The organism is Cytobacillus sp. Hm23 (assembly GCF_051842895.1).
In the GTDB taxonomy this organism is placed as follows: Bacteria; Bacillota; Bacilli; order Bacillales; family SM2101; genus Nanhaiella.
In genome coordinates this window covers 57,672-115,342 of sequence record NZ_JBPXRQ010000003.1, presented here as the reverse complement: position 1 = coordinate 115,342, position 57,671 = coordinate 57,672, and the positions used below count along the sequence as shown (strand labels likewise).

At 34.3% G+C, this 57,671-nt stretch carries 53 protein-coding genes and 1 other annotated feature (1 of these 54 only partly in view); of the genes, 33 read left to right on the top strand and 20 right to left on the bottom strand.

Going from position 1 to position 57,671, the window contains the following annotated elements:
• A protein-coding gene (locus ACSVDA_RS03095) for an alpha/beta hydrolase (protein ID WP_485880748.1) crosses the window boundary here: on the bottom strand, positions 1 to 326 show its 5' end (the start). It extends 565 nt beyond the left edge of the window; the window shows 326 of its 891 coding nt (coding positions 1–326); it begins with the start codon at positions 324 to 326; its stop codon lies beyond the left edge, outside the window.
• 541 nt (positions 327 to 867) lie between these two features.
• Here ACSVDA_RS03095 and ACSVDA_RS03090 point away from each other — a divergent pair.
• Together ACSVDA_RS03090 and ACSVDA_RS03085 are read left to right on the top strand one after the other, a co-directional pair.
• Positions 868 to 1,266, top strand: a complete 399-nt coding sequence (locus tag ACSVDA_RS03090; protein ID WP_485880746.1) for an ArsI/CadI family heavy metal resistance metalloenzyme — start codon at positions 868 to 870, stop codon at positions 1,264 to 1,266.
• A 25-nt stretch (positions 1,267 to 1,291) separates the two neighbouring features.
• Complete coding sequence (locus ACSVDA_RS03085; protein ID WP_485880745.1) at positions 1,292 to 1,480, top strand: hypothetical protein; 189 nt, start codon at positions 1,292 to 1,294, stop codon at positions 1,478 to 1,480.
• A 63-nt stretch (positions 1,481 to 1,543) separates the two neighbouring features.
• Here the strand turns inward: ACSVDA_RS03085 and ACSVDA_RS03080 are convergent, their stop codons facing one another.
• On the bottom strand, positions 1,544 to 2,389 hold the full coding sequence (locus tag ACSVDA_RS03080) for an enoyl-CoA hydratase/isomerase family protein (RefSeq protein WP_485880743.1): 846 nt from the start codon (positions 2,387 to 2,389) through the stop codon (positions 1,544 to 1,546).
• A 668-nt stretch (positions 2,390 to 3,057) separates the two neighbouring features.
• On the opposite strand from ACSVDA_RS03080, the gene ACSVDA_RS03075 reads away from it, so the two are divergent.
• The 9 genes from ACSVDA_RS03075 to ACSVDA_RS03035 all read left to right on the top strand — a co-directional run bounded on the left by ACSVDA_RS03075 (position 3,058) and on the right by ACSVDA_RS03035 (position 12,222).
• Positions 3,058 to 4,041: a ring-cleaving dioxygenase gene (locus tag ACSVDA_RS03075; protein WP_485880741.1), complete on the top strand. Its 984-nt coding sequence runs from the start codon at positions 3,058 to 3,060 to the stop codon at positions 4,039 to 4,041.
• An 18-nt stretch (positions 4,042 to 4,059) separates the two neighbouring features.
• Entirely contained in the window at positions 4,060 to 4,668 is a 609-nt protein-coding gene (locus tag ACSVDA_RS03070; protein ID WP_485880739.1) for an alpha/beta hydrolase, read from the top strand.
• A gap of 223 nt (positions 4,669 to 4,891) precedes the next feature.
• Positions 4,892 to 5,518, top strand: coding sequence for a hypothetical protein (locus tag ACSVDA_RS03065; protein WP_485880737.1), 627 nt, complete (start codon positions 4,892 to 4,894; stop codon positions 5,516 to 5,518).
• Between the two features lie 544 nt (positions 5,519 to 6,062).
• Entirely contained in the window at positions 6,063 to 6,566 is a 504-nt protein-coding gene (locus tag ACSVDA_RS03060) for an RrF2 family transcriptional regulator (protein WP_485880736.1), read from the top strand.
• A 356-nt stretch (positions 6,567 to 6,922) separates the two neighbouring features.
• Complete coding sequence (locus ACSVDA_RS03055; protein ID WP_485880734.1) at positions 6,923 to 7,372, top strand: carboxymuconolactone decarboxylase family protein; 450 nt, start codon at positions 6,923 to 6,925, stop codon at positions 7,370 to 7,372.
• A 256-nt stretch (positions 7,373 to 7,628) separates the two neighbouring features.
• Entirely contained in the window at positions 7,629 to 8,090 is a 462-nt protein-coding gene (locus tag ACSVDA_RS03050) for a GNAT family N-acetyltransferase (RefSeq protein WP_485880732.1), read from the top strand.
• Between the two features lie 435 nt (positions 8,091 to 8,525).
• Complete coding sequence (locus ACSVDA_RS03045; RefSeq protein WP_485880894.1) at positions 8,526 to 9,590, top strand: DNA alkylation repair protein; 1,065 nt, start codon at positions 8,526 to 8,528, stop codon at positions 9,588 to 9,590.
• Between the two features lie 488 nt (positions 9,591 to 10,078).
• Positions 10,079 to 11,302, top strand: a complete 1,224-nt coding sequence (locus tag ACSVDA_RS03040) for an outer membrane protein assembly factor BamB family protein (protein ID WP_485880730.1) — start codon at positions 10,079 to 10,081, stop codon at positions 11,300 to 11,302.
• Positions 11,303 to 11,358: 56 nt separating this feature from the next.
• Positions 11,359 to 12,222, top strand: a complete 864-nt coding sequence (locus ACSVDA_RS03035) for a helix-turn-helix domain-containing protein (RefSeq protein WP_485880728.1) — start codon at positions 11,359 to 11,361, stop codon at positions 12,220 to 12,222.
• 593 nt (positions 12,223 to 12,815) lie between these two features.
• Here ACSVDA_RS03035 and ACSVDA_RS03030 read toward each other — a convergent pair.
• Both ACSVDA_RS03030 and ACSVDA_RS03025 read right to left on the bottom strand, forming a co-directional pair.
• The gene (locus ACSVDA_RS03030; RefSeq protein WP_485880727.1) at positions 12,816 to 13,409 is read right to left on the bottom strand and encodes a kinase; all 594 of its coding nucleotides are present in this window, start codon (positions 13,407 to 13,409) and stop codon (positions 12,816 to 12,818) included.
• 469 nt (positions 13,410 to 13,878) lie between these two features.
• On the bottom strand, positions 13,879 to 14,637 hold the full coding sequence (locus ACSVDA_RS03025) for an SDR family NAD(P)-dependent oxidoreductase (RefSeq protein WP_485880726.1): 759 nt from the start codon (positions 14,635 to 14,637) through the stop codon (positions 13,879 to 13,881).
• A gap of 396 nt (positions 14,638 to 15,033) precedes the next feature.
• Here ACSVDA_RS03025 and ACSVDA_RS03020 point away from each other — a divergent pair, with 396 nt between their 5' ends.
• Together ACSVDA_RS03020 and ACSVDA_RS03015 are read left to right on the top strand one after the other, a co-directional pair.
• Positions 15,034 to 15,363 (top strand): PadR family transcriptional regulator, encoded by a 330-nt coding sequence (locus tag ACSVDA_RS03020; RefSeq protein WP_485880724.1) that lies wholly within the window; start codon positions 15,034 to 15,036, stop codon positions 15,361 to 15,363.
• Positions 15,353 to 16,528, top strand: a complete 1,176-nt coding sequence (locus tag ACSVDA_RS03015; protein ID WP_485880722.1) for a DUF2812 domain-containing protein — start codon at positions 15,353 to 15,355, stop codon at positions 16,526 to 16,528. The genes ACSVDA_RS03020 and ACSVDA_RS03015 overlap by 11 nt, the downstream gene beginning before the upstream one ends.
• A 74-nt stretch (positions 16,529 to 16,602) precedes the next feature.
• Here the strand turns inward: ACSVDA_RS03015 and ACSVDA_RS03010 are convergent, their stop codons facing one another.
• From ACSVDA_RS03010 to ACSVDA_RS03000, 3 genes are all read right to left on the bottom strand, one after another.
• Positions 16,603 to 17,082, bottom strand: coding sequence for a VOC family protein (locus ACSVDA_RS03010; protein WP_485880721.1), 480 nt, complete (start codon positions 17,080 to 17,082; stop codon positions 16,603 to 16,605).
• Positions 17,083 to 17,189: 107 nt separating this feature from the next.
• The gene (locus tag ACSVDA_RS03005; RefSeq protein WP_485880719.1) at positions 17,190 to 17,762 is read right to left on the bottom strand and encodes a hypothetical protein; all 573 of its coding nucleotides are present in this window, start codon (positions 17,760 to 17,762) and stop codon (positions 17,190 to 17,192) included.
• Positions 17,755 to 18,279, bottom strand: a complete 525-nt coding sequence (locus ACSVDA_RS03000; protein WP_485880718.1) for an RNA polymerase sigma factor — start codon at positions 18,277 to 18,279, stop codon at positions 17,755 to 17,757. The genes ACSVDA_RS03005 and ACSVDA_RS03000 overlap by 8 nt, the downstream gene beginning before the upstream one ends.
• A gap of 944 nt (positions 18,280 to 19,223) precedes the next feature.
• Here ACSVDA_RS03000 and ACSVDA_RS02995 point away from each other — a divergent pair.
• The gene (locus tag ACSVDA_RS02995) at positions 19,224 to 19,625 is read left to right on the top strand and encodes a MerR family transcriptional regulator (protein WP_485880716.1); all 402 of its coding nucleotides are present in this window, start codon (positions 19,224 to 19,226) and stop codon (positions 19,623 to 19,625) included.
• A gap of 338 nt (positions 19,626 to 19,963) precedes the next feature.
• On the opposite strand, the gene ACSVDA_RS02990 is transcribed toward ACSVDA_RS02995, so the two are convergent.
• Positions 19,964 to 20,659, bottom strand: a complete 696-nt coding sequence (locus ACSVDA_RS02990; RefSeq protein WP_485880714.1) for an SDR family NAD(P)-dependent oxidoreductase — start codon at positions 20,657 to 20,659, stop codon at positions 19,964 to 19,966.
• Between the two features lie 232 nt (positions 20,660 to 20,891).
• Between ACSVDA_RS02990 and ACSVDA_RS02985 the strand changes: the two genes are divergently transcribed.
• Together ACSVDA_RS02985 and ACSVDA_RS02980 are read left to right on the top strand one after the other, a co-directional pair.
• Positions 20,892 to 21,575 (top strand): TetR/AcrR family transcriptional regulator, encoded by a 684-nt coding sequence (locus ACSVDA_RS02985; protein WP_485880712.1) that lies wholly within the window; start codon positions 20,892 to 20,894, stop codon positions 21,573 to 21,575.
• A complete protein-coding gene (locus ACSVDA_RS02980; protein WP_485880710.1) occupies positions 21,568 to 24,132 on the top strand; it encodes a PEP/pyruvate-binding domain-containing protein in 2,565 nt (854 codons plus the stop codon). Before ACSVDA_RS02985 ends, ACSVDA_RS02980 begins: the two co-directional genes overlap by 8 nt.
• Before the next feature lie 346 nt (positions 24,133 to 24,478).
• Here ACSVDA_RS02980 and ACSVDA_RS02975 read toward each other — a convergent pair whose 3' ends face one another.
• Positions 24,479 to 25,861 (bottom strand): alkaline phosphatase, encoded by a 1,383-nt coding sequence (locus ACSVDA_RS02975; protein WP_485880708.1) that lies wholly within the window; start codon positions 25,859 to 25,861, stop codon positions 24,479 to 24,481.
• A 371-nt stretch (positions 25,862 to 26,232) separates the two neighbouring features.
• Between ACSVDA_RS02975 and ACSVDA_RS02970 the strand changes: the two genes are divergently transcribed.
• From ACSVDA_RS02970 to ACSVDA_RS02955, 4 genes are all read left to right on the top strand, one after another.
• Positions 26,233 to 26,922 carry a sigma-70 family RNA polymerase sigma factor gene (locus ACSVDA_RS02970; RefSeq protein ID WP_485880707.1) on the top strand — a complete coding sequence of 230 codons (690 nt, stop codon included), beginning with the start codon at positions 26,233 to 26,235 and terminating at the stop codon, positions 26,920 to 26,922.
• Between the two features lie 25 nt (positions 26,923 to 26,947).
• The gene (clpP, locus tag ACSVDA_RS02965; protein WP_485880706.1) at positions 26,948 to 27,523 is read left to right on the top strand and encodes an ATP-dependent Clp endopeptidase proteolytic subunit ClpP; all 576 of its coding nucleotides are present in this window, start codon (positions 26,948 to 26,950) and stop codon (positions 27,521 to 27,523) included.
• Between the two features lie 71 nt (positions 27,524 to 27,594).
• Positions 27,595 to 27,831 (top strand) — a binding site (T-box leader).
• A gap of 311 nt (positions 27,832 to 28,142) precedes the next feature.
• On the top strand, positions 28,143 to 31,217 hold the full coding sequence (ileS, locus tag ACSVDA_RS02960; RefSeq protein ID WP_485880892.1) for an isoleucine--tRNA ligase: 3,075 nt from the start codon (positions 28,143 to 28,145) through the stop codon (positions 31,215 to 31,217).
• A gap of 650 nt (positions 31,218 to 31,867) precedes the next feature.
• A complete protein-coding gene (locus ACSVDA_RS02955; protein ID WP_485880705.1) occupies positions 31,868 to 32,623 on the top strand; it encodes a TerC family protein in 756 nt (251 codons plus the stop codon).
• Positions 32,624 to 32,798: 175 nt separating this feature from the next.
• Here ACSVDA_RS02955 and ACSVDA_RS02950 read toward each other — a convergent pair whose 3' ends face one another.
• From ACSVDA_RS02950 to ACSVDA_RS02940, 3 genes are all read right to left on the bottom strand, one after another.
• On the bottom strand, positions 32,799 to 33,017 hold the full coding sequence (locus tag ACSVDA_RS02950; RefSeq protein ID WP_485880703.1) for a hypothetical protein: 219 nt from the start codon (positions 33,015 to 33,017) through the stop codon (positions 32,799 to 32,801).
• A 172-nt stretch (positions 33,018 to 33,189) separates the two neighbouring features.
• Entirely contained in the window at positions 33,190 to 34,398 is a 1,209-nt protein-coding gene (locus tag ACSVDA_RS02945; protein ID WP_485880702.1) for an anti-sigma factor family protein, read from the bottom strand.
• Positions 34,385 to 34,900: a sigma-70 family RNA polymerase sigma factor gene (locus ACSVDA_RS02940; protein ID WP_485880701.1), complete on the bottom strand. Its 516-nt coding sequence runs from the start codon at positions 34,898 to 34,900 to the stop codon at positions 34,385 to 34,387. Before ACSVDA_RS02940 ends, ACSVDA_RS02945 begins: the two co-directional genes overlap by 14 nt.
• A gap of 559 nt (positions 34,901 to 35,459) precedes the next feature.
• Here ACSVDA_RS02940 and ACSVDA_RS02935 point away from each other — a divergent pair.
• Positions 35,460 to 36,458 (top strand): hypothetical protein, encoded by a 999-nt coding sequence (locus ACSVDA_RS02935; RefSeq protein WP_485880699.1) that lies wholly within the window; start codon positions 35,460 to 35,462, stop codon positions 36,456 to 36,458.
• 391 nt (positions 36,459 to 36,849) lie between these two features.
• Positions 36,850 to 37,599 (top strand): MBL fold metallo-hydrolase, encoded by a 750-nt coding sequence (locus ACSVDA_RS02930; protein WP_485880697.1) that lies wholly within the window; start codon positions 36,850 to 36,852, stop codon positions 37,597 to 37,599.
• A 238-nt stretch (positions 37,600 to 37,837) separates the two neighbouring features.
• Here ACSVDA_RS02930 and ACSVDA_RS02925 read toward each other — a convergent pair whose 3' ends face one another.
• Complete coding sequence (locus ACSVDA_RS02925) at positions 37,838 to 38,938, bottom strand: ABC transporter permease (RefSeq protein ID WP_485880695.1); 1,101 nt, start codon at positions 38,936 to 38,938, stop codon at positions 37,838 to 37,840.
• Positions 38,935 to 39,858 (bottom strand): ABC transporter ATP-binding protein, encoded by a 924-nt coding sequence (locus tag ACSVDA_RS02920; RefSeq protein ID WP_485880694.1) that lies wholly within the window; start codon positions 39,856 to 39,858, stop codon positions 38,935 to 38,937. The genes ACSVDA_RS02925 and ACSVDA_RS02920 overlap by 4 nt, the downstream gene beginning before the upstream one ends.
• 190 nt (positions 39,859 to 40,048) lie before the next feature.
• On the opposite strand from ACSVDA_RS02920, the gene ACSVDA_RS02915 reads away from it, so the two are divergent.
• Positions 40,049 to 41,527 (top strand): TIGR00341 family protein, encoded by a 1,479-nt coding sequence (locus ACSVDA_RS02915; protein WP_485880693.1) that lies wholly within the window; start codon positions 40,049 to 40,051, stop codon positions 41,525 to 41,527.
• A gap of 221 nt (positions 41,528 to 41,748) precedes the next feature.
• Here ACSVDA_RS02915 and ACSVDA_RS02910 read toward each other — a convergent pair whose 3' ends face one another.
• From ACSVDA_RS02910 to ACSVDA_RS02900, 3 genes are all read right to left on the bottom strand, one after another.
• Complete coding sequence (locus ACSVDA_RS02910; RefSeq protein WP_485880691.1) at positions 41,749 to 42,720, bottom strand: HD domain-containing protein; 972 nt, start codon at positions 42,718 to 42,720, stop codon at positions 41,749 to 41,751.
• A gap of 80 nt (positions 42,721 to 42,800) precedes the next feature.
• Positions 42,801 to 43,427, bottom strand: coding sequence for a nitroreductase family protein (locus ACSVDA_RS02905; protein ID WP_485880690.1), 627 nt, complete (start codon positions 43,425 to 43,427; stop codon positions 42,801 to 42,803).
• Positions 43,428 to 43,463: 36 nt separating this feature from the next.
• Positions 43,464 to 44,360, bottom strand: a complete 897-nt coding sequence (locus ACSVDA_RS02900; RefSeq protein WP_485880689.1) for a 5'-nucleotidase, lipoprotein e(P4) family — start codon at positions 44,358 to 44,360, stop codon at positions 43,464 to 43,466.
• A gap of 160 nt (positions 44,361 to 44,520) precedes the next feature.
• On the opposite strand from ACSVDA_RS02900, the gene ACSVDA_RS02895 reads away from it, so the two are divergent.
• Positions 44,521 to 45,705 carry an amino acid deaminase/aldolase gene (locus ACSVDA_RS02895; RefSeq protein WP_485880687.1) on the top strand — a complete coding sequence of 395 codons (1,185 nt, stop codon included), beginning with the start codon at positions 44,521 to 44,523 and terminating at the stop codon, positions 45,703 to 45,705.
• 197 nt (positions 45,706 to 45,902) lie between these two features.
• On the opposite strand, the gene ACSVDA_RS02890 is transcribed toward ACSVDA_RS02895, so the two are convergent.
• Positions 45,903 to 47,165 carry an MFS transporter gene (locus ACSVDA_RS02890; RefSeq protein WP_485880685.1) on the bottom strand — a complete coding sequence of 421 codons (1,263 nt, stop codon included), beginning with the start codon at positions 47,163 to 47,165 and terminating at the stop codon, positions 45,903 to 45,905.
• 323 nt (positions 47,166 to 47,488) lie between these two features.
• Between ACSVDA_RS02890 and ACSVDA_RS02885 the strand changes: the two genes are divergently transcribed.
• From ACSVDA_RS02885 to ACSVDA_RS02875, 3 genes are read left to right on the top strand one after another with little or no spacing between them, the layout of a single operon-like run.
• Positions 47,489 to 47,869, top strand: a complete 381-nt coding sequence (locus ACSVDA_RS02885) for a GntR family transcriptional regulator (protein WP_485880683.1) — start codon at positions 47,489 to 47,491, stop codon at positions 47,867 to 47,869.
• Positions 47,869 to 48,735, top strand: a complete 867-nt coding sequence (gene pmtA, locus ACSVDA_RS02880) for a phenol-soluble modulin export ABC transporter ATP-binding protein PmtA (RefSeq protein ID WP_485880681.1) — start codon at positions 47,869 to 47,871, stop codon at positions 48,733 to 48,735. Before ACSVDA_RS02885 ends, pmtA begins: the two co-directional genes overlap by 1 nt.
• Positions 48,728 to 49,348, top strand: coding sequence for an ABC-2 transporter permease (locus ACSVDA_RS02875; RefSeq protein WP_485880679.1), 621 nt, complete (start codon positions 48,728 to 48,730; stop codon positions 49,346 to 49,348). Before pmtA ends, ACSVDA_RS02875 begins: the two co-directional genes overlap by 8 nt.
• A gap of 79 nt (positions 49,349 to 49,427) precedes the next feature.
• Here the strand turns inward: ACSVDA_RS02875 and ACSVDA_RS02870 are convergent, their stop codons facing one another.
• Positions 49,428 to 49,592 (bottom strand): hypothetical protein, encoded by a 165-nt coding sequence (locus ACSVDA_RS02870; protein WP_485880677.1) that lies wholly within the window; start codon positions 49,590 to 49,592, stop codon positions 49,428 to 49,430.
• Between the two features lie 146 nt (positions 49,593 to 49,738).
• On the opposite strand from ACSVDA_RS02870, the gene ACSVDA_RS02865 reads away from it, so the two are divergent.
• The 3 genes from ACSVDA_RS02865 (at position 49,739) to ACSVDA_RS02855 (ending at position 53,443) form a co-directional block, all read left to right on the top strand.
• Positions 49,739 to 52,138, top strand: coding sequence for a penicillin acylase family protein (locus ACSVDA_RS02865; RefSeq protein ID WP_485880675.1), 2,400 nt, complete (start codon positions 49,739 to 49,741; stop codon positions 52,136 to 52,138).
• 168 nt (positions 52,139 to 52,306) lie between these two features.
• Positions 52,307 to 52,996 carry a hypothetical protein gene (locus tag ACSVDA_RS02860; RefSeq protein WP_485880673.1) on the top strand — a complete coding sequence of 230 codons (690 nt, stop codon included), beginning with the start codon at positions 52,307 to 52,309 and terminating at the stop codon, positions 52,994 to 52,996.
• A gap of 90 nt (positions 52,997 to 53,086) precedes the next feature.
• A complete protein-coding gene (locus ACSVDA_RS02855) occupies positions 53,087 to 53,443 on the top strand; it encodes a cupin domain-containing protein (protein WP_410627472.1) in 357 nt (118 codons plus the stop codon).
• 139 nt (positions 53,444 to 53,582) lie between these two features.
• Here ACSVDA_RS02855 and ACSVDA_RS02850 read toward each other — a convergent pair whose 3' ends face one another.
• Entirely contained in the window at positions 53,583 to 54,365 is a 783-nt protein-coding gene (locus ACSVDA_RS02850) for an aldo/keto reductase (RefSeq protein WP_485880890.1), read from the bottom strand.
• A 222-nt stretch (positions 54,366 to 54,587) separates the two neighbouring features.
• Here ACSVDA_RS02850 and ACSVDA_RS02845 point away from each other — a divergent pair, with 222 nt between their 5' ends.
• From ACSVDA_RS02845 to ACSVDA_RS02835, 3 genes are all read left to right on the top strand, one after another.
• Complete coding sequence (locus tag ACSVDA_RS02845) at positions 54,588 to 55,709, top strand: LytTR family transcriptional regulator DNA-binding domain-containing protein (RefSeq protein WP_485880671.1); 1,122 nt, start codon at positions 54,588 to 54,590, stop codon at positions 55,707 to 55,709.
• 180 nt (positions 55,710 to 55,889) lie between these two features.
• Complete coding sequence (locus ACSVDA_RS02840) at positions 55,890 to 56,738, top strand: ABC transporter ATP-binding protein (protein WP_485880670.1); 849 nt, start codon at positions 55,890 to 55,892, stop codon at positions 56,736 to 56,738.
• Complete coding sequence (locus tag ACSVDA_RS02835) at positions 56,735 to 57,442, top strand: ABC transporter permease (protein WP_485880668.1); 708 nt, start codon at positions 56,735 to 56,737, stop codon at positions 57,440 to 57,442. The genes ACSVDA_RS02840 and ACSVDA_RS02835 overlap by 4 nt, the downstream gene beginning before the upstream one ends.
• The last annotated feature ends 229 nt before the right edge of the window (positions 57,443 to 57,671 follow it).

Sequence of the window (57,671 nt, the reverse complement as noted above, 5' to 3'; positions counted from 1 at the left end):
GATGAAGCAAAGCTTAATGCAATTTCTGCACCTAATGAGCTACCTACAATATGACAGCTCTTTATCTCTAATTCCTTTAATAACAAATACATATCAGCTGCCATATCATCAATATGATAACCTTCTTTTGGAATATCTGATTTCCCATGACCTCTTATGTCTGGAACAATTAAATTAAAATGATTTGTAAAATATGGGATAAGGCTATCCCACATATGGGAATTTCCAGAACTAAAATGTAAAAAAAGAATAGTTTCTTCTCCAGGAATTGAATATCTGACATTGATGGTGACCCTATTCTTTAGCGCAAATAATTGTTCAATCAATTTTACTTCCCTCCTAAGCTGTTTCAATATTCCTTTAATCAGAGTAAATACTTTAGACTTTCTAATTCAAAATTGATTATAACAAAGCAACTCTGACATATACTTGTCAGAGTTGTTAATGTTTTTTTACTTAGGCACTTTTCGTAAACTTTGTTGTTAGTTATTAAATTATTAAAGTAAAAAAGAAGTCTTTATAGGATGAAAAATACATAATTAGTTCAATATTGAAAATACATCAAATTTTTTTGATATTTACCTTGCAAAATGTTCTCGTGTGGGATATAGTATTAATTAATCAAATAAATTTGATTTATAAATGTAGAAATATTAAGCAAGATACGAATGCATTTACATTTTATGAACAATTTAAACACTTGAGGTTTGTGTAACAATTTTATTTAATGCTGACATACCGAAACAAGGATAGAAATTGATTATCTCTAAATTTAAGTTGTCAGATTCGTTTTACTTGTTGTTCATTTTTTTTGAGGAATACATCAAAAAAAATTGATATATATTATTCATTAGGGGGTAATAAAGTATGAAAGTTCATGTTGGTTTAAATGTAACAAATTTAGAGGCATCGATTGATTTTTATTCGAAGTTATTCGGAACAAACCCAGCAAAGGTCAAACCTAATTATGCGAAATTTTTGTTAGAAGAGCCAGGATTAAATTTCACATTACGGCCTGTAGATAGTGTAGAAGGAAACCACATTAATCATTTCGGCTTCCAAGTGTCTAGACCAGAAGAGTTAAAAAAGCATAAACAAAGATTGGAAACTCAAGGGTTCTTCTCTAGGGATGAGAAAGATACAACATGTTGTTACGCTAGGCAAGATAAATTTTGGATCACTGACCCAGATGGCCATGAATGGGAATTCTTTTTCACCAAAGAAGACACTGAGGAAGACACTATCAATAATAATTGCTGTGCTTAATATGAAGAGGAAGGGAGAATGACTAATGAATGATTATGAGTATGAACATATGATGAAAGAACAAATGCGCAAATTGGATTTAATTAACAGAGAGGCATGGAAATATGAGCCCTATTATCGATCAAAGATGCCTCTCTCAATCAAATCCCTCTATTCTGAATTAACAAGAAAATTATTTCGAAAACAACAGCCTGTACCTTGCTGCATTAACTAACTATATTGAAACCACCAAAGATCAGTTGTAAAGCCTGATCTTTGGTGGTTTTGTTTCATTATTTTATTGCCTCCCCTGATTCATTTGGGCTAAATCCTGCATAACGTCAGCGGCAACATCAGCCAATAGCTCTGAAATGTGAATTTCTCGAGATGTTTGTGCACCATGTTTTAATACTTTGCCTATCAAATATTGTGTTTTATCTTCACCAGCACGTTCGATAAACATTTTGCGTTCAAGGTCTATGGCTGCTTGTTCATCTTTAAGTGCTAAATCAACAATATCCTTTATCATGTCTATATTGCGATGATCAAGGAAAGTTAATGGTGGTACAACTTGCTGTAGCATTTCTTCAATAGAATCTGATGGAATATGACGTGTAATCAGACCAAAGCGCTCGGCAGTAGGAGCATCCATATCTGCACTCGTCAAGAGGAATTCTAAAGCTCTAGTACGCCCTAATCGTCGTGCAGCTTGTACGCTTCCTTGTCCACCTGGAGGTATGTTTGTACTTAACTCGGGTTGAGCGAACACTGCATTTTCAGTGCCATATACTATATCGCAAGCCATAACAAGTTCATTTCCACCACCTCGTGCTGCACCGTCAACTATCGCAATCGTAATTGCGCGCATGTTTTTTACGTCCTCAATTAATTGCATAAAGTTTTCCGTTCCTGTTATACCTTCTTCTTTCCGATTTATAACAAGCACATCTAAGTGAGCACTGAAGAAATGTTTATTGTTTGAACGGAAGATGACCACTTTATTATGCTCATCCTTATTTAACTCACTTATTACTTGTTGCAATTCAACAATTAGATCATTTGAAAGTAAATTTACTTCACCATGATCTATTAGCAAAGTTGTAAAGCCCTCACCTTTCTGCACGGTTACACTTGTTGTATTCAAAATGCTACCTCCCTTTTTTAATTTACTATAGTTAGTCTCTCTTTCATCAAAGGAAATATTATTATTTTATTTGATTTATGCAATATATGAAGTTCTTTAATAGTGCTGTTAAATGACAATAGTATAGCTTTTTTCCATATTTCTAAAGGCTCTTAAATTATGTATGAACATTTAATAGTAAGGTGGGAGGTTTAGATGGGTACTGCTTAGACGGAAAACTTCATTTAATGCGAAAACAGCTTAGCTAATAGAATTTGTAATGTACGATGAATCATTCAAAATTGATAAGAAACATAATAGAAGGGAAGGATATTATATTATTTAGAAGAGACAATAGCTTATAGCAATAAATATCTTGAAAAAGTTTATATGTGGACTTTTAGAGGCAATAGTCTAAAAAAACATACCATTAAAAGTGCGTTTGTACATAAAGTGTTAGTATTGCTATAGATTGTGTAATGATAAACTTACCTTATGGTGTAAATCACAAAAGTATTATCCTGATGTACGAAAACAAACTATAGTGCGTCACCATCTGTTCATGCACTTAAATGTTGGGAAGGGCATATAAAAAAACACTAAATATATCTTTAGTTAAAATATCTTGAATTAAAGATAAAGTTAAGTTAAACTATTTATGAAAGAAAAATTATAAGGAGTGAAGCATCATGAGTTTAAGACCATTAAAAGGCAACCATCATGTTTCTGCCATAACAGCTAATATAAAAGAAAACTATAATTTTTATACAAAAACACTCGGTTTACGTTTAGTTAAAAAAACGATAAACCAAGATGATACTTCTATTTATCATTTATTTTATGCAGATGAAAGAGGAACTCCGGGGACGGATTTAACTTTTTTTGAAATCCCTAATGCAGGAAGAACTTACAAAGGAACCAATAGTATTACCTTAACAGCGTTACGTGTTAAGAATGATGATTCATTAACCTACTGGAAAGAGAGGTTTGAACAGTTAGGTGTAGATCATGATGAAATATCTCATCATTCTGGAAGAGCGACATTAAGCTTTCGTGATGTTGAAGGTCAACGATTGGTTCTTGTATCAGATGAAAATAATGAGGGTGTTCAAGGTGGTAAGCCATGGGATAAGAGTCCAGTACCTGTCGAGCATGGCATTGTTGGGTTAGGACCTATTACTTTAACTGTAGCAAATGCTGAATCTACCGCAAGATTTTTAACAGATATTCTAGGCTTTCGTGAAACTCGAAGCTTTCCTTCCTATACAAAGGAGCAGGATACAAATATTCGTGTTTTCGAATCAGGTGAAGGAGGTACTGGTGGAGAGGTTCATCTAGAAGAACGAAGCGATCTTCCAATTGAGAGACCAGGAAGAGGAAGTGTTCATCACTTGGCTTTCCGTGTTGAAGATCGAGAAGAATTAAACAAATGGGTGAAGCGGTTGACAGAGAGTAGAGTGGCGAACTCTGGATTCGTTGAGCGCTACTATTTCGGCTCCTTATACTTCCGTGAACCAAATGGGATTTTGTTCGAGCTTGCAACTGATGGACCAGGGTTTGAATCAGATGAGAGCTTTGAGACTTTAGGTGAAAAGCTAGCTTTACCACCATTTTTTGAAGGGCAAAGGGAATCAATTGAGAAGAAATTAAAGCCACTTGATACTAAGGAATAAACAGAGGAGAGTGATAACTTGAAGCATATATATAAACAGGGAAGCCGACCAGATTTACCAATATTACTTCTCCTGCATGGGACTGGTGGAGATGAAAATGATTTATTACCTCTTGCAGAAATCATTGAACCAAGAGCATCTATATTAAGTGTAAGAGGAAATGTAGATGAAAACGGAATGGCACGTTTTTTTGCGAGAATCCGAGAAGGGGTATTTGATGAGAAGGATCTCGTATTTCGCACAAGTGAGCTTAATAAATTTATTGATGACAGTGCTAATGAATATGATTTTAAACGAAATAATGTAATCGCGGTTGGTTATTCAAATGGTGCAAATATTGCTGCGAGCCTTATGTACCATCATAAAAATGCGTTAAGAGGCGGTATATTATTTCATGCGATGGTTCCACGGCGGGGGATAACACTTCCTCATTTAAATAATCTACCAGTGTTCATCAGTGGTGGTAAATATGATCAATTAATTTCTTCTAAGGAAACAAAAGAGCTTGTTAGAAATCTTGAAGAATCACATGGACAAGTTACAGAGTATTGGACAGAAGGAGGGCATGAACTTCGGAAGGAAGAGCTTAACGCCGCAAAAGTTTGGTTTGAGGAAAATTTTATTTAAACGAAAAAATAGGCTGTTGAGGAAACTTAACAGCTTTATTTTTTATGATTTCACAAAGCGGATATATTATTTTGATAAGGTTGCTATCACATTAATTGTTGGCTAATCTTAATAGGTTGTTTTCTAAATATTATTTACATTCCCATACTTATCACATAATTCTACTATATTCTTATAATGTAATATTTTATATTACTTACATATGATGAGGAGGATTTTTTACATGTTAAAAAAGTTAGGTTTGTTTGCATGTGCTGGAGTTATGACAGTTGGCATACTGGGATCAACTAGTGCCCTAGCTAGCGAAAATGAAATGGGGAAGTTTGATAAAGAAACTTTTATGGAAACTTGGAGTAGTCTTACTCAGGAAGAAAGGGAACAAAAGATTTTTGATAGAGCTTCGGATATCGGTATAGATACAACAGACATCTCTCTTGAAGAAGTTCGCAATTTGCTACAAGCAAATCGAGAGCAAACTTTTTTAGATAAGGCTGTGGAAGGTGGAATTGATATATCTGACAAAGATATAGAAGAAGTAAAAGATATATTGCTAGAACATTGTAGACAGGAGCTACTACAAAGAGCTGAAGACTTAGGGATAGTAACTGATGGCAAAACGATAGATGACTTAAAAGGAGAAGTGCGTGAGGAACTCCAAGAAGTAACAAGTAACAGTGAGAGAAAACAATTGTTAGAAGAATGGTCTAGTATAAGTGACATTGAAAAAGAGTTAAGACTAAGGGATAAGGCTGAAGAATTAGGTATCATTACTGATGGTAAGGAAATTGAGGAGATAAAGGAACTTATTAAGGAAGAGCGAGAGAAGCGCCAACAGGAAAATCAAAACTAATATAAGAGCGAATAATTTATAGCTTACGAATAACAAAACGACTGGTTCTGATTATCTAATGTACCAGCGTTTTTTTTATAAACATTTTGAAAGAAACAGTATTTTATAAAAAATGGTAATCGTATTAAGAATTAGATATATACACAACTAGAGTTTGTGGTATTAAACAGTATGACAAAAGAGAAGGTGTTAGCTTTTTCTACAATCTTTTACTTTGCATTTGGGCAAGTGATTCTTCAGGTCAACTTCTCGTATTACTTAGCTATATGAACGTTAGTAAGGCATTTGTGGAATGATGATAATTAACGTATTTATTGACTTCATGTAAAAAGAATTTATACAATATAGATAATTGTTATCTACGGCTCTTTTCACAAGTTTTGTTGATATTTCTAGCAACAACTTAACAGCTAAACGAAATTTGATGCGAATATTATGGTTTAGAAGAACAGATGCCACGAAACCCTAATTGGATCACGTTTTGTTCTTATTACGAAAAACAATAATTACTGAATACAGTATTATGTATAAAGGAGAAATGGTAATGCAATACAGCGTAGGAGTTGAGTACGCACTTCATAGCTTAGTTTATTTATGCTCCACCTCAAAGGTTGGGCCTATCGGAATTAAAGATTTAGCAAAAATACAAGGGCTATCAGAAACATATTTATCTAAAATCTTCACAAAATTAGTAAAGGCAGATATTATTACTTCAAGTACAGGCGTGAAAGGTGGATATGCATTAACGCAACGACCTGAAAATATTACTTTTTGGGATGTAGTTAGGGCAATTGAGGGAGAGAAACCATTATTTCAATGCAGGAGAATAGTTGACAAAAACATTTTTAACGAGCCATGTAACGAAGGCGAATGTTCTTCAGACATACCTTGTCGGATTAATCTAACGATGTTAGAAGCTGAAAATAAAATGCGGGATTATTTAAAAAGTAAAACTCTTTTATGGTTAAAAGATACATTGGATCAAGAATTACCAACTGAAACGATTGAAAAAACAGCAGAATGGTTTGATGAACATATTAAACCTTAATTAAAATCTGAGAAATCGCTTAGCGTATTATTTTATGTCACCTAGTTCATTAATTTAACTAACTAGGTTTTTTTGTGTTTTTACACAGTGATTGAATCCATGATTAAATTATTAATTGGGAGTTGACAAAAACAAGAAGTAATATGTATAATCCAGATAAGGGTTATCTATAAAATAAAAAGCTAATACCATCTATTTGCAATAAGAGGTTAATAAATGCTTATTCGTGGTGATTAGACCAATTAAAAATTAAAATCGATATTAGTGTATAGTAATTGGGGCTTCACCTAAATTTTTTTGGTTTCTATTACAGATAACTCTTATCTTAATTATATCTAAAGAAGGAGTGTTCATTAATGAAGACAAGATTTATTATGGGAGACGTTGATCCAGAAGCATATAAAGTTATGTTCGGCTTAGAAGGGTATGTATCTCATTCCTCAATTGACAAAACAATGTTAGAGCTTATTAAAATCCGTGCATCACAAATTAACGGATGTGCTTTTTGTATTGATATGCATACGAGAGATGCTAGGAAAAATGGAGAATCGGAAGAAAGAATATATGCCTTAAACGCATGGCGAGAAACGGATTTTTATACTGACAAGGAAAGAGCAGTGTTAGCATTAACCGAATCAATTACATTAGTATCAGAAAATCACGTACCTGATGATGTTTATAATGGGGTCAAGAACCTCTATTCTGACAAGGAAATTTCAGAACTAATTATGTCCATTATTACAATAAATGCATGGAATCGAATCGCTATTGCTACACGTATGATGCCGATGAAAAATGAACAGTAAATAAAGTCAAGGAATTTGAACCAGGTCAGGTGGAATGAACTCCACCTGACAGATCAATGGAAAGAAAAGAAGAACCCTTTGGGTTAAAATGAAGTGGGAGACCTATTGCACTTTCAATGATTATGAAATTCTAGTTTTCTCATAAACTGTGTTTAATCCATAAAAATTTCTGACTTTTTGACATATTAACTGTTTTCTAAAATTTAATTATTAGTATAATAATAAATATTTAATATGTTTAAAAGGAGGTCATTATATGGATTTGTGGCGAAATAAAGAGTTTTCTATATGTACGAATAACGAGTACTTGAATTTAGATATTATTCATCGATATTTGAGTGAAGAAGCTTACTGGTCAAAAGGAATACCGATGGAGAACATCATAAAATCTATAGCAAATAGTTCTTTATGCTTTGGAGTATATAAAGGGGAAGTAGGAACAGATGGGTGTGCACAAATTGGCTTTGCAAGAATAATTTCAGACTTCTCCTCTTTTGCTTACCTATGCGATGTATTCATATTACCGGACTTTCAAAAATTAGGTTTAGCAAAATGGTTATTGGACATTATTAACAATCATCCCGAACTAACAAATGTTCGTAGATTTATGCTTGCGACGAAAGATGCGCATTCGTTATATACGAAATACGGTTTTGAGCATATTAATAATCCAGAATTCTTCATGCAAAAAGTTCGTAAACCTTCGTATCAACAATAACTTGCAATAAAACGATGTTATATGTCGGACTAGGCTTTGATATGTGCAATTAATGGATTGCAAGATGTATATACCAACAAAGAGAATAATTAATTATCTATTTTACAAAGAATACTTCTTATTTAGGTATTCTTTTTTTTGTTCTGATGTTTGTATATCATCATTGTTTCGTCATTTCATCTGAAGTCAAAAAAAGTCACCGAATGAAACTTCTCCAACATTCACAAGTTTCTTATAAATTTACGACGGAATTTGTCGTAGTTGTATGTTAACTTTCATTTAATAGCACAACACATTATTTTGTATAAGACAGTTTTCGTAGTGTTGTTTATCGTACAAATAAGGGAAGTAATTTGTATAAATAACAACAAAACTTACGATAAAGACTATTAATTAAGAAGGAGTGCAATTTCAGTGGCAGAACCATTAAAGAATATGTACACAAAATCATTTTTTATTCAATTTGCGAATATTGTTGAGGAAGCGTATCCTCAGTTTGACTCAAATCATTTTATGAAGCTGATTTACTGTGATGACTGGGATACAAAAGAATTAAAGCAGCGAATGAGACATATTACAATATGTTTACGTGAAACATTACCTCCTTCTTATGAGGAGGCATTAGCTATTCTAAACAGCATTGCACCACAGTGTCGAGGGATTGAATATTTGTTCTTCCCTGATTTTGTTGAAGTATACGGACTAGAACAGTGGGATCATTCTATAGCAGCATTAGAACACTTTACAAAGTTCTCGACCTCCGAGGGGGCAGTAAGGCCATTTATTATTGCATCTCCAAAATTAATGATGGAACAAATGCTTCAGTGGGCTCAGCATGATGATCATCATGTTAGACGACTTGCAAGTGAAGGGTGTCGCCCAAGATTGCCATGGAATATAGCATTAAAAGACTTGAAAATTGATCCATCACCTATATTGCCAATACTTGAATATCTCAAAAGAGATTCATCAGAATACGTAAGAAGAAGTGTGGCGAACAATTTAAATGATATTTCAAAAGATCATCCCCAGATAGTGAAAAAAATTGCCAAAGAGTGGTATGGTCATGATTCTCACACTAATTGGATAATCAAACATGGCTGTCGTACTCTCTTAAAGCAAGGTGATCCTGATGCTTTAATATTATTTGGTTTTGATACTACTGAAGGAATTACAGTCGATCAGTTCTCTTTATCTTGCGAAAAGCTTACTGTAGGTGATGATCTAACATTTTCTTTCTCAATTACAAATACATCAAAAAAACCAAAAAAACTCCGGGTAGACTATGAAATTCACTTTGTTAAAGCAAATAACAAAACTTCAGCAAAGAAGTTTAAAATAACAGAGAATACATTTGTAGATACAAAAACCTATACAAGAACCCACTCATTTAAGGATCTATCAACTAGAAAGCATTATGAAGGAGTGCATATGTTAAAAATCCTTATAAACAGTGAGGAAAAAAAGCAAGATAGCTTTTATTTGTACAAATCTGTTTAAAGCTAGAGTACAATAAAATGGATTGTCCAATAAGTATAAAACCTTACTGGACAATCATTTGTTAATATCTTCCTTTTGTGTATAGAAACACTGTATCTCTACTCGATTTCAGGATTATACAATAATTTTTCAATAGCTCAAAATAGCGCCTCCACTTCTTTTAAAAAAATACGTAAAATGCTTCTAAGCCTTTTGTCTTGTAATAAAGAGTAGGTTATACACAACAATCATCATTGCAGAGGAAAAAAGGTGCTTAGTAAACAAACAGCTATCAACAGTTTATCCACAATCAACATGTGCTACTGTAGAGTAGATCTACAGTTCTGTGTTATTAGATTTCCTTCGTTGTAAGAAAAAAGAATGATTGGAACTGATCATAAGTTGGTCGAGATAACACAAAATGATTCGGTCATTCACATATCCATACATATAGAAAACAGCTAAAATAATTCCTATTAAGCTTATGTTTTCAAAAGTGGAGGTGTGTCATGGAAAATAAGGTTGATAATCAGTCGGTTCATTTTCGTAATGATATTCAGCTATCAGGAGTCTTTCAGGAAAATGAAATAAAGTCATTGAAGGGAGTTAAGTGGAAGTTTCAAACAGATGGAAAAATATATTCTTCTCCAATAGTTTTTAATGACACTGTATATATTGGAAGTGAAGATAAGCATTTCTATGCAATTGATAAGAATAATGGAGAAGTAAAGTGGTGTTTTTCAAGTGGTGGAGCGATACGTTCCGCAGCTAGTATTGCCAAGGGGCTTGCATACTTTACTTGCACTGACGGCTTTCTTTATGCTGTCCAGATTGATTCAGGTGAGCTATTATGGCGTTTTGAAACAAACGGTGAAGCTATGGTTGACCCATGGGATTACTTTCTATCATCACCTATTGTAAGTGAAGGAATCGTCTTCTTTGGTAGCGGTGATCATCATATATATGCTGTTCATGCTCTAACAGGAGATGAAATTTGGAGGTATAAAACTGGTGGTGTAGTACATGCAACACCTGCAATATACAATCAAACATTGTTTATAGGTAGCTATGATGGTTATTTTTACGCGCTACATATTCAAACTGGTAAAGAAAAATGGGTGTTTAGGACAGTAGGAGATAAATGGTTTCCGAATGGCGACATTCAAGGTTCGGCTTCTGTTTCTAATGGAACAGTCTATTTTGGTAGTCGGGATTTCAACCTGTACGCGATAGACGCTGAAACAGGCAGGGGTGAATGGAATTATAAAGTACCAGGAACCTGGGTTATTACAACACCAACTGTGAAAGATGGGCTTGTCTTTTTTGCTTCATCAGACCATTCTAAAATGTTTGCTATGGATGCTAAAAACGGGCGAGAAAAGTGGAATTTATCCCTCCATATTAATACGTTCGGATCAAGTGTAATAGCACATAATACTTTATATTTTGGAAATATGAATGGGAAGCTTTATGCTCTTAACTTACACACAGGAGAGCAACAATGGGTATACCAAACCGAATCAAGTAAGGAAGGCTTCGCAAAATGGTTAGATGATGAAGGTAAGTTAGGTGAAGAACTTAATGAACGACTACGAAATGCAAAGGATATTGACGAATATAGTAAAGTATATGATACGATTATGTCATTAGGGTCAATCATTTCAACACCCTTCATTGAAAATGGAACTATCTATTTTGGTAGTACTGATGGTTGCATTTATGCGCTTGAATAATTGGGGTGGACATTTATTATGAGCTTTTCACAACCTACAAACTTCAGGAGTGGAGCATGAATATCATAAAGTTTCCAATACCCCCATTTCCTTTATTTGTGAATGGGGGCCAATATGTATTTAACAAAGGAGATCGTCATTTTAAAAGGACATTTCCTATATTTGATTTACTATATGTAAAATATGGAAAAATATTTATTACTACGAATGGTGTCCAATATGAATTAAATGAGGGGCAATATCTTATTATCCTTCCAGGTGAGGAGCATTATGGGCATAAAGACTGTATAGAAGGTAGTCAGTTTATATGGCTACATTTTCAGTATGAAATAAAGTATGACCTAGAAGAAAATGAATCAATTGATTGGTCCAACATCGTTCAGAACATCCCGTCATATATAGAACCAGCAAACCTACTCTTGAAAATTCCTCAATATGCTAAGATACGAAAAAAAGAATATATGGAAAGGTTGATGGAGAGAATTATTGCTCCTAATGCCCTGCAAAACCCTGAATTATATTTATATCAACAAATATATTTTCAAGAATTTTTTGTTCAGTTACAAAAAGAAGCAATGACTGTTCCGAATACGTCTGAGAAGTTAACAGAACAAGTGATTGCTTATTTAAAAAAACATTTTCAAGAACATGTTACTTTAGATAATATAGCGAGAGATTTACTCTATCATCCAGATTATATAACCCGGTGTATGAAAAGAACAATAGGGGTGACACCGATTCAATTTCTTACTCAATACCGACTCTCTCAAGCGAAACATATGTTAACTAATTCAGATGAAACAATTAATTCAATTAGTAAAGGTGTAGGCATCAAAGATTATGCTCATTTTTCAAAGTTATTTAAGCTCCATGTAGGTGTTAGTCCTGCAATCTACAGAAAAGAGACTCAGCGAAAATAGTAGGATTTAGTCGAAAGACCTATAAAAACTATGATTTTGACCCGGAAATTTTGTAATAGATCGATAAAACAGATAGAACGCGGGAAAAATATTGATCATACATATGCACGAAAGTTAAATAGAATATATATTTACAATTAATAGAAGGAGAGATGAGCAGGAAGCTCTTCAATCCAAGCAGCTAGGTAATCTTTCTAACCCATTTATTAACGAACATATGCCACTAGAGTTAGACATACTTCTTCAACAAAACATTTCTTAATTAGAAATATAAACAGGTGTACTATGTCCTAATTGATTCTTTCTTCCTTCCTTTCTTTAGAACGAGATTGGGGTAGATGGAGATGTTCACAATGCAGCTTGATCTCAAAAGATGCCCATGTACAAACTTTAGAAGACTACGCTCTCTTAATAAACTCGGGCGATAACAAACTCATCTGCTAGAGAGTTTTTGCAAGTTTCATCTAGTACAATTGTGAAAAATATATTGCCCTCGATGAAGCTACCCCATAACGATCTCAAAAAGGGTAGGAATTATTACTTGAGCTAGCTAATCAATCCTGAATTTATTTCTAGTGTGAAGTGTCGACATATTAGTTCTTTAATATGAGATCTGCCTTTTTCTCTGGAAGCTCATTTTGTAAGTAAAATGCTTCTGCTTTCCAATACCTATTTTTAAACTTCGTGATGTTTCTCTGTGTATTTGTACTTTCACGAAGAAATCTATGATCCCTCGGACAATCTAAATAAACAACATAATCATAAAATTCCCGCCATTCGAACCGTTGAAGGAAAACCCCTTCAATGATGATGACACAATTTTTAGGAAGTGAGATGCTTCTCACAGTGCATGAGTCTGAGTCACTTTCATAATAAGGAAGATTGAGCTCGGTTGCATTTTTAAGTTGTTGAAAAAAATGATCCTTTAGCAAAGCTTTGTTCCATTGTAGATGATAATACTCGTACCACTCTTCTTGCCCAGTATCGTAACGGTTTTTCCGCTCAACGATGTGGTCATCAATGTGGAAGATATGGTATGGGATATTTAATTTTTGCAAATGATGACTAAGCTTACTTACAAGCGTAGTTTTGCCAGAGCGACTTAAGCCATCAATGCCTAAAATAAATCGATTGTTGTGTTCGGTAGTAGTAAGTAGTTGTATTAATGAATTCACATTATGATCCAAATTTAAAAACCCCTATAAGCTATTTTCTAAATTATTGAGGATGTTCAATACGTGTTGAAATAACTAAAACCAGCCTTTATCTAAAGGTTTGATTATTAACAATCTGTACACCCATCACATTCAGTATTGATACAATTAAGACATGATTTATGCTCACTCTTCATACGTCACACTTTGTTTGAATTTTTAATTTACACGTATTAAGTTGCATTTTAGAGATTATGTAAAACTAATATCATAATAACAAAGTTTGCAAAAATATTCCTTCTTCACTTAAACTAAACAAAGGATGTTTTCCACTAAGATATAAGCACATATACATGTAGCGATGATGACATCTTTTCTACTTCTTATAATCTCTTTGGGATCAGACCCCATCTTATTGTCCATTATTAATAACGAAAAGAGCTTAAATAAAAAGTCAGTAAGGGCTAACATGAAATAAATATAGCCCTTACTGACTTTTAAGTTATCTCGTTCTTGTCACTCGATTAAAAATAGGATCTTTAAGCTCAAATTCATAAGTGAGACCGTTGACGATTCCTACAACGTGATGACTATCATAAAGTTCTAACATAAATGCTGCCATTTCTTTGGCAGTATGATATTTAGGAATAACGCCTTCATATTGAAAATCTTCAGCATCAATAGATCGTTTTCCAAATTCGGTTTCAGTTGCAGCTGGAGCCAAAACCTTTGCTTGCATTTTTGCATTCTGATCTTTTAATTCTTGAGCAAGCCCTTCAGTAAATGCACTTACGTAAAATTTAGTAGCACAGTAGGTTACAGCATCTGCAACAATTGTATAGCCGCCACCTGAAGATATGTTGATAAGCTGTGTACCTTCTATATTTGAGTAGTCACGTACGTACAGTGAGGATAGTATCGTTAATGCTTCAATATTTAAATGAAGCATTTTTTCTATTTTATTTAAATTTTGTTCACCAATTCCTGCAAAATTTCCAAACCCCGCGTTGTTAATCCATGTTTCTATGTCTAAATCTTGGAGGTCTTCATATAGTTTATGCGCGTTTTCAATTACCGATAAGTCAGCTATTCGTATGATAACGTCTAAGTCCGGAGCTACCTGTGCGATTTTGGACTTCAATTCTTCCAACTTATCTTCTCTTCTAGCTACAATAACTAAGTTTTTTCCTCGGGCGGCGAATGCCAAAGCTGTTTCATATCCAATTCCAGAACTTGCACCTGTAATGACGGTATATTTCATTTATCAAAATCCTCCTTGACTCATTTAATTTGACTCTTTTCACATAGATTATTGTTTTTTTACTAAACAATAAAATCGTATACAACTAGAATTCGTGAGATGTTTTCTTCTATAAAACGATATCTTTGCCTTCTAGTTTAGGAATTATAGCAACAAAGTTTACGAAAAGAGACTTTATTTTTTTAACTGCAATGTAATTATATTCCTTAGAGCTTGCTCTAAGTCAAATGATTTTTATTATTCGAGATTTTGGAAAAATACCCACTTAACTATATTGAGCTTCTCAATTGTGGATGGTGCAGACGAGCAATAATTGAATTGATATTGTAACTAATAACGACAATTATTATGCTATGCGATATATCGTATAACATAATATAATGATAGGTGATAATTTTGAATGAAAACGAGCGAGCACCAATGACTGAGGCGATGTATTATGTTCTCCTGGCTATACATAAACCACTTCATGGTTATGCTGTCATGAATGCGATTAGAGAAGCTTCTGGTGGAAGAGTGAATATGGGACCAGGAACACTCTACGGTATTTTGAAGCGTATGGAAAAAGACAAACTCATTGTTTTAGAAGACTCCGATGGAAGACGCAAAAGCTATCAAATTACTTCAAGTGGTCGTAGAGCATTTAAACAAGAATATATGCGTCTTACTAAAATGGTAGAGGATGGGGATGTAATATTTAGAAGGGAAGGTTCAAATGAAAAATAAGCTAAAAAAGAAATTCCTATGGCTTGAGAGTTGGTATATTGAGGAGCAGGAAGCATGGTTTTCTAATATGGCATTGGAAGGATGGAAGTTGATAAATATTGGTCATTTTTTTGCGACATTTGAAAAAAGTGAACCAGCAAAAGTGGATTACAGGTGTGATATATTCAAAGTTAACGATCAATACTATAACAGAATTGACTTTTATAAACAGGCGGGTTGGGAACATATCGGCTCACGTGGATTCGTCCAAATATTTAGAGGAAGAGACGATGTTACATCTGAAATTCATACAGACGCTAGTGAACTAGCAGAAACTGTATCTATACTTAAAAGGGATATTACTAAAAGGTTTTGGATGATTCTATTTCTTTCAATAATTATTATTATATTACAAATGAGTACATTATTTGTCGATCCTGTTGACAATTATGTAGAAGATAACTTCATAGATGCAGCAGTGATGATACTTATTTACGTTAGTGTTTGCTTTAATATGATTACTGGCATGTTCCATTTGTCAAAACTAATGAAAAAAATTAAAGCAGGGCATTTATTCGACCGTAAATTGGATTACAAGAAGAAAATGAAACGGAGTAAACTGATAGGAAGTGGTACGATTGCTCTTGCGACGATTTGGCTGGTTTATATAGTGGGTAATACTATTATGTACATTACTCAAGAAAGATTCCCGGAAATCCCCAATAAAGAACTACCTATCGTTCACATGTCAAATGTATTTGATAATTTTGAGTACGTTACAAGGAATGGTGAGATTGATAGACGGGCAAATTATTATACAGAACAATCTAGTATTTTAGTACCTAATTATTATGAACTTGAAGAACAAGTTATAGTCCCGAATACGATGTGGGATGACAAAACTGGCGTTTATCGCCCATCACTCAAATCCTATGGGTATGAAATAAGGAGTGAATGGTTGGCTAAAGCATTTACACAGTCTTTAAAAGATAAATATACTAATGACTATGATGGGTTTTACGATCAACAATTTCATAGTGAATTTGATGAGCTATGGCTTAGAAAAACCGATACAAAATCTGATTTTATTGCGAGAAAGGGTCGTTTTGTTTATCGGGTTGTATATCGTGGAATGGAGTTGACTGAAGACATAATAAACCTAACATTTGCCAAAGTGCCAAATTGATACGAGAGATTCCCTTGACAGCTTCAGTTTAGAAGCTATCAAGGGAATTTTTTAACAACATATGAAGCAGATGATTAATTGTTTATATGTTCCTTTGTTTGTTCTTCCTTTTTCAATTCGTCCCATTCACTTAAATAAAGCATCTCATTTAAATCTAGCGGGTCACCCTCTAATACCGATACAAACTCTAAACTGTTTCCATCTGGATCATAAAAATAAACTGAAGCAGCAGGCATCCAAGTAAATACGATTGGTTCAATCGGTTCTCTACCAAAAAAATCTTCAGCAAGCTTAATATCTCTGTTATCTAACCATTCTATTGATGTTTTTAGTTTTGATAATTGTACGCCAAATGCAAAATGTCGTTTTGTAATATCTTGCCCGGTTGGTACTTCCCATAGACCAAGCATTTGTTCCTTATTTCCGATAAAAAAGAACGCGCATTTTCTTTCACGAATTCGATGCGCTAATTGAAGTCCGAGCTTTTCAAAAAATGCAATGCTTTGATCTAAATCTTTCACTTGTAAATGGGTTTCGTATATACTCTGTATCATCTAAATCACTCCAATTGTTTTTGGTAATTTTGATTTTACAGTTATGTATGCTTATCTCATACGGTAGGAAGAAGTAAAGTAATCTACAACTTCTGACCGATTTGTATTTAAAAATTTCTAACCCTTAGTACATACTTTCCACCAATATTGCCATAAGGGGAATATACTTTTACCGTATAAACACCTGATCCATATTTACTTAAATCCACTGCATATAACCTCTCTTGTGATTTAGCTGTTTCTGATTTACCAATGAGAGTACCGTCAGGAGCATATACTTTGTATTTATAGTTATAGCTATTATGCAGGTTATTTAACCAAAAGTTACACTCCGAACCTTTTTCAACATCTAAATTTACTGTATAACTTTTGTTATTCTCAGTAAGCACATCTTCTACTTGAAGTTCTGCTTCAGCAAATTGCTCACCCGATGTATTCCCCAACTCCACACTTTCTTCTAATAATGTTGATGAAGAAAACAAAATGATAATAATACATATTGCTGCAATCAAACCTGTTATTGGGAGTAAGTTGTACTTTAATCTGCGCTCTCTCTTTTTATTATTTATTTCACTTTCTATTCTTTTCCTAAGTTCGAATTGTCTTTTAGGATCCCAAGAAATACTTTCATCTAAATTTTTTACATCTTTAAAGAGGTTATGATCATGTTGATTACTCATAAACCCATTCTCCCTTCGACAATTCTTGTTGAAGTGCTTTTAGAGCTCTAAGTAAAGTTGATTTAACTTTACTCTCACTCCAACCTAATATTTCACATGTTTCTTTCGTAGACATCCCCTCAATTTTTCTAAGTATGACCACTTCACGATAACTTGGCTTTAACTTACCAAGGGCTTCATACAATTCTTGAAAGCTTTCATTAATCGTAATAGCGCTTTCTAATGTATTGTTAGCTTCTTTCTCTCGATATTGATGACTAAAGTGCTCAAAAATATTGAATTTTTTCCGTCTCATATAATCCATTGTAATATTGTGGGCAATCCTGAATATCCAGCTTTCAACTTTTTCTTTATTTTTTAACTGACCATATGAGTTATAAACTTTTATAAAAGTTTCGTGGGTTAAGTCTTCAGCTGTATGGTAGTCTTTAGTTAATGTAAAAATGAACTTTAAAACCCGCCTACTATACAAGTCATATAGGGAAAGCACTTCATTTTTCTTTTCATCTCGTTGCACTATGTTCCCTCCCTAGTTATTGTCGATCATTCTACATTGTAAATGGTTCGTTTTATATTTATATGAAATGTATAGCTTAAAATATCCTATGCTTATTATTATAATCTTCTTCGTTCATTTATATAAAAATCTTTGTTTTTCGATATATTAAAAGTTAATTCATATATTACATAGTTGAGCCTGTCAGTGTTTGGTAATTATGATATTGAAATGTAAATGATAAGGGCTCTTTTTTAACTTTGTCATTATTTATACAAAATTATGACAGTAAAAAGAAGTATTATATGGATTATCATTATATTTTAGAAGGATATCCGAGTTTATTTAAATGAAAAACAACAATCAATGCAACAACAGCCTTCTTTAATAATACAGTCACAATGGTGTAACGAATTGTCATTTTATGAATATTACATATGATAATTGAATTGTTATAAAAGGAAATAAAAGTTGAAAATATAGCATTCAATAACTAGCTGAATTTTTGAAGTATTCAACGTCACCCAAAGTCTAATTAATCATACGATTGAAGATAAAAGTAAAATCACAAGCTGTTCATACAAAATAGTAATACTTTATTCGGTAAAATAAATTCATTTAAATTGATAACTTCAATGAACATTTTCTGCTAAAAAAATTTAGTATTTCAAAATCTAAGAGAAGAAGGGATTAGCAAATGAACAATAAATTATTCAAGATCATCTCAATCAAGAGGTAAAGTATATTATTGTTGGCTTAGTTTTAGTAGTCGCTTTGGAAATTTATTTTACATTAAGAAAGGGCAAAATTAAAGATGATTTTGAGTAAAACAGTTTTTATAGAGTATAAATAATTGGTCGATAAAAAATAGTTATTTGACCGATAACATTCATATATTAACATCTTATTTATTTGTGAGTACTAAGCTGTCCGGTGTAATATAAGAATAGGGGGGATGTGATGTCATGTATACAATCAGTGAGGTCGCAAAAATATTAGGAGTCAGTGCTCATACATTAAGGTATTATGAAAAAGAGAAAATCATAGAACCAGATCGCAACAAGAATAAAGATAGAATGTATAGCGATGCACATCTTAATTGGCTTCGATTTGTGATGAAGCTAAAACAGACACAAATGCCAATTGCAAAAATTAGAGAATACGCACAATTGTATATTGAAGGAGAGCATACAACGATCGCCCGCTTACAACTGCTCGAAGAACATAGGAGTGAGATTCAAGATCAAGTGAAAACCTTGGTTGACACGGAGAAGATGCTAGAAGACAAAATTAATTCATATAAAAAAATGGTTAGTATGAAACATCTAAGCTCCGTTGCTACTCAAACAAAATCTGAGAAGGATTGACAGGCTCTTTTCGTAAAGGTTGTGCTACCATTACCAAAATAGAACCACAGGAAGTGGTCTTAGACGGTGTGGGGAAAGATGTCACTAACCTTCGTTATTACGTGGTACTTCTTAGGACGAAAAACTACAACCAATACGAAAAGAGCCAATTAATACGAAATCAACCACATGAAAAAACAACAGGGAGCATGCCTGTTGTTTTTAGCTTATAATCTTTTTATAACAATATTAAATCACACACAACTAACAACCTTGAATCTTAAACGTCAAGCTAATGATGTCGACAAGGTTAAATGTAAAAAACCTATGCAAAAACGGCTATAGTTACATAATAAAAGTTATTCCGCTTTCTGGATATGGTCTATTTGCAATACTTTCTTTTCACTAGATGATTGCAATTGGGCTAATTTAACTAAATAGGGTGCGATATTTGCAGGGTCATCACCTGTTGTCACCAAATTCGTTTTCATCGCACCAGGGTTAAAAACGTGTGACGTAATCCCATTTTTATGCTCTTCGTCATCTACAGTATAGGATAATGCTTCAATGGCAGCTTTGCTAGCAGCGTAGGCACCAAAACCAGCAGCACCTTCCTTCGCTAGACCTGAAGTAATGTTGATGATCTGTCCTGACTTTTGACTTCTCATAATTGGTAAACATTCTCGTATCATTAAGAATACACTTGTAGCATTATTAGTTATTTGGTACTCCCATGAATCTAAGGGGCTTTCGAAAATGTGATATTGTTCAAATACTGCCGCGTTATTTATTAATATGTCGATCCGTTCAAATTTAGCTGTAGCTGCCTGTACAAGCATTTTTACGTCAGATTGAGATGAGACATCTGCACGGATAGGCAGAACTTTAACATTATACTGACTTGTGATGTAGCGCTCAACCTCTTCAAGCTTTGCATACTCCCGTCCACAAATGACTATATTAGCTCCACATTTAGCAAAGGCAATTGCAGTTTCTTTCCCTAAACCGCTCCCAGCACCAGTTATAATGACAACTTTCCCATTCATATTTTGCATATCCGTTCCCCTTTTTCATAAATTCCGGAATTCTTATGTGAATGATAGTATATTACACATCGTTTAAAAAGTCAATTTATTCTGAAAATTTATAACATGTTAACAACAGCTATGATCTTCATGAGTATTAATAATACGCAGTAAGGGTATTTTCTTTGATTGAAATGGAAAATTAATGTATACTATATTTAACAGACCGTCGGTCGGTTTGTTTGAAAAGGAGGCTAATAAGTTGGAGTTAAAAGATAAGATTATACAAGCAGCGTTTGGCTTGTTTGCGGAAAAAGGATTTGAGAAAGCAACAGTTTCAGAAATTATTAAGTTAGCGGGCAGTTCCAAAGGGGGATTTTATCATCATTTCAAATCAAAAGATGAAATTCTCGAAGCAATCACCTCGCGATATATAGATGAATTAAAAGCTGATTATGAGAAGCTTCTTCAACATCAACAACGTTCAACTACTGAATTATGGAATCATATTTTTACACAGCTGATCCAATACAAGCTTGGTAAAATTCCTGAATGGCCGAAAATGAGAAAAATCTTTTCATTTAATGGAAATCATATCATTCTTAAAAATTTTGCAAGCCAATTTGAAGTAATGACGACGGAACTATATACACAGCTCATTTTGCAAGGTGTTCGAGAAGGTATTTTTCATGTTAAACACCCAAATATGTTGGCTGGATTATGGTCTAGAGAAATGATTAGGATACTTTCTATATGTAGAAAGCTAATTTTTTCTTCCAATGTCGAAGCATATAAAGAACTTGAAATGTTGTTAGCTTTTAATGAAGATCTAATCAATCGTGAATTAGGTGTTTCTTGTAATGTGATTCAAATTAAAGAAGTAGCCCTTCAATACGTTCAGCAATCTAGAAAGCGGCTTGAGCATAAGGAGGAATTTGATGATTAGATGGTTTCATGAAATAGGAGAGGATGATTTTCAAGCTGTTGGCGGCAAAGGGTACAATTTGAGCAAAATGTATAATCAAGGCTTAAAGGTACCAAATGGTTTTATTATTACTTCAGATGCTTATAATTCATACATTCAACAAAATTTCATAGGAGAAAAAATAAGCAGGATTGTAAAAGAAGAGACGTCAACGAAAGAAAAATCCTTGACTATAAAAGTATTATTCACAAAAGAGTTGTTTTCAATAGAATTGCAAAAACACATTGAAGATCAATTGACTAAAATCTCGAGTGGACGTGTAGCTGTTAGAAGTAGTTCAACTGTTGAAGATTTACCTGGAATGAGTTTTGCTGGGCAATATAGCACATATTTAAATGTAACAACAAAAGACATCATTGACAAAGTTCTATTATGCTGGCAGTCCCTCTGGAATGAAAGAGCAATTGATTATAGAACAAAATATAATGTTACGTCAGATTTTACTCATAGTGTCGTCATTCAAGAGATGATCAACTCAAAGTTATCCGGAATCGTATTTACAGCAAACCCAATTACAGGGAATAGGAATGAGTTATATATAAATGCATCTTATGGGCTCGGAGAAGCGATTGTGAGTGGTGAAGTGAATCCAGACCAGTATACGGTAGCAAAGCCGAATGGAAAGGTACTGATAGAAGAACTATCTTCAAAAGAACGTTTGTGTCAATATGGCGAAGACGGGATTGAATATGTACCAGTAAGGGACGGTTTAAAGAACGGTAGTTCATTGGAAAATCTACACATCGAATTGATTGTGAAAGAAGCCGTTAAGGTGGAGAGGTATTTTGGTAAACCTCAAGACGTTGAGTTTGCTTTTGATCATGACGATGAATTATATATTGTTCAATCAAGAGATATCACTTCATTATTCCCGATAGACAGTTTTGTTCAAGATGAAAAACTTAGAGCATATATATCAGTAAGTACAGTTATGTTAGGAATGAAGGAGCCTTTTACACCGTTAGGATTTGAACTGTTTGGGCATATGGTTCCGACGATTGTAAGCGTGATGACGAGTCGTAATAAGCCTTTGGATGGTGGATTTGTAAAAGAGGCTGGTGGAAGAATATTTGCTGACATCACTTATTTATTAGCAAATAAATTTGTTGGAAAGCAATTTGCGAAAGCTTTTTCTGGAAACGATCTTCCACTTGAAGGTACGATGAATGCTGTATTGAAACATCATGGGAAACAGTTTACTAACCAAGGAATCAAATTTAAAATACCTTGGGGCATTATTAAATATGCTATTAGTATGGTTAAGCCATATGTTGAAGCTAATAAAATCGCTTCCGAAGACAGGTATGAACAGATGAAGAAAATTGGTCATGCTGTAGTTGAAGCACATATGGAGCTTGCATGTTCTCTCCAAACTGTTGAAGAGAAGTTGGATTTTATTATGGATACACTTGTCAACGCATTTAAATTATCTCAGAAGCAATCCTTATATTGTGTGGCATTTGCTAATTTCTCAAAAATTAGTAAGAAGCTCTCGAAAATGTTAGGTTATGATTATGATATCGTTCCGCTAACAAAATCATTCCCCAATTGTATAACTGTTGAATTAGGTATGGAGCTTAATTATTTGGCAAAGTACTTTGATGAAGAGGGGATAGAACCAACAAAAGATCACCCTAAAGTGCGACAATTCTTAAAGGAATTTGGACACAGAAGTACAATAGAATTAGATTTTGGTGTAAAGAGATGGTCGGAGGACCCAACATATATCATAAACTTAATAAAATCGTATATGGTAGATCAAATGTACAATCGGAACATTGAGGAAGTTCTTGGGAATGCGCAAAAAGCAGATCAGTTAATTAATGAAATATACGAGAGAATTAAAGTATTAAAAGGTGAAAGAAGAGCTAGGAAAATGAGGAAGATGATCATTGATTATCGAATAGCTGCTGGAATGAGAGAGTATCCAAAATTTGATATCGTAAGAATGTTGGCACTAGCGAGAGAGGTTATGTTAGAAGTAGGTCAGTTGTATGAACAGCGTGGCTTAATTGATGATGCAGAAGATATCTTTTTTTTAAGGACGCAGGATATAAGAAGTAGGGAGCAATTAAGACCTACCATTCTAGCGAACAAAGAAATATATATAAGGGAGTTTGCTAGAACAACGATCCCTCGCATTGTATTAAATACTGGAGAAACATTTTACTCAGCTCAAAATATTGATCCGCATAGCAAAATCCTGCAAGGTGTTCCTTTATCAGCAGGTATTTATGAGGGAAAAGTAAGGGTTATTTTTGACCCAAATAAAGCTGAGTTATTAGAAGGAGAAATTCTTGTTACAGAAAGTACGAACCCTGCTTGGACACCGTTATTCATGACTGCAAAAGGGCTTATCATGGAGTATGGTGGTCCTGTTAGTCACGGTGGAATTGTAGCAAGAGAATATGGCATTCCTGCAGTTGTCGGTATACCTTCTGCAACAGCAACATTGAAGGATGGACAAATGGTTAGAATTAACGGTGAGACTGGTACGATTGAAATATTAAAACAATAAGATATGAATAATTAACTATGAATTTAGCTTTGTATTCCTTAGGTCCATATTCAGGTTTTACACGAACGTTCTTATCGTAACTTTGCGGCTGCTTTTTAGAAATCACAAGAGCAAAGGAGTTTTTATTCCAATGTCATCGCTTTAAAAAAGTATGAGGAAATGCCATTTAATAAGTGTTTATTTCTTAGAATAACAACAACTGTTGGGGAAATTTCCTAAAAGACAAATGAGTCTTAGGGTGAGTAAGCATGAGCTAATTGCTTCATTTTGAACATCACAACCACTCTAAGATTTTGCTGGAATATGTGATAGAGGGTACCATCGAATGATAGCACCCTCTTATTACCTACTTTTTTTCGTTCTTATCTTCTAATAAAATAGCAATGATTTTTCCGTGGTCTGTATTGTCAATGAAGCCCGCAAATAATTCCTTTTGAGGACCGTATGCATATACTGGCACTTCTTCACCAGTATGTCCACCTGTCGTCCAGCCAGATAGAGAACGAGTATTTACGATAGCTTCGATAGCATTGTCAATAACAGTAAATGTATCTTCTTCAGCATTAGCAGCATCTTTTACAGATTGTATTTCTTCTTCAGTTAATTCTAAATCGATGTACTTGCTTAAGGCTTTTTCTACTTCTAGTCCTTCAACAATTTCATTAGCAATGTAATCAGGAGTTTTCTTAAATGCTTTGATCGGCTCAACGAAGAAATTATAAACACCGTTAGCTCCGATAGAGAATCCTCCAGTTGAATGGTCAGCTGTCACAACAACAAGTGTGTCACCATCTTTTTTCGCAAACTCAATCACTTCTTTAAAGGCATTTTCAAAATCTTGCATTTCACTCATGGCTGCGACGATATCATTATCGTGACCCGCCCAATCTATTTGACTTCCTTCTACCATTAAGAAAAAGCCGTCTTTATCCTTGCTTAAGCGCTCAATTGCTGTTTTTGTCATATCTTGTAAAGAAGGAATATCAGCAGTACGGTCAATCATTTTGTCCATACCTTTCGGAGCAAATAAACCTAGGATTTGGTCATTTTTATCTTTTAACAATTCATCACGTGTTGTAACATAACTATATCCATCCTTTTGGAATAGCTTAGTTAAGTTGCGGTCTTCGCGATCGAAGTATGATGTGCCGCCTCCGAGCAATACGTCCACTTTATGCTCTCCGTTAATGAGGTCATCATAATAATCATCCGCGATTTGATCGTAATTCTTTCTAGATTCATCGTGAGCAGCATATGCGGCGGGTGTAGCATGATTGATTTGCGATGTAGCTACTAACCCTGTTGCCATACCACCTTCTTTTGCTTGCTCAAGAACTGTTTTTACATCTGATTTATCATTATCTACAGCAATAGCGCCATTATATGTTTTTATACCACCAGACATTGCTGTTGCAGCTGCAGCAGAATCAACAACATTTTCTTCATGATCGTCTGGGTATGTAGTTTGTAATCCTACTAAATATGGATCAAAAGCAGTTTTTTCATATTGCTCTATGTCTGGATTATCATTCATATAACGAAGGGCTGTCATATAAGGAACACCCATTCCGTCACCGACCATAAAGATCACATTCTTTACTTTGCCATTTTTTGATGAGGCTGCATTAACAACTTTTTCTTCACCCTGCAAAAGACCGATACTGCCTACTGTTAATGTACTAACAAGTGCAATAGGTAACAGTGACTTCTTCCAATTCCATTTTTTCATAACATTATTTCCTCCCTATATGTTTGATCATATAATAGTTTAAGAGAAAAATGTAAAAGAGGTATTGATAAATTACTAACATTTAGTAAATAAAATGTAAATTGGTAAAATAATGGGATGTTAATGATCGAAAAATGACTAATGGTGAAACGTACTTTAAAAGAGAATACTAATCAAGGAGGATTACCTTTGTTTAACAGTAATGTTGTTAGTAAATACTTGTAATTCATCATCTTGCTTTCAAGTTTATTGAAAAAAGACAAGAAAATTTTTTTCAGCCGTATCTTTTTTTTATCGTTATTCGTTTTATATATTGAGAGGTGCAAAAAGGAGGAGTAGATGTGTACACAAATGCTAAATCTTGCACGAACTTGGACGATCAACATACAGCCTTGTCATTAAATGAATTAGAAAAGAATTATGAGAAGCTAACAAAATACTGTTATTTTCTTTCTCAAAATAGTTGGGATGGAGATGACCTTGTACAAGAAACTTTGCTCAAAGCACTACAGCGGTATAAGGATTTGCCTGATGTGAATTCCGCATTGTTAAATAAAATAGCTTATCATCAATGGATTGATAGTTGTCGAAAAAGAAAGCGTGAAACAATTGAATCTACTCCGGAAACGATTGTTACTGACGTTGATCACTTAGAGCATTCTTTAGATATCATCCAAAAATTGGTGTCAAAATTAACACCGAAGCAAGCAGTCGTTTTTATCTTAAAGGAAGCATTTCAATATCAAATTACTGAAATTGCAAATGTTTTAACAACGACAGAAACGGCTGTTAAAAGTATACTTCATCGTGGAAAAAAGCGGATAAAAAACATTTCACTTGATGAACCATTGTCACCAGTTCATTGCTTATGGCCAGAGCAAGAACAAGAACAGTTAATCACTTCTTTTTATTTGTCATTAAAAATGCAAGATCCTGAAATACTTATCCGCGTGATTCCAAGTATTGGTTCTCTAAGTAGTGATAGTGAAAAATCGGTATGTAATAGTATGTTGATACGTCCAATATCCTCTCGGGCAGGCATAGTTTCTATGGCAGCATAGATAAATATGATGATGGAGGAAAGAAATGAGTACAATACCTTATGTCATTGAACAAACAAGTCGTGGAGAGCGTTCCTATGATATATATTCAAGGCTTTTGAAGGATCGTATTATTATGGTTAGTGAAGAAATCAATGACCATATGGCTCAAAGTGTAGTAGCACAGCTATTATTTTTACAAGCTAATGATGAAGAGAAAGATATTTCACTCTATATTAACAGTCCAGGTGGTTCGACTTCAGCCGGTTTTGCAATTTTTGATACGATGCAATATATCCAACCTGATGTACGAACGATATGCACTGGTATGGCGGCATCCTTTGGTGCAATGCTTTTACTTGGTGGAACAAAAGGGAAACGTTATGCGCTTCCAAATAGTGAAATCATGATTCATCAGCCTTTAGGAGGTGCAAAAGGTCAAGCGACCGATATAGAAATTTCAGCTAACCGAATTGTCAAGCTTCGATCACATATTAATCAAATCATTGCTGATCGGACGGGACAATCACTCGATAAGGTGTCTAGAGATACAGATAGAGACAATTTTATGAGTGCAAAAGAAGCAAAGGAATATGGGCTTATTGATGACATCATTAGCTAATCAGCAAGTGGATGAGAAATTTCTTGACACCAAAATAAATATCCATTAATATACTTTTTAATAAAAGCACACAAAATTTGATGACGAGAACAAGTAAACTAAATGAACCGTCCTCCAGAGAGCTAGTAGGTGCTGAAAGCTAGCGTTCGGACTTTAGTTGAACAATCATCTCCGAGAAGTCAAGCTGAATGAAGTAAGCTTGAACGGATTTCCCCCGTTAATAGGAACACGTATGATTGTACGTTGCTAAGTGCTATTGACCGGCGTCGATAGAAAAAGGGTGGTACCGCGGATACCCCGTCCCTTATAGGGATGGGGTTTTTTGTGTGCTTTTAGGCTCTTTTCTTTCGTATCCATTGTTACGTTTATAAAGGCTCTTTTCATAAGCTTTGTTGTTATTTTTACTAAATATGGACAGTATGAAGTAGAAAAGATGGTACGAACTCTAGAAGTATTGGCCCTATAAATCTAAGAACGAAAAGCAACAATCAATGCGAAAACAGCCTTATTAAATTACAACAGTCAATCATGGTATGAAGATGCCATGAAACTTTCAAAACGAAAACAATAATACGAAACAGCCAAAATTAAAAGGAGTGGTACTGTGAGAAAGGTTGATGTGAAAGAACAAGCAAGCAATAGAGAAAAGAGAGTCCAGCAACGTTGGAAAAAAGAGGGTACTTTTAAACAATCAATTAGCAACAGAGAAGAAAGCACAAGCTTTGTTTTTTACGAAGGACCGCCCACTGCAAATGGCTTACCCCATGCAGGGCACGTATTAGGTCGTGTTATTAAAGATTTAGTCGCACGTTATAAAACGATGGCTGGATATAAAGTGTTACGCAAAGCAGGATGGGATACACATGGCTTACCTGTAGAATTAGGTGTTGAAAAGCAATTAGGAATATCAGGTAAGCATGATATCGAAAAATATGGGATCGAAAAATTTATAAACAAGTGTAAAGAAAGTGTATTTGCTTATGAACAACAATGGAGCACCTTTACAGAACTAATTGGTTATTGGGTGGATGTAGAGGATCCGTATGTGACATTAGAAAACAGTTATATCGAAAGTGTATGGCATATTCTTGGAACGATTCATGAGCAAGGCCTTTTATATAAAGGACATCGTGTGTCACCATATTGTCCTAGTTGCCAAACATCGTTAAGCTCCCATGAAGTTGCACAAGGGTATAAAGATGTAAAGGATTTAAGTGTAACTGTTAAATTTCCTATCAAAGATCGTGAACATGAATATCTTCTTGGTTGGACGACAACACCTTGGACGCTTCCTGCAAATGTTGCATTAGCTGTTAATCCTCAAATAACCTATGTAAAAGCTAAAAAAGGTAAAGAGGTGTATTACGTAGCAGAAGCATTGGCTGAAAATGTACTACAAGATAATTATCAACTTCTCTCAAGAATGAAGGGGGATGAGCTAGTAGGAATAGCCTATGACGCCCCATTTGACAACGTCCCTGTAGAGAAAGGTCATATTGTTATTGAAGCGGATTTTGTAACTGATAGTAATGGAACGGGTGTCGTCCATATTGCACCAGCATATGGAGAAGATGATTATCGCGCTGCACAACAATATGAGTTAAGCTTCGTGAATGTAGTTAATGAATCAGGACGTTACACAGATGACCTTCCGATGTTTGCAGGGAGGTTTGTGAAAGATTGTGATGTAGATATTATCAAATATTTAGCAGCAAACAATCTTTTGTTTCATAAGCAAAAATATGAGCATAGCTATCCTTTTTGTTGGAGGTGTGACTCACCGTTACTGTACTATGCGACAGATAGCTGGTTCATTAAAATGACTGCTGTGAAGGATCGCCTACTCAGTAATAACGAACAGGTGACATGGCACCCAGAACATGTGAAGCACGGAAGGTTCGGCAAATTTTTAGAAAATGTTGTTGATTGGAATATAAGTAGAAATCGATATTGGGGAACGCCTCTAAACATTTGGACATGTGAACAGTGCGATCAACAATTTGTCCCAAAAAGCATTCAGGAGTTGCAAGCGAACAGTGTAGAGCATGTTGATAAAGATTTGGAACTGCATAAACCTTATGTTGACGATGTGAAGGTTGAATGTCGAAGTTGTGGGGGCAATATGAACCGTACTCCAGAGGTGGTAGATGTATGGTTTGACAGTGGCTCAATGCCATTTGCCCAACACCACTACCCATTTGAGAACGGAGAATTGTTTAAAGATCAATTTCCTGCTGATGTTATTGCTGAAGGTATCGATCAAACTAGAGGTTGGTTTTATAGTTTGTTAGCAATCTCAACATTATTCACAGGAAAAGCTCCATATAAAAGAGTACTTTCACTTGGTCATATTCTCGATGAAAATGGCCAAAAGATGTCTAAAAGTAAAGGGAATGTTCTTGATCCGCTAGAATTAATTGAAGAATTTGGTGCGGATGCGTTAAGGTGGGCGCTTATAGCAGATAGTGCTCCTTGGAATTCAAAGCGTTTTTCGAAAGCAGTCGTAGCGGAAGCTAAGTCTAAACTCGTTGACACGTTTGTAAATGTGCATAGTTTTTATACGCTATATGCGAGTATTGATCAAATCTCACCTAATTTATTTACCGATGTTCACTATACGACCCTAGATCATTGGGTGTTATCTCGCTTAAATAGTACGATTCGAGAAGTTAAGTTGTATGTTGACGATTATCAATTCACCTTAGCTGCAAGGTTATTGAGTACTTTTATTGATGAAGTTAGCAATTGGTATGTAAGAAGATCGCGTCACCGTTTTTGGCGAGAAGGACTGGACGATGATAAACTAGCTGCTTATGCGACGCTTTATGAAGTGCTAACGAAAAGCAGTCAATTGTTAGCTCCGTTTACTCCGTTTGTTGCAGAGGATGTCTTTGAAAACTTGACGGGAGAAAGTGTACACTTAAGCGATTATCCTGAAGTGGACGAAACAATCATTAATAATCAGCTTGAACTTGAAATGGATGCAACACGTCAAATTGTTGAACTCGGAAGGCAAGCTCGGAATAATGCAGGATTGAAAGTGAAACAACCACTTCAAAAGCTTATTATCATGACCAAAGATGAGAAGTTCACACGGTTACAAAGTCATACTGACATCATAAAAGAAGAATTAAATGTTAAAGTGATCATGAATGAAAGTGATGAGAGTCAATATTTTCATTATTCCTTAAAGTTGAATTTTAAAAAAGCTGGATCTAAATATGGCAAATACAGTAGTCACATTCATCAGCATCTTCAAAGTCAATCAGCAAATGAAGTGGCAGACCTGTTAGAAACGAAAGAACTTACTGTGGAAGTGGATGGTAATAAGTTTGAGGTCAGTTTAGAAGATATCATTGTTGAAAAATCAACAGTTGGCGAATATCAAATGGCAGAAGGGGCTTCAGTTACGGTTCTTCTGGATACACAATTAACAACTGAGCTTTTACATGAAGGGAAAGTTCGTGAACTCATTCGTGCGGTTCAAGAATATCGTAAGAAATTATTGTTGCCTGTTGAAAAAAGAATCGATATTTCACTGCAGCTTGATGATGAAATGCTACAAGCAGTGAATAGCTTTGAACATTTATTACGTGAGAATTTATTAGTGAACGAACTTGAATTTGTTGAATCGTTAACAAAATATGAAGAAGTAAAGGTAGGAAATGATACGGCTCGAATTGTTATTAAGTAAAATAGGTAGCTAAACTGAAATCAGTTGCTATCTTTAAAAATCGGAACAGCTATAAGAGGTTTGATGGAAAAGGCTGTTTTCGTATTAAGTGTTGCTTTGCGTCATAAGAGCTAAACACGAATATCACTAACGTTCTCGTGGCATCTTTTCTACTGTACAATGATGACGAAAATATAAAGTCACTTCTTATGGTACAAATTTGTTAATAAAAGCATCAAAGTTTATGGAAAGAGCCTAGGACAAAGATGTGATATTGTGTTTATACCTTGATTATGGGGCAAGTCACTCATATTTATTGAAAGCACAAGATCAGGTGGAGAAACTAGCCATCTGATTTTTGCTGTTTACCGTAGTATATAAGAAATGTAGAGAATGGGATAGAACTTTGTTAATATCTTCTATTACCTTAAAGCTTAGCTATATATAAGATGATCATGCAAGTATGGTTCGGAGTATTTATTTACTTACATGTAAGAAACGATTATAATTAAAATTTGTGAGCATTGAAATCCAATTAAAAAAAGAGAGATGCAAATAAAAACCTAGTAAGCTTTTTTGTACTAGAGCTAAATCATACAATCTAGCAAAAGTTACAATGGATATATTATTAAGATCGATAAGGTCGTAATTGAAGGGGAAAATGAAGCTTTATGATAGAATTTTTTCAAGAAATATTTAATAGCTATGCATCATTTTTTTCACTAGAAGCAATTAAACAAGTCGTATCAGATCCTACTAATTGGACTATTATCGGTAGTTTAATTATTTTAGAAGGTTTATTATCTGCCGATAATGCGTTAGTTTTAGCGGTTATGGTCAAACACCTTCCTGAAAAGCAAAAGAAGAAAGCTTTATTCTATGGTATTCTTGGTGCTTATGTGTTCCGCTTTATTGCGATCGGCTTAGGTGTCATTTTAATTAAAATTACGTGGGTAAAAATTCTCGGTGGAGCATATTTGCTTTGGCTTGCGATTTCCCACTTTATTAAGAAGCATAGCGAAAAAAAAGTGAAAAACAAGAAAATGGGCTTTTGGAGAACAGTGCTTGCTGTGGAGCTCATGGACATCGCTTTTAGTATTGATAGTGTTATAGCTGCCTTTGGTGTCTCAAGTGAGATTTGGGTTATTTTTATCGGTGGTATGTTAGGCGTATTAATGATGCGTGGTATTGCTCAAGTATTTTTAGCGCTTATAGAGCGTATACCTGAGCTTGAAACAGCTGCATTTGTATTAATTGCCATTATAGGTCTAAAAATGCTTGCTGCTGCCACTTTAGGCATCCATGTCGAAGAAGGACTGTTTTTTGGAATTTTATTAGCGGTATTTGGTGTCACTTTTATCATTCATTATATAAGAAAAAACTCCAAAGAAGTAGAAGTTAGTCACGATATTAAGGAAATGAAATAAATAGGATGATCCAGCATTGAAAAATAGCAATGTTGGATTTTTTTAATTGAGTAAACAATGTTTATACATTATCAGTTACATTTTGATTCTGAAGAGCAGAACAGCGATAGATGACATAATAAGATGATGCATATAATATCTATTGTTTGTATCACCTTATTAATGTGTTTTTTCATCAGTTGTTAGTTTTTTTATTAAGGAAACCACTCAGGTGATGTATCATTTTGGACCTTTCAAGGTTAAGTTGTATTTGCTGTTCAGCTAGTTTTTCTACGATTAAATCTTCAATTTCATCAGTTGTTTTACCAGTAGAAATAATTCCAAGCTTATTGGCGTATTCATTTAATGGAGCTGAAATTGAAGCTGATTTAAATATTTTTGGTGCAAGTTTCATGTTCTCTCTCTCCTGAGTATGATTATATGTTCACGTACAGATCTAATTAATACATGTTCATTTTGTATAGAAGCAATCTTCACTATAGGAAGTAGAAGGTTGCTTCTATCATAAGGTGTTAAATTTCAATATTCATTGTGGGAATTCAGTAGGAATCCAGTTTGCGATTCTATTAATTTTCCGTTTTACTCTTCTCTGTTTCATTTTCAATTTCGTTGACTAAATTGACTATTTCTGTACCTACTAAACCCTCTGTATCAATATCTAATTCCATTGCTTTCTTTAGAGCATTATCCAGATCAACAACCCAAGATGGAAAGAATTGAGTTAATATTTTTGAATGTACTGTTCTTAATATTGTATAATTCATATCGCCTTTCTGTTTGTTTTCATCATGGTCTGTTGCAATTCCCGGTATTTTTACATATTCATCTTCAAGTAATCGATACACTTCAGCTTTAATTTCTTCATCAGATTTATTAGTCAAATCTATGCCGTTATTTTGAAAGGGCGCTGGATCAATATCATAGGCATCCTTAAGTGCTGAAATACTGTTCTGAATTGTTTCGTTTAAATTATCTTGTACTTTTTCACTGTACTCATTTCTTAACTGTGATTCTGTTTTACCATTAATATCAATACCAATTTGTTCTGCATCAAATTCGACCATTGATATTCGATAGTCCTCATCTAATGCCTTTTGAATTTCTTCGTCTGATTTACCTTCAATATCAATGCCACGCAAAATAGCGTCATCGCGCATAGAAAACTCATCAGAGTCAGCTACATTTAAGCCATTATAGCCTGCAATAATCTTCCTATACTCATCTTTTGAAAGAGTGTTATTATAATAGTCATAAATCTTGCCATCTTCAAAGTAGATGATGACATTACCTCCAACATCTCGTAACTCTTTTCTTTCTGTATCATATTCAAGAGCCTGCCTTGTAAAGAGCCATTGAAGTTTTGAAACATATTCTTTTGCGGCAGAATTCACTTGTGGCATAAATAACAAACCCGTCAGAATGACGAAAAAGGAAGCAGCCACCGCCCATTTGCTGTAGAAGTGCTTTAACTTTTTCTTTCTTTTTACAACCTGTTTTTCAAAGTTGATTGTACTCTCCTCTGTATATGAAGATTGTTGCTCCGCTAATTTCTCTTCAAATATACTCCAAGCTTCTTTCACTTCTCTTTGTTCATAAGTAATTGGTGAATAATTATTTAATGCATTTTCCATTAATTCGTTAAATGATTGTAATTGATTCACTTTACCTTTACAAGTATCACAACTTACTAGATGTTGCTCACATCGTTTTCGTTCGTACTGTTCTAGTTCATCATCTAAATATGCTTGTAAAAATTCCTCATTATAACAGTTCACAGTTCTCCCCCCATTGTTGCTCATATAAGTGCTTAAATTTTTTTCTTGCTCTTGATAGTAGTTTACCTACCGATTTTTCATTAATATTCAAGCTACTTGCGACTTCTTTATAACTGAAGCCCGAGTATTTCATCATTAAAAGTTGACGTTCACGTTCATCCATAATGTTAAGAGTCACATGTACATTTGAAATATCATCTCTTTGTATAAACTGATCCTCTGAAGAAGATATTTGATCATTTATACTGTTAAACTCTTTTCTCATGCGCTCATACTCCCTCTTTTCAGAACGAATATAATTATATGAAGCAAACATTGCTGTTTTTCTTAACCATGCGGGTATATGCTCAATTTTTTTCCAATCTGAGTTATATAAGTTTATAAATACATTTTGAGCAAGCTCTTCTGCCACTGTTCGATCATGAATAATTTGAATGATTTTATTTACAACTAATGAGTAATTCGATTCGTATATTTGAGTAAACTGTTGTTCTATTGCCACCGATTCCACCTTTTCTACATCTATTTTGCTTTTATGCTTTCCTTTTGAGCTAAAAATAACCTTTCACTCATAAGTAACCAACAAACACTATTTTGTGACACTAGATTTAGTGGAATGTACTGGGAAAATTCAGTTTTGATAAAGTTTACAGTTTATTTATATTTACGTTTATCTTACGTGAAAAAATTATTATATATTTGACGCTGCTTTTTATTTCCATATTTTTAAAATTACTATGTAAAATAAAATCATATAAAATAGGATAGAGCTTGGTAATTCTATTTAACATATTAATAGTGCTAGAAAATCACTGTACAATAAACAAAAAAAATTCAATAGTTTTTTGTCACAAAAAAACCTTCGTGGTTACTATATTGGTGAAAGGGCAAAACGTTTAAGGCTACCAACCTAGCAACAGGATGGATACGATGAAGCTTCATTATAGACTAAGTGTTACTTAGAAAAGTAGTAAGAATAAAAATTAATGAAGATTCATTGTATTTTGGATGCTATGGTCTAGACGTAAAAGGCTCTTAACAAAATAAAGGAAGGTATATACATGAAGAACACAAAGAAATTTATCGCAGCAGCCTCACTTTCAGCTCTCTTAATTGGTGGAGGCTACACAGCATTAAACACAGAAGGAGTACCACAAGTTTCGGCTAGTGTAAAAGCGAGTGATGCTATTACTATTCCAGAAGATACAATAGAAAGAAATGGTTTGTTTTATGATGGAGAAAGTAAAACGATCTTTAATATTGCAAAGGAAGTTCTAGTCCAATTTAAGGATGGGAAAATATACGATGGAGATGGGAAAGAGCTATCCAGAACACAGTATGACAATATCAGAGAGGGTAAAGCATTATCAATGGTATCAGCAGGAGAAAATCCTCTAATTGATGAAGCATACATTGCTGGAATTAATCCGGTAGGGAAAACAAACAGAGAAATCTCAGATGCATTACATGAAAATCATGAATGGCTCTCCTTAAGATATGAAGCGAAAAAGTTTGGGATAGATATAAAAAATCTGACTGCTGATGAGATTAAAGCTGAAGTTGATAAAACAAGACTTGACTACATTCAAAATCATTTTCAGGAAGGTATTAAAAAATTAAAGAAGGCTTATGAATTAGATCCTGAAGTTTACCAAAATGTTGGGATAGATTTAACGGATAAAACAGATGAAGAAATTAAAGATCTAATTTCTACGATATTTGATAATGCATCTGTAAAGATACCTCTTTCAGAAGGACGAGCACTGAGTCTTTGGACGAATGCATTTGAAATTATAGATAGATTATTTTTGGATCATCAACTGCACAGGTGGAATCAAATATTAGCTGAAGCTGAAGAACTAGGTGTAGAGACATCTGGTCTAAGTACTCAAACAATTATTGGCTTAAATCATTCAATGAAAACTGCAATCGAACAAGGAATGGACATCGAAGGGAAAACAAGTCAAGAAATTTATGATATGGTACAAGAAGCGGCACTTAAACAAAGGATGAAAGAAACAGGTAAAAAGGAAGAAGAGCTTCTTGAAGAAAGACCATAAAAACATTAACAGACGCAAAACATCTAAATCCAATGGTTTAGGTGTTTTTTGTATTTTATTATTTTTTCGGTTATGTGTAGTGGACTTACAAAAACATATTTTAAAAGTGCGTTCATGACAAATCGACCATAACGTTTGACTAACATAATAGTTTGTCATTTTGTGAATTTCATAAAGTCATTATTTTTAAGTGAAATTCATAATTTTCTTAAAATTATTTGTTAAATATATTCTAAATAAATTATACTGTTATAAAGAAGGATGTTTTCATTTATAAAATAGAATAAGATATACAAAAGAGCTAAAAAAGAAAGATTCGAAAGGGATGAGTCAGTTGCTTTCTCACTTTGAGCATCAGGGAGTACAAGTAGTCCAATCGACCGTGTCTTTTATGAACGTCAATTTAAAGAGCTACTTATATTTGATTGATCGTTTACTTATTGATACAGGACCAAGCAGTAATCAAGAGAAATTAAAACAATACATTAAAACAACCCCATTTACTAAAATTGTTCATACACATCATCACGAAGATCATACGGGATTGTCACAATGGATACAAAAAAGATATAATGTACCAATGTATATTCACGAGTCAGGTATAGAGGATTGCATTCACGTAAAACCTATTCCATTGTATAGAAAGTTATTTTGGGGGAATAGGAAGCCTTTTACACCTCAAGCAATCCCTCCAATGATAGAAACAGAGAATTATAAATTTGAAATTATTCATACCCCAGGTCATGCTCATGATCATATCGTGTTATTTAATCAGGACAATGGTTGGTTATTTAGTGGTGATCTATTCTTAATGTCACGCCCAAAATCTATGTTCTCATTTGAATCCGTACCTGTGATAATTAGCTCAATTAGAAAAATACTAACATATGATTTTTCAACAATGTTTTGTTCACATGCAGGTGTAATAGAAAATGGGAGAAGTAAAATGGCAGCAAAATTAGCTTATTTAGAAGAAGTACAGGATAAAGTACTATCGCTACATGAAAAAGGTATGTCACCAAAAAAAATTCAAAAACAGCTTTTTCCGAAAAGAACTCCTCTTAATTATTTTTCCTTATTTGAAAATTCATCATCGCATATCGTACAGTCAATTCTTAATGAAGAGAAGTTGTTAGGCTAATTCAAGTCTGAATTGGCGAGAAAATATAGATTATGTACTTTAATTGATTGGTTATTTTGTAAATCATGATTTTAATATTTATGTAAATAATTGATCCTAAGTTTGTAACATGAGAATTGATTTTATATGTTCATCATCATTTTACAGAAGAAAAGATGTCACGATTTTCTAATATGAAAACAGCCGATGTGTTTGCTAAAACAGTAACATCGGCTGCTTTGTTGTGGTTGTTGTTAAGTTATTCCCACTTAAACGTGAAGCTCGCCACGATAAATGCACCTATTAGCCAACCGATCAAGATGATCGCTTCTAGCCCCATAGTTGACAGTGACGCACCTACATTCATAATTTCACGTAACGCTGTGCTCAAATGTGAAATAGGAAGCAATTTAACAACAGGCTGTAAAAAGTCAGGCATATTGTTAATTGGGAAAAATACGCCTCCTAAAAATAGCATAGGAAATGATAGAAAGCCTGCAATTGGAGCTGCACTTTCTGGTGTTTTGGCAATTCCGGCAATAATAAAGCCAATAGCCATAAATGCTAACGTTCCTAAAATGACAAATAAGGTGAGGTTAAGCCATGAGCCACTTACTTGAACATCAAAAACGATATTTCCAATGAGCAAAACAATCATTGCTTGTAAGCCATTAAGTAATAATCTTGCTGTTATTTGTGCAGCAATAAAAGTAGAAGCCTTAAGTGTTGTGCCTTGCATTCTACGTAAAATGCCTCGTTCTCTCCATGCTGAAATTTGTCCTGCAACACCGTTCATGTTGTTACTCATTATCATCATTGCTACGATTCCTGGTACAAGAAAATCAATATACTGTAGATCTAAGGCTTCAACACCTTGTGCTTCTGTCACTACGACAGGATGATAGTCAACCATTTGCTTACTAATTCCATCAACTACACTATCAACAAGTGTTAGGCCAATTTGAGAAACTGCAAAATTTGTTTCATTATAATATACTGGGATCTGAAATACAGGTTCATCTTCATTTACTTCGGTCATACTTTCAGAAAAACCTTCAGGAATAATGACTACAAGCTGAAAATCACCTTTTTTTAATAAATCTAAAGCGTCTTCCTCGGTAATGTCTTGCTCTAATTGAATCGTTTCATTGTTTTCAAAAACTGCAATAAATTCGCGACTCTGCTCCGATTTCTCTTCATCTATAATCGCTAATGAAAGAGAGATGCTATTGCCTGATCCGAGGAATGAGCCGAGCATGAGCATGAGAAATACAGGGAAAAATAATGTCCAAAATAATACTTGCCGATTACGTGCAAATATGCGAAGCTGAGCTAAAGTTAATTGCCAATACGCTTTCATTCCTCTCTCAAACTCCTTCCTGTCATATGTATAAACACATCTTCTAATGTGGCGGTTCTCGTTTGTAAGTCTATTAATTCAAGATGCTCATTTGAAGCTGTTTCGATGAGGCTAGTTAACGTGTTTTGTAAATGATCTGTATATAGAACATACACATCTTCTCGTTGACCAACTTGTTTGACGCCATCGATGTGTGAGAAATCTGTCCCATTTCCACCTTGTAGTCGAAATTCAATGGCACTATCTGATTGAAGGTTCTTTACTAAGTTCGGAGGTGTATCTAATGCGATTAAATGACCTCGGTCCATGATAGCAATACGATCACATAAGATATGAGCTTCATCCATATAATGGGTAGACAGCATAATGGATTTACCTCTTTCTTTTAATTTAAGAATAATGTCCCATAAGGTTCTTCTTGCTTGTGGATCTAATCCTGTTGTCGGCTCATCAAGGAATAAAATTTGCGGATCATGAATTAATGCTAACGCGATTGCTAGACGTTGCTTTTGTCCACCAGACAGAGCTTTAACTCGATCATTTTTCTTTTCAGTCAAAATCATCTCGTCTATTAATGCTGGAATTGAGACGTTAGTAGAGTAAAAACTTGCATATAGCTCTAAAATCTCCTCAACTTTAAGTAACTCAAATAATGAAGTTGATTGTAGTTGAACACCAATCACATTTTTAACCTTTTTCATTTCTTTTTTTATATCAAAACTTGCAATTGTTGCTGTGCCATCATCTGGTTTACGTAGGCCGACTAACATCTCCATCGTTGTTGTTTTACCTGCACCATTCGGCCCTAATAAGCCGAATACTTCACCTTTATAAACATTGAACTCCACGCCGTTGACAGCGGTGAAATCCCCATACCTTTTCACAAGTTTTTGAACTTCAATAATTGGTGCTTGTTCCATGTATGTGCCCTCCTCGCTAGTACTAGTGAAACTCCCATAAATATTATTGTAGCATTTTCCTAATATGGATACGATTGTTTTGTTTTTTACACAATAAAAGCATGTGTTGACTAGTTTATTTTTACAATAATCTTCTAATCTAGAATGATCAGATGTATAATTCATTTAAAACTAGTGAGGAAAAAATTATATGGAAGAAAGAATCAACGATGCCGATGAATTTGGGCACGTAAATGAGGTAAAGAAGCTTAAACGTATACTATCTGTAAATGATAGAAACCGGATTATTAAAAGTATAAGGAAAGAAGCTAGACCAGATACGTATTATTACGTCATGGTTGTTTTGTCATGTTCAGTAGCAACATACGGTTTATTATCAAATAGTACCGCGGTAATTATAGGTGCCATGTTAATAGCACCGTTGATGAACCCGATTCTAGGTAGTGCACTTGCCTTGATTAACGGGAATAACAAACTATTGCGGGTGACGATGAAAGCAGAGTTTATCGGGGCGTCAATTGCTATCATCTTGTCAGCATTATTAACTTTGCTACTACCAGTATCAGATTTAACACCAGAAATTCTTGCTAGAACAGAGCCTACATTAATTGATTTAATTATTGCTTTAGCTTCCGGGGCCGCAGGGACGTATGCGATATGCTATCGATCAGGTGCTACATTACCTGGGGTGGCGATAGCTACCGCGCTAATGCCGCCATTATGTGTAGTTGGAATTACGATTGCCAAGCAAGAATTTCAATACGCTGCAGGTGCATTACTATTATTTCTTGCAAATATGGTAGCAATTATTGTGATAGGGATTATTATTTTTAAAATTGCTGGATTTACTAATCCGACGCTATCAAATTATTTAAACATATCCGTTAACGAAGAACGCAAAACATTGTTTAGTAGACTAGTAACGAATAATATCATTTATCCATTTACATTGCTCGTTTTAATTTGTATTCCATTGATCATATTTATGGCGAATTCTATAGAGGCGGACAGGACAGAGAAAACAATTAGGAACGCATTAGAAGAAGGGTTAACAGTACTCTCACCTGAATCAAAGATTGTGTCCGCTGAATTTAGCAAAGAGGAAAATGAATATATAATTAATACAGAACTAAATACTGAAAGAGTCATCTATCCAGAGGATATTCGCAAGCTTGAGAATAGTTTGGAATATAAGTTAGCTTCACCTGTAAAGTTGGAAGCAGATGTGACACTCGTTCAAAAAGTAAGTAATGAGAGTTCCACTAATGCTTTTCAGTCGTTATTCCCAGAACCTGAAGAAAAAATCGTTGAAGTCATCGAAACAGGTACACCTGAAGAAGTTATCGAACAAGTAGTATCAGAAAAACTCCTATTATTTGAAGGTACCGCACTTGAAGATTTTATGTTTCAGTATCAACGTGGGACAGGGGCATATTTAGTTGAACTGACTATTGACGGGGGTTCCATATTAGATGATCAATTTAAGAAAACGATTGAAAGTGTCTTAGAAAGTAAGCTCAAAAGAAAGGTCATGGTCGTTTTGCGGTATAACGAGCCGGTAATTGATGAAGAGCAAGAAGTGGAGGGGAGTGTAAAAGAGGATTCGGAAGTGAAGGAAGAAGAAACTGAAGAGTCTGTTTCAGAAGATCAAACAAATGATGCATCGTAATCTTCTGTATAAATCTTATGAACGCTTTTTTCGGGCATAATGGTTTTGCTCTTATCGGTCAATTTCATAGTTTTATGGGTCAAATTTGCATGTTTATCAGTCTTTCGCCAAAATCAACAAATGGACTTACCGTTATTGGTAAGTCCATTTGTTGAACTACTATGTAATTAATCATTAAAAGATACTAGTCAACACCCATTCTTCTATTGTTTACAATGATACTATACGATTTTTATAAACACGCCTTCACGAAACTTGCGTGCTGCGTGGTCATTAAGTTGTGCTACCGACGAGGAGAGTCCTGATGCTTTGTTGATAGAATCGTCCATAACAACAGCTGGGTCAATGAGTCTTGCTTTATGTTTTCCATGAATATCGTAATGGGTATTATTGAGCTCTAACTTCACATTGCTATTGATTTGTTGTAGGATTGCCAGTACTTCAGCATTATTACTGTTGGTTAGTTTACTCAATAGGGTGTAATCATCGTCTAATAAATCATCTGATGTTATTAATTTATGTTGTAAGGAGATTTTTATAGCTTTGCTTAAAAGATGGTAGCTATAAACATTTTCTGGACTCATGAAAAAATCAATGACTTCTTTATAGTATGTTTCAGTAAACCAAACGGCACTTTGAAGTGATTTTACACAGATTTTATCTTCTTTTATAACTAATGAATTCAAAAAATTGTTTATTTCATCCTTTGAAATATTAAAATAACTATGCATATCTCGAAGTGTATAATCGATTCTATCGGCACATAGATCTGGTAAAGGCTGTTCTAATATTGACCATTGTTTTATGGGGAAGAGTATCTTTCTATAGTCATGCCCATAGTTTGAGAGAATAGTAGGGATATCAGACTGCTCAATAACCTTGTCAAATATTTGCTCATGAAAATCTTCATTCGCATTTTCGTATACGTAATCGACAACATGGGAAAAAGCTGTGTGTGATACATCGTGTAATAGTCCAGCAATTTGTTCTTCGAGACAGCCACCAAGTCTTCTAATTAGCAACATCACACCAATAGAATGATCGTAGCGGGTTATGTTCCATTTCTCATTCATTAAATAACATGCTCCTCCTTGATGAACCTTCTTAAGTCTTTGAACAGGAGGAGATAGGATAAGCTCTTTTAATACACCTTCAATTTCGAAGTTTCCATAAATTCTATCATGAATAATCATTAATTGAGATCTCCTTTATGTAATAAGGAGTATTATACCATGATTAGAAGGAGCATCCTTTGCAGGTGCTCCTCACTTAGTTAAAACTTGTTATAAAGTGTTATATCTTCTACAGGAAAACGATTTGTTGCATGGGCATCTTTCGCTTTTTTTCCTATCGTTAGTAACATGACTGGTACGTACCGTGAAGGAATGTTAAATGTTTTGATGAACTGTGCGCTATCGTAGCCAGCCATAGAGCAAGTGTCATAACCTCGCGCTTTTGCTATGAGCATGAGTTGCATAGCAGCAAGTGAAGGGTTAAGTATGGCAGAATGAAGAGCCGCTTCTGGAGATTGGTATGCTCCATTTATTTGCCCAATTAATGTGGTCTTTGCTTCTTCTGTCATAAATCCAGCTGCAACTGCTTCACTGTAAACTCGTTCAGCATTTTTATTTGCTTCAAGGTCACCCAAAATGGCAATGACTGCTGACGCATCAACGACTTGTTGCTGATTGAAGGCAATCGGCAATAAGGTGTTTTGTATGTCTGGATCATCAATAACTAAAAATTTCCAATGCTGTAGATTCCATGCGGAAGGAGCTTTTGCTGCTTCCTGAATCATGTCGTTAAGCTCATTTTTATCAATTTTTACTGAAGGGTCATAAACCCGGATAGAGTGTCTGTCATTAATTACAGTTGATAAATCAACATTGGTTGTAGTCATCTTTCTCCTCCTTGAGTATGTTTGTTACATTTACTATTAACTTGCTCGTTCGAATGGTTTCATAGCCTTTTTCCTTTTTTCATCTTTCTCCTCAGGGGTTAAATCCCAGTTGAAATCATAAACAGCTCCTTCCCAATCGCCATACATTGGATTAGGAAATACTATGAATTTAGAACCAAAATCAGCCTTTAAATCATCTACCGACGAGTTACGCTCTGGAACAGTCTTTTTATCAAAAACATCAGCAAAATCTGCTAAATTATCTCCGAAGAGAAGAATGATTTCATGATCCGCCAGAACTTGATCCCTTCTTGCTTTTTTACTGGATTCTTCTGTTTTCAACAAAATACGGTCTTCAGTACTTTGAGGAATTCCATGTAACTCCATATTTTTAATCGTAGCTTCTTTTTGTTCTTCTTTACGGTTTGAAATGTAGTAAATATCAACACCTTTTTCGTCAGCATATTGTAGAAATTCAAGTGCACCAGGTAATAGCTCTGCACTAGCCGAGTTAATCCAATCATCCCATCCTTCAGGATATTCAACGCCATTTACAGCTGCATAAGCTTGGTACGGGTCATTGTCTAGAACAGTTTCATCAAGGTCTAAAACGATTGCTCTTTTCTTTTCAATATTCTCTGTCAAATTTTGATCAAGCATCATTTTGCCAATATTATATCCTTGGTAATATAAAGCATTTCGTTCTCCAGACGTTTGATGCCATAGAGTAGACATAATATTTTCAGCAGGGATATTAACCGTTGAAGCTTGGGGTGCTTCTTCATTTGTTTCATTTTGTTCTTGAGTTGTTTCTTCTCCAGCTGCATTTTCACCGGTCTCTTCATTAGTATTAGGTGTGCCGCAGCCTGTAATAACTGTGAAGCATAATGCACTAATGAACCCGATACGAATCAAAGACATTTTTGAACACATTGTTTCAACTCCTTTATATTGTTAGTACGTTGATCCTCTATATTTTTTACTGAAAGAGTAAAATTATGAATATGATAATAGGTAGATTGCTGTCAGAAATTTCTGTTAAAATAGTGAGAGATATAGTAGGGTTAATTTGATAAGGAAGTAGGCGGTTTACATGAATTATCAATATTATAAGGACACTTTACAACATATACAAAAACCATTTGCTTATATTGATTTGGATTTACTGGATGATAATATCACACAAATTTTAAAGGCCAGTAACGGAAAAAAAATACGCTTAGGCAGTAAATCAATAAGAAGTGTATCGATAATGAAACGAATCCTTGAAAATAATGAACAGTTTAAAGGCATAATGTGCTTTACTGCTAATGAGGCAATTTTCTTAGCTAATCATGGTTTTAATGATGTGTTAATTGCTTACCCTGTTGTAGATCAGTCGTATTTAACAGCAATTGCGAAACAGATTAAGCAAGGCTCTTTAATCACGTTAATGGTTGATTCTGTAGAACATGTTAAGCTAATTGACAAAGTTGGTGCTAATTATAACGTGGTGATCCCCATTTGTGTTGATGTAGATATGTCCGTAGATTTTCCACGCTTTCGATTCGGTGTATATCGTTCGCCTTTGCAATCTGCTAAACATGTGGATGACATTGCACACGTAATAAAACAGTGCCAATTTGTTAAACTAGACGGCATCATGGGTTACGAAGCGCAGATAGCTGGTGTAGGCGATGCTGTAGCAGGAAAATCAGCAAAAAACTTTATCGTAAGAAAGCTAAAAAATCATTCGATTCAAGCGATTAGTGAAAGAAGAGCAGAGGTTGTTAAAAGCGTTGAAGCTCTTGGTTTTTCATTAAGGTTCGTTAACGGAGGAGGTACAGGGAGCCTGTCATCAACTTGTAAAGAGCACGTTGTTACAGAAGTAACAGTAGGTTCCGGATTTTTTTCGCCGAGCTTGTTTGATTATTATCAAGATTTCCAATATAAACCTGCTGCAGGATATGCGTTAGAGATTGTTAGAACACCAAAAGATCGGTATTATACATGTCTTGGTGGTGGATATATAGCTTCAGGTGCAGTTGGAGATGATAAAATACCTAAGCCTTATTTGCCATCTGGTGCTCGCTTGCATGCCTTGGAAGGGGCGGGAGAAGTTCAAACGCCGGTTTTCTATGAGGGGTCAGAATCATTATCCTTAGGTGATCCGATATTTTTCCGCCATGCCAAAAGTGGTGAACTATGTGAGAGATTTTCATATTTGTATGGTGTTTCACAAGGTCAAATTGTAGGAGAATATGCAACCTATCGAGGTGAGGGGCAATGCTTTTTGTAGGCTACGGCATGTACAGAAAATGAGCCAATCACTAAAGTTTATTGATTATTACATATCTTATTAATCAGTTGTAGCATCATTTATTTAGATTAGGTGGAGTATTTTCTCCACCTAGTTTTTTGACGTTTAAGTTGAAGTGTATCCTATAAAAAATCATTTTTATGCCCGTACGGTAACCATGAATATAGGTATTTTTATCACTTATTTAAATGCTTAATAGCTATTAACGATGTCGAATTGCTAATACTTTTTGTAAGGCGTTTGAACATAAGGAGCCAAATGAGGCTTACAACGATACAAATGAGTCCAAAGCTCGTACCAATGATATTTGGAGGAATAAATTCTAGTAATATACCCGCAAAAAACATGGATAATTGTATTAATGCTCCAAATAACGAGTAATGAAGAGAAAATACTTTGCCGATTTTATCATTAGGAGTATTCATTTGTATGAGTGTTGTATCTAATGGAATGATTATGCCTCCAGCAATTCTCATAAATAGTAAAAAGGTAATACCTATGATAAAAACTGAAGAGCTTGCAAACAAGGTGAAAAATATCCCTTGAAATAAATATGCTATTCCAAAGCATAAAACCATTTTTTCTTTGTGATTGCCAACAAATCTACTCACAACCCATCCGCCAATAATCGTCCCTATCCCTTGTGTAGCATATAAGATACCTATGCCCATATCGCCGGCATGATAGACAGTCTCCCCATAAACTGTTAATAATATTTGATAAACACCGCCAATAAGTCCCCATGAAATACCAACAAGTATAACACCTAATATAATTGGCGTCTGATAAATAAATCGATAGCCATCTTTTAAATCTTCTATAAAACTTAGTTTTTTCTCCATAACATCATGTTTCGGAATAGTTGTTGCCTGAATAAAATAAGCAGAAATGAGAAAAGAAGCACTATTGATGATAAAGGCTATATGACTACTGAACATTCCAGACACTAAACCACCTAAAGAAGCACCCATGATAGAAATAATCCCACCAACCGTGCTAGATAAAGAATTAGCCAAGTAAAGGTCCTCCTCATCCACTACATCTTTGATGACTCCTTGTCGTGCAGAACTAAAAAACACACTAGTAATCGAGGTGAAGAAATTTACGATAAACACAATCCAAATAAACTGTTCAGCAAATAATAAACCTAATATGAACAGCGCTCTTAAAACATCTGCTGTCACCATGATTTTTTTTCTATCAAGCTTATCAACGAGTAAGCCTGCAAATGGACTAATTAGTAATTGTGGTACGCCTTTACTTAAAAATGTTAGTGAAACATAAAGTGGAGATTGAGTAATTCCATATACGAGTCCGAGCTGTGCAATCATATTAAACCAATCGCCTAACACACTCGCACTTTGTCCTAGTAAAAGATTTTTAAAGTTACGGTTTTGTTGTATGAGTTGATTATAGCTTCCTTTAGATTGTTGACCCATAGTATTTTCCTCCATTTTTCATGTCTAAACGATAAACACATTCCCTGAAATAAGTAACAATTGGTTGTTCATTAAGTTAGTAAGAATAGCAAAGGGACAAACTTCTTTCGTGACATGTACGATGTTAAATAGGCTCATATAGAAAATTTTAATGAAAAAAATAAGCAATATCGTCGGGGAAAAGCCTTAAGCAAGCTACAACTTTAGTATGAAATAGGAATTAGTTACATGAATTTCAAACAAATACATATATTGACTTTTTAGTTAAGTGTGTATATATTGTATATAGATAATATATACAATATATACAATGGGTGATGCCGATGGATATTATAATTTCTAGCTCAGCAGATGAACCAATTTATGAGCAAATAACTAATCAAATTAAAAAGCAAATTTTACGAGGTGATTTAAAGCAAGGTGACCCACTCCCATCAATGAGGAAGCTTGCAAAGGATTTGCAAATTAGTATTATTACGACGAAAAGGGCGTATGAAGAGCTGGAAAAGAAAGGGTTTATTACTTCTCAAGTTGGGAAAGGATCATTTGTTTCTGGTGAAAATGTAAGTGTATTACGTGACCAACAATTACAATTGATTGAAAATAAGCTTGAAGCCGTCGTTGATGAAAGCAAAGTAATGGGAATTGAATTAAGTCTACTACTAGAACTTGTAACGATGCTTTACAAGGAGGAGAATAAATAATGGAACAAGTAATTACAGTGAATAACGTAAATAAATTGTACAAAGGTTTTCAGTTAGACGATGTGTCCTTTTCAATTAACAAAGGGTTCATTACAGGTTTTATCGGTCCGAATGGCTCTGGGAAAACAACAATGATCAAATTACTTATGAATTTAATAAAGTATGATGCTGGTGATATTCAAGTTTTTGGAATGGATCACATAAAACATAGTCAGGAAATTAAAGAACGCATAGGGTTTGTATATGCTGAAAATCACTTTTATGAACATTTAACAATAGCTGATATAAAAAAAGCAATCGCTCCTTTCTATAAAAACTGGGATGAAGAAGCTTTTCAACGAAATATTAATCAATTTCGACTACCACTAAAGAAAAAGCTAAAACAATTTTCAACTGGGATGAAAATGAAATTTTCAATTGCAGTTGCCCTTTCCCATCATGCAGACCTTATTATTATGGATGAACCAACTTCAGGGCTAGACCCTGTTGTAAGAAGAGAGATTTTGCAGCTACTTACAGAAATTATGCAAGATGAAGATAAAACTATCTTCTTTTCTACTCACATTACAACTGATCTTGAACAAATTGCTGACTATATCATATTTATTAATGATGGAAAAATTATCTTTAATAAGGAGAAGGACGAAATATTTGAGGAATATCAAATTGTAAAAGGTTCAAACAAGTACTTAACTGAAAATATTAGACAGCTAGCAATTGGTATAAAAGAAACAGATGTTGGTTTCGAAGCGTTAACAATTGATAAGAAATCAATGATTGCATTATTAGGTTCTAATGTGATATTCGAGAGAGCTACACTTGATGATATTATGTTTTATACGAATAGGAGTGTTCAATATGTTTAATTTAATTAGAAACGAATTTCACGTGCATAAAGTACATATAATCGTCAATCTAGTGTTGGTTTTTCTCTTATATTTCATTGCTAGAGACGATTTTCCGCTATTATTCATAGGACTAATTTTGACACTATTATTTACACGGAATATGTATTTTTATGATATTCGAAACAATAGTGAAGTATTGATGAATAGTTTGCCTGTGTCTAGGAAGCAAATTGTCACTTCAAAATACGTTACAGTAACTCTCTTTGCATTCATTTGTTTTTCCTTCTCAATGATTTTAAATTTGTTTTTTAATATGTACGGTAAGTTAACTCTTTTTGAGTTTGTAACTACATTAACAATATTAGCGATTTTTATGGCATTCTTCTTTCCGAGTTATTACTTATTTGGTCCAGTTTTTATTAGATATGCGATGGTGATATTGGTCGTGCTCATTTTTGCGGTAGGTCCAATGGTATTAAATCTAGGTGTTAAAAATAATTTTTGGGGGCTTTTACATTTATTTGAGCAATACTCAATACAGTTTGCCATGTCCATGTTGGTTGTGGTAGCGGTATTAATAAGTCTTTCTTGGTTATTGTCATATAGAATTTACGAAGCAAAAGAGCTGTAAATAAAATATTTCGAGTTTACAGATAGGTTGAAGATATTAATCTTCTCCTATCTTTTTTATGATGTCATTCATAAGTTTTTTAACTTTGATAAGGCTGTTTTCGCATTGATTGTTGCTTTGCGTAATAAGAGCTACATAAGAATATATTTAATGCTAGTGGCATTTTTTCTTCTCTAAAGACTATAAAAATCATATCAATAAAAGAGCCTTTAAAAACCGACATTTTAGTTTTGTATACATCCAATAGATATTACTTAGTAGCACACAAACTCCACCAGATAAGTTTTTCGATAATATTGCGCATAGATATGAGTATAAGTAATTAAAAGGATTTTGTTCTTTTTATTAGAATATTATGAATATTAATAAAAATATAAAGGGGGGAGTTTATTGGAGGCACCAACAGAAAAAAGTAAGCGACTTCTTTTTAAAACGAAACGTCGTCGGGTAGTATTCTATAGTATATTTACGATTATTATTGTTTGCGCTCTGTTACTTACAGCTGGATATATTTACGTTCTACAAAGTAAACCAAAAACAAAAGGTGAAATCATCATTAGTGGATTACAACAAGAAGTGTCCGTATACCGTGATGAAATGGGTATTCCTCATATTGAAGCAAATAATTTACAAGATTTGTTTTTTGCTCAAGGGTACGTGACCGCACAAGAGCGTTTGTTTCAAATGGATTTAATTCGGCGTCAAGCATCAGGTCAACTAAGTGAAGTCATTGGTGAAAGTGCAGTGGATACGGACAAATTTTTCCGCACAATTGGCTTACATCGTGTTGCAAATGAGACATGGGATATTTTATCAGAAGAGACACAGCAAATATTAACTGCTTATACCAATGGGGTAAATGCATTCATCGATACAGTTATTGAAGAGGGGGGGCTTGCTGTTGAATTTCGGTTAATGGGTTATAAACCGGACATGTGGACAGTTTACGATTCAATTCTTGTAGGTAAGTATATGGCGTATGACTTAGGAGGACATTGGGAGGGGCAAGCTTTCCGCTATTACTTAGCTCAAAATTTTTCTGACGAACAAACATTGGATCTGTTTCCGACATACCCTGAAGACGGGGCAACCATTTTGCAAGCATTACGTGAAAATCCAATTAATGTGAAAGAAAGCTTGGCATCTGCTCATATGCCAAATGAGTTAAATGGAAGTAATAATTGGGTTGTAGCAGGGGAAAAAACCGAATCGGGCTATCCGTATATTGCGAATGATCCTCACCTCGGACTTGCAACTCCTTCTATATGGTTTGAAACACACCTAAAAACATCAAATTTTGAAGTAAGCGGTGTGATTGTACCGGGAGCACCTGGAATCATCTTAGGTAGAAACGAGCATATAGCGTGGGGAATTACGAATGTTGGTCCTGATGTCCAAGATTTATATATTGAAAAAAGGAATCCAGAAAATGACTTAGAATTTGAATACATGGGTGAATGGGAAAAAGCAACAGTCATACAAGAGCCAATTGCTGTTAAAGATGGAGAAGACATTGATTACCAAGTTCTAGAAACCCGTCATGGGCCTATTATTTCTGAGTTTGCGCATGATGAGAAGTCAGAAACTGCACTTGCGCTGAAATGGACGGCACTCGAACCTTCACCAGAGCTTGAAGTAGTATTGAAATTTGGGAGGGCTGAGAACTGGGATGATTTTAAAGACGCACTCACATACTTTTATGCCCCAGCTTCTAATTTTGTTTTTGCGTCAATAGATGGAACGATTGCTTATCGTGCAAATGGGTTAATTCCAATTCGAAAGAATGGGACCAGTCTTGTACCTGTACCTGGTTGGACAGGTGAGTATGAATGGGAAGGATTTGTTCCTTGGGAGGAGCTCCCAACGATAGTAAATCCAGAAGAAGGGTTTATTTCGACTGCAAATAATAAAGTAGTTGATGATAGTTATCCTTATCATCTGTCAAATATATGGGCGCAGCCATATCGACAACAACGGATTCGCGATGTGTTATTAAGTAAAGATACATTTTCAATGGAGGATATGAAAAACCTTCAACTTGATAACAAGAACTTATATGCACAAGAGTTTGTACCATTGTTCTTATCACTAATAAATAATGTTCAACTAAGATCCATTGATGAAGAAGTGTTAAGTAAAATGCGTCAATGGAATTTTATAGATGATAAAGAGTTAGCCGAACCGCTCGTTTTTCATTTTTGGATGGAAGAAATCTCAAATGTGTTGTTTGAAGATAAGATCGACGAGGATATGATAGGTTTTTTTAGGGGAAAATCACAAGTTGTTGATGAACTGATTCGAAGGGCAATTGGAGGAAATCCAGGGCCTTGGATTGAAGATGCAGGGGGATTAGACAAAGTTGTTTTGAATGCATTACAGCGAGCTATTGACAAAGCGGCTGAGCTACAAGGGAATAATGTAGATAAGTGGAAATGGGGCAATTTTCACGAAATTATTTTTAGTCACCCTCTTGCCGCAATTAAACCATTAAATTTATTATTTAACTCATCACCAATCCCGGTAAGCGGTAGTAATATTACTGTCAAAGCAGCTAGTTGGAATAGAGAAACAGGAGAAGTTAATCACGGTGCATCATGGCGAGTAATACAAGATTTAGCTGATATGACAACAAGCTATAGTGTTGTTGGACCTGGTCAAAGCGGACACGTATTAAGTAAAAACTACCACGATCAAATGGAAAGCTGGGCTGAAGGAGAGTATCATGTGACAAGCACAGATTCTGATAACTACCAGAAAAATGCGCATTTATTGTTATTGAAACCGAAATAATTAAACTAATATTTAGAAGGAATGCGTCATGGCTAGTAGGTGGTCATAATTTTTTGTGAACTAACATTTTTTTCAAAGTATTGAAATAGAATATATAGTCATCCTCGTTTAAACAAACTTTCTATGGGGATGGCTTTTTTATTGACGAAAAAAGGGGAGAACGTATTCATGATTAAAAGTAAACTAAAAAAGTATAAAGCAAAGGCACTTCATACAGTAGACAGATATGTATATTTACTAAATCCACCTAAGGTTGAAGATGTTGCACATTGTGACTTTAATCTAAATAATATTATTTACTACAAAAATTATGGATCCAATGGTAATTGGATTTCTCCAGATAGTCGAAAATCATTTAATATTCCTTTCAATAAGAAGGAAGGTATGATTGAATGGACTTTTAACACAAAATCAATGGAGGGCATATCACATCCAGATTATATATATTTTTTTATGATTAGAGATAATTTATATCCTTCAGCTATTGAAAATAATTTTTTCTTATGTTTTTACAATGTTCATCAACGAAAATTAAAGGTTTGGCTCTCAGTAGATCAAGAAGTAAATTCAGTTATTATTGATACACCAATGTTATGCTGTGAAGAACAAAGAACCGTTAGGTTAACTTGGAATGAAAACGAATATTTTCGAATTTACTTTAATAATGCTAAAGTTAATGAAGTGCCAATTGGGACTTTCAATGTTCAACCTGAGAGAGTCTGTATAGGTGAAAATATGGAACCTACATACCCATCAAGACGCAGTCGTTTTTTATGTAATGAGCTCATTATATTGTCAAAAGATATAGGGAATTCTCCTATTCCAGAAAATATGTTAATAGACTTCTCGAAAAAATAACAGTAATTATAAAATATAGTAAAGTAGTTGAAATTAAACTAGTCATGTGAAAATTAACCGCTTGAAATTAAATAGTAGGAGGAGTCATAAATGAAAATATATCAGTTTAACAGAAATACGGGAAAAGAAATAACACAATTTGATTCAAACTTTGTCATGTCGCGTATAGGTATCATAAATAAAAAAGCTCATATTGGGTTTATGTATCTAAATAAAGAAGGTGTCGTCGGCTATCACCAAGCAGTTTCTGATCAGCTGCTATTAGTCGTAAGTGGAAGTGGCACTGTTAGAGGTGAAAATAATGAAACACAAATTGTTGAAGCTGGTGATGCAGTGTTTTGGAACAAAGGTGAGTGGCATGAAACTGTATCAAATGATGGATTAACAGCCGTCGTTATTGAGAGTGAAGAACTAGATCCGTCAGCATATATGAGGTTGAGAAAATGAGGCTCAAAGAAACTGAAATAGTATTCATTGGACAAAGGACAACAGAAAAATGAATAATGTTAAATTCAAAAGGGGCTTACTAAGTTGTTAACACAATGAATGAGATAGCCCCTCCAACAGTTAAAACAATTACTTTCTATTAAAAGTCAAAATTATCGGGATCTGGCCCGAAACGTAAATCTTCATTTAAGTCATTGATTGTACGCATATCTTCATTCGTTAATTCAAAATCAAAGATAGAGGCATTTTCAATGATTCGATGCTCTTTTATTGATTTTGGTATTGTTACAACACCACTTTGTAAATCCCATCTTAAGATTACTTGAGCTGCCGTTTTGTTATGTTTGTTTGCAATCTCAGTTAAAAGCTCGTTGTCTAGTAATTTTCCGTGCATTAAAGGTGACCAAGCTTCAAACTGAATTTGATGCTCTCTGCAAAAGTTACGTAACTCTTCTTGTAATAATTTTGGATGGAATTCTACTTGATTCACCATAGGCTTTATTTCTGCATCAGTTAATAAATCTTGTAAATGATGGACATGGAAGTTACTTACGCCAATTGCCCTGACCTTTCCATCTTTATAAAGCTGTTCGAGAGCGCGCCACGTTTCTTTGTATTTGCCTTCTACAGGCCAGTGAATAAGATAAAGGTCTAAGTAGTCGAGGTTAAGTCTCGCAAGACTTTCTTCAAAAGCACGTAAAGTTGATTCAAAGCCTTGATCAGAGTTCCAAACCTTTGATGTAATAAATAATTCTTCACGTGGTACCTCGCTTTGTTTAATCGCTTGCCCGACACCTTCTTCGTTTTTGTATATTGCTGCTGTGTCAATGCTTCGGTACCCAGCACGAATAGCAGCTTTAACTGCATCTATTACTTGCTTGCCATCCTCAGCCTTATATACCCCCAACCCTAACCATGGCATATCAATGCCATTATGTAATGAAACTGTGCTTGATATTGAATTCAACATAACCAACTCCTTAATTTTCATATCAGTTATTATTATGAAGTAGAAAGGTAAAAAAATGAATTTTTTAAACTTACATTTTTAAAATTTCGCAATATTTTTATAATTTTAATGTATAATCTAAAATTAAATAGCAATTTTATAACAATTTTGGATTAAAACAGGAGTGAAGTAGCTATGAGCATCTTATGTATAAAAAATCTTGAGAGGAATATCGGGAATACAATCTTATTCCCACCTATAGACTTAACAATACATAATGGAGACATCGTTGCAATCCAATGTAACATTGAAGTTGGTGGACAATTCATTCAAATACTGACTGATAGATTACCTAAATCTGGAGGGAAAATTAATTATTTCAAAAAACCATTTACTGGTAATTTCAAAAATGTAAGTCCTAACATAGGTGTCCTATTGTCTGATGATGGCTATTATGAACGCCTGACACCGAAACAATACTTACAATTCATTAAGCGGCTGTATAATGTGGATGGTGATATTGAAGTTATTATTAAGATGGTTAGTTTGATAGATAAACAGAATACAAAAATCGACAAACTTAGCTTTTCTGAAAAGAAGCGTTTACAAATTGCCCGGGTAATTTTACAAGATCCACAGTTTTTCATCATGGAAGAACCAACACAAAATGTAGATATTGAAAGTAAAATGATTGTAAAAAGGATAATTGAAGAACTTGCTGAGCAAGGGAAAGCAATATTATTGACGACAAGCGATCTTGAAAATGCAATTATTATGACGAACTGTGTGTATCGTTTGAATGGAGAAGGGTTAAAAAAGATAGATGTAGCTGATGGCGAGGACGTTAAAAAGGAGATTATTAAGAATAACAACAGAACGACGAATAAACAAGTTAAGGAAAATAAAGCTACTTCAATAGAGGAAATGACTGAGAAGAATACTCAGGGGGCTGAAAAAGGTCAAGTAATCAATACACAAGTTCGTTTTGAAAAGATTCCCGCTAAAGTGAATGAAAAGATCATTCTCTTTGATCCAACAGAAATAGATTTTATTGAAAGTAATGAAGGAATCGCTCATTTACATGTGAAAGGAGAGACTTTTGCGTGTTCTTATACGTTAAATGAATTATTTAATCGGTTAAATCCTTTTGGCTTCTTCAGGTGCCATCGTTCTTATATTGTAAACTTGCAAAAGGTAAGAGAAGTTATAACCTGGACACGTAATAGTTATAGTTTAATTCTAGATGATGCGAAAAAAAGCTCAATCCCGTTATCAAAAGGTAAATTAAATGATTTGAAGGGCATAATTGGAATGTGAAATCTAATTATAATACATAATTTAAAACGCCAATCATCTATAAAAAGGATTTATTCATCAACAGATATACTCTTTTCAACTGAAATTGAATGCTAGTAAATAGAAATGAGCCTATACTAAATACAACAGCGAAACAAACAATTAACTAAATCGGAAATTTTCGGAAAAGGAGTTAATGCTATGAACAATATTATTGAAGTAAGTAATTTAGTTAAGTCATTTAAAAATAAAGTAGCTTTGAAGGATGTTTCTTTTAATGTGAAAAAAGGGGAGACTTTCGGTTTCTTAGGTCCAAGCGGATCAGGAAAAACAACAACTATTAAAATATTAACATCTCAACTTCTACATACATCTGGAGAAGTTCAAGTGTTCGGAGAACATGTAAGCAAATTAAAAGATCCTGCTTATATGAAAAGAATTGGTGTATTAACAGATAATAGTGGGCTATATGATCGACTGTCTGTTTACGATAATCTTGTGCTCTATTGTAAGCTATATGATGTGGATGTGAACAGAATTGATGAAGTATTAGAATCTGTCAACCTAGTTAATGAGAAAAAAACTCAAGTTAAAAAGCTATCTAAAGGAATGAAGCAACGAGTCACGTTGGCTCGTGCCATTTTACATAAGCCTGACCTATTATTTTTAGATGAGCCAACATCAGCATTGGATCCAGCAAATACGAAGAATATTCACAATGGTTTGCGACAATTAAATGAAGAGGGAACGACAATTTTTTTAACAACACATGACATGTTAGAGGCAGAAGAGATTTGTGATCGTGTTGCATTTCTTAATAATGGTGAGATTGAGTTACTCGATACCCCTCAAAATTTGCGCACTAAATTTGCAGATCCTTCCATTTCACTATTGCTAAAAGGGGATCGAACTATTGTTGTTGATAAGGATGAACAAGGGGCAAAACAAATTTATGAACTGATGAAATCAGGTGATGTTGTTTCAATACATTCAAATGAGCCAACACTCGGAGATATTTTTGTACGATTAACTGGGAGGGAGTTAGTATGATATTTTCATTGAAAAGAGTAAATGCAATTTTTATTAAGGACTGGATTGATTTATTAAAAAATTCTTATATGCTATTAACAATCGCTATGCCGTTAGCACTTGCAGCTTATCTAGGTAGAGTAGGTGGCAATGACGAACTCTCTCTCATGTTTTTGATTAATTTAACTTTTACGCTAGTAGGGACTTTCGTACAAGCTTCTATAGTCGCTGAAGAAAAAGAAAAAAATACACTGAGAGGACTATTACTTTCACCAGCTAGTACATTGGAGATTCTAGTAGGAAAAAGTACATTATCAGCCGCAGCTACAGTAGTTGTCGTTGCTGGTGTTATGTTTCTTAGTGATTTTCAGATGGTATCTTTACCACTCTTCATGTTGATGTTAATTGTAGGATTGATTATATATATTTCCGTTGGTACAATGATAGGTTTACTTTCTCGTACAGTAATGGAAACCGGAGTAGTTGGAATGCCGATTTTGGTCATATTAGGAATGGGTTCTATATTCACTTCGGTGACAGATAATGAATTGATTATAAAGCTAGTAAGCTATTTACCGAGTGAGCAATTTAATTATATGTGGACTCAATTTAATGATACTGGAAGCTATAACGATATTGTTGGAAATCTGTTTATTCTTCTTATTTGGGTAGTTGTAGCGATCGCTGTTACGTTAATTACTTATAAGAAAAGAAGGTTTGACTAGTAAAAGCTATACAATAAGACAACCAGGGAGAGAGTATACTCTCTCCCTGGTTGTTTTTTATAGGCTCTATTGTTGCTATTTTTTTAACAATGGAAAATGTGATGAGTTTTATTAGTGCTTAATAATTGTAAAAGTAGAAAAGATGCCCGGTACACTATACACTAGATGGATACGTGCTTATATATTAGTACGTATATCAACAACTAATGCGAGAATAGCCGTTTTTGGG

Bases quoted from the DNA above. Each gene is read 5' to 3' on its own strand.
- ACSVDA_RS02980 (WP_485880710.1), top strand. From the start codon at position 21,568: ATGATTAGATGGTTTCATGAAATAGGAGAGGATGATTTTCAAGCTGTT.
- ACSVDA_RS03040 (WP_485880730.1), top strand. From the start codon at position 10,079: ATGGAAAATAAGGTTGATAATCAGTCGGTTCATTTTCGTAATGATATT.
- ACSVDA_RS02950 (WP_485880703.1), bottom strand. From the start codon at position 33,017: ATGAAACTTGCACCAAAAATATTTAAATCAGCTTCAATTTCAGCTCCA.
- ACSVDA_RS02905 (WP_485880690.1), bottom strand. From the start codon at position 43,427: ATGACTACAACCAATGTTGATTTATCAACTGTAATTAATGACAGACAC.
- ACSVDA_RS02915 (WP_485880693.1), top strand. From the start codon at position 40,049: ATGGAAGAAAGAATCAACGATGCCGATGAATTTGGGCACGTAAATGAG.
- ACSVDA_RS02995 (WP_485880716.1), top strand. From the start codon at position 19,224: ATGTATACAATCAGTGAGGTCGCAAAAATATTAGGAGTCAGTGCTCAT.
- ACSVDA_RS03075 (WP_485880741.1), top strand. From the start codon at position 3,058: ATGAGTTTAAGACCATTAAAAGGCAACCATCATGTTTCTGCCATAACA.
- ACSVDA_RS02860 (WP_485880673.1), top strand. From the start codon at position 52,307: ATGATTAAAAGTAAACTAAAAAAGTATAAAGCAAAGGCACTTCATACA.
- ACSVDA_RS02840 (WP_485880670.1), top strand. From the start codon at position 55,890: ATGAACAATATTATTGAAGTAAGTAATTTAGTTAAGTCATTTAAAAAT.
- ACSVDA_RS03055 (WP_485880734.1), top strand. From the start codon at position 6,923: ATGAAGACAAGATTTATTATGGGAGACGTTGATCCAGAAGCATATAAA.
- clpP (WP_485880706.1), top strand. From the start codon at position 26,948: ATGAGTACAATACCTTATGTCATTGAACAAACAAGTCGTGGAGAGCGT.
- ACSVDA_RS02855 (WP_410627472.1), top strand. From the start codon at position 53,087: ATGAAAATATATCAGTTTAACAGAAATACGGGAAAAGAAATAACACAA.
- ACSVDA_RS03045 (WP_485880894.1), top strand. From the start codon at position 8,526: ATGTACACAAAATCATTTTTTATTCAATTTGCGAATATTGTTGAGGAA.
- ACSVDA_RS02885 (WP_485880683.1), top strand. From the start codon at position 47,489: ATGGATATTATAATTTCTAGCTCAGCAGATGAACCAATTTATGAGCAA.
- ACSVDA_RS02925 (WP_485880695.1), bottom strand. From the start codon at position 38,938: ATGAAAGCGTATTGGCAATTAACTTTAGCTCAGCTTCGCATATTTGCA.
- ACSVDA_RS02835 (WP_485880668.1), top strand. From the start codon at position 56,735: ATGATATTTTCATTGAAAAGAGTAAATGCAATTTTTATTAAGGACTGG.
- ACSVDA_RS03060 (WP_485880736.1), top strand. From the start codon at position 6,063: ATGCAATACAGCGTAGGAGTTGAGTACGCACTTCATAGCTTAGTTTAT.
- ACSVDA_RS02875 (WP_485880679.1), top strand. From the start codon at position 48,728: ATGTTTAATTTAATTAGAAACGAATTTCACGTGCATAAAGTACATATA.
- ACSVDA_RS02910 (WP_485880691.1), bottom strand. From the start codon at position 42,720: ATGATTATTCATGATAGAATTTATGGAAACTTCGAAATTGAAGGTGTA.
- ACSVDA_RS02935 (WP_485880699.1), top strand. From the start codon at position 35,460: ATGAAGAACACAAAGAAATTTATCGCAGCAGCCTCACTTTCAGCTCTC.
- ACSVDA_RS03050 (WP_485880732.1), top strand. From the start codon at position 7,629: ATGGATTTGTGGCGAAATAAAGAGTTTTCTATATGTACGAATAACGAG.
- ACSVDA_RS03025 (WP_485880726.1), bottom strand. From the start codon at position 14,637: ATGAAATATACCGTCATTACAGGTGCAAGTTCTGGAATTGGATATGAA.
- ACSVDA_RS03085 (WP_485880745.1), top strand. From the start codon at position 1,292: ATGAATGATTATGAGTATGAACATATGATGAAAGAACAAATGCGCAAA.
- ACSVDA_RS02890 (WP_485880685.1), bottom strand. From the start codon at position 47,165: ATGGGTCAACAATCTAAAGGAAGCTATAATCAACTCATACAACAAAAC.
- ACSVDA_RS03035 (WP_485880728.1), top strand. From the start codon at position 11,359: ATGAATATCATAAAGTTTCCAATACCCCCATTTCCTTTATTTGTGAAT.
- ACSVDA_RS03090 (WP_485880746.1), top strand. From the start codon at position 868: ATGAAAGTTCATGTTGGTTTAAATGTAACAAATTTAGAGGCATCGATT.
- ACSVDA_RS02930 (WP_485880697.1), top strand. From the start codon at position 36,850: ATGAACGTCAATTTAAAGAGCTACTTATATTTGATTGATCGTTTACTT.
- ACSVDA_RS03005 (WP_485880719.1), bottom strand. From the start codon at position 17,762: ATGAGTAATCAACATGATCATAACCTCTTTAAAGATGTAAAAAATTTA.
- ACSVDA_RS03015 (WP_485880722.1), top strand. From the start codon at position 15,353: ATGAAAAATAAGCTAAAAAAGAAATTCCTATGGCTTGAGAGTTGGTAT.
- ACSVDA_RS03010 (WP_485880721.1), bottom strand. From the start codon at position 17,082: ATGATACAGAGTATATACGAAACCCATTTACAAGTGAAAGATTTAGAT.
- pmtA (WP_485880681.1), top strand. From the start codon at position 47,869: ATGGAACAAGTAATTACAGTGAATAACGTAAATAAATTGTACAAAGGT.
- ACSVDA_RS02900 (WP_485880689.1), bottom strand. From the start codon at position 44,360: ATGTGTTCAAAAATGTCTTTGATTCGTATCGGGTTCATTAGTGCATTA.
- ACSVDA_RS02895 (WP_485880687.1), top strand. From the start codon at position 44,521: ATGAATTATCAATATTATAAGGACACTTTACAACATATACAAAAACCA.
- ACSVDA_RS02845 (WP_485880671.1), top strand. From the start codon at position 54,588: ATGAGCATCTTATGTATAAAAAATCTTGAGAGGAATATCGGGAATACA.
- ACSVDA_RS02920 (WP_485880694.1), bottom strand. From the start codon at position 39,858: ATGGAACAAGCACCAATTATTGAAGTTCAAAAACTTGTGAAAAGGTAT.
- ACSVDA_RS02850 (WP_485880890.1), bottom strand. From the start codon at position 54,365: ATGCCATGGTTAGGGTTGGGGGTATATAAGGCTGAGGATGGCAAGCAA.
- ACSVDA_RS03065 (WP_485880737.1), top strand. From the start codon at position 4,892: ATGTTAAAAAAGTTAGGTTTGTTTGCATGTGCTGGAGTTATGACAGTT.
- ACSVDA_RS02975 (WP_485880708.1), bottom strand. From the start codon at position 25,861: ATGAAAAAATGGAATTGGAAGAAGTCACTGTTACCTATTGCACTTGTT.
- ACSVDA_RS02955 (WP_485880705.1), top strand. From the start codon at position 31,868: ATGATAGAATTTTTTCAAGAAATATTTAATAGCTATGCATCATTTTTT.
- ACSVDA_RS02990 (WP_485880714.1), bottom strand. From the start codon at position 20,659: ATGCAAAATATGAATGGGAAAGTTGTCATTATAACTGGTGCTGGGAGC.